Annotated in this window: 57 protein-coding genes (2 of these 57 only partly in view); 33 read left to right on the top strand and 24 right to left on the bottom strand. The window is 63.2% G+C overall.

Annotation, left to right across the window (positions count from 1 at the left end; genetic code table 11):
- A protein-coding gene (gene katG, locus IEY38_RS18250) for a catalase/peroxidase HPI (RefSeq protein WP_188980045.1) crosses the window boundary here: on the top strand, window positions 1-970 show its 3' portion. The gene continues 1226 nt to the left of window position 1, outside the view; only the last 970 of its 2196 coding nucleotides appear in the window; the start codon falls outside the window, past its left edge; the stop codon is at window positions 968-970.
- A 175-nt stretch (window positions 971-1145) separates the two neighbouring features.
- A complete protein-coding gene (gene hflX, locus IEY38_RS18255) occupies window positions 1146-2456 on the top strand; it encodes a GTPase HflX (protein ID WP_188980047.1) in 1311 nt (436 codons plus the stop codon).
- 9 nt (window positions 2457-2465) lie between these two features.
- Here the strand turns inward: hflX and IEY38_RS18260 are convergent, their stop codons facing one another.
- From IEY38_RS18260 to IEY38_RS18270, 3 genes are read right to left on the bottom strand one after another with little or no spacing between them, the layout of a single operon-like run.
- Window positions 2466-3908, bottom strand: a complete 1443-nt coding sequence (locus tag IEY38_RS18260; RefSeq protein ID WP_188980049.1) for an NAD(P)H-hydrate dehydratase — start codon at window positions 3906-3908, stop codon at window positions 2466-2468.
- A gap of 46 nt (window positions 3909-3954) precedes the next feature.
- The gene (locus IEY38_RS18265) at window positions 3955-4230 is read right to left on the bottom strand and encodes an acylphosphatase (RefSeq protein ID WP_229775382.1); all 276 of its coding nucleotides are present in this window, start codon (window positions 4228-4230) and stop codon (window positions 3955-3957) included.
- 53 nt (window positions 4231-4283) lie between these two features.
- Window positions 4284-5192 (bottom strand): DNA-3-methyladenine glycosylase family protein, encoded by a 909-nt coding sequence (locus IEY38_RS18270; RefSeq protein WP_188980053.1) that lies wholly within the window; start codon window positions 5190-5192, stop codon window positions 4284-4286.
- A 249-nt stretch (window positions 5193-5441) separates the two neighbouring features.
- Between IEY38_RS18270 and IEY38_RS18275 the strand changes: the two genes are divergently transcribed.
- Window positions 5442-5915 carry a DUF555 domain-containing protein gene (locus IEY38_RS18275; protein ID WP_005534052.1) on the top strand — a complete coding sequence of 158 codons (474 nt, stop codon included), beginning with the start codon at window positions 5442-5444 and terminating at the stop codon, window positions 5913-5915.
- Window positions 5916-6053: 138 nt separating this feature from the next.
- On the opposite strand, the gene IEY38_RS18280 is transcribed toward IEY38_RS18275, so the two are convergent.
- Complete coding sequence (locus IEY38_RS18280; RefSeq protein ID WP_004592453.1) at window positions 6054-6290, bottom strand: UPF0058 family protein; 237 nt, start codon at window positions 6288-6290, stop codon at window positions 6054-6056.
- 285 nt (window positions 6291-6575) lie between these two features.
- Here IEY38_RS18280 and IEY38_RS18285 point away from each other — a divergent pair, with 285 nt between their 5' ends.
- The 9 genes from IEY38_RS18285 to IEY38_RS18325 all read left to right on the top strand — a co-directional run bounded on the left by IEY38_RS18285 (window position 6576) and on the right by IEY38_RS18325 (window position 16349).
- Window positions 6576-7409 carry a VOC family protein gene (locus IEY38_RS18285; RefSeq protein ID WP_188980055.1) on the top strand — a complete coding sequence of 278 codons (834 nt, stop codon included), beginning with the start codon at window positions 6576-6578 and terminating at the stop codon, window positions 7407-7409.
- A gap of 166 nt (window positions 7410-7575) precedes the next feature.
- Window positions 7576-8214, top strand: coding sequence for an alpha/beta hydrolase (locus tag IEY38_RS18290; protein ID WP_188980057.1), 639 nt, complete (start codon window positions 7576-7578; stop codon window positions 8212-8214).
- 108 nt (window positions 8215-8322) lie between these two features.
- On the top strand, window positions 8323-9438 hold the full coding sequence (locus IEY38_RS18295; RefSeq protein WP_188980059.1) for a DUF3179 domain-containing protein: 1116 nt from the start codon (window positions 8323-8325) through the stop codon (window positions 9436-9438).
- Window positions 9428-10042, top strand: coding sequence for a hypothetical protein (locus tag IEY38_RS18300; RefSeq protein ID WP_188980061.1), 615 nt, complete (start codon window positions 9428-9430; stop codon window positions 10040-10042). The genes IEY38_RS18295 and IEY38_RS18300 overlap by 11 nt, the downstream gene beginning before the upstream one ends.
- Window positions 10043-10164: 122 nt before the next feature.
- On the top strand, window positions 10165-11349 hold the full coding sequence (locus IEY38_RS18305) for a vWA domain-containing protein (RefSeq protein WP_188980063.1): 1185 nt from the start codon (window positions 10165-10167) through the stop codon (window positions 11347-11349).
- Between the two features lie 56 nt (window positions 11350-11405).
- A complete protein-coding gene (locus tag IEY38_RS18310; protein ID WP_170096313.1) occupies window positions 11406-12644 on the top strand; it encodes a serine/threonine protein kinase in 1239 nt (412 codons plus the stop codon).
- A complete protein-coding gene (locus tag IEY38_RS18315; RefSeq protein WP_188980065.1) occupies window positions 12641-13849 on the top strand; it encodes a PP2C family protein-serine/threonine phosphatase in 1209 nt (402 codons plus the stop codon). The genes IEY38_RS18310 and IEY38_RS18315 overlap by 4 nt, the downstream gene beginning before the upstream one ends.
- Before the next feature lie 60 nt (window positions 13850-13909).
- Complete coding sequence (locus tag IEY38_RS18320) at window positions 13910-15043, top strand: double zinc ribbon domain-containing protein (RefSeq protein ID WP_188980066.1); 1134 nt, start codon at window positions 13910-13912, stop codon at window positions 15041-15043.
- A 40-nt stretch (window positions 15044-15083) separates the two neighbouring features.
- A complete protein-coding gene (locus IEY38_RS18325; protein WP_188980068.1) occupies window positions 15084-16349 on the top strand; it encodes a zinc-ribbon domain-containing protein in 1266 nt (421 codons plus the stop codon).
- A 5-nt stretch (window positions 16350-16354) separates the two neighbouring features.
- On the opposite strand, the gene IEY38_RS18330 is transcribed toward IEY38_RS18325, so the two are convergent.
- The 4 genes from IEY38_RS18330 to IEY38_RS18345 are packed head-to-tail and all read right to left on the bottom strand — an operon-like array spanning window position 16355 to window position 20421.
- Window positions 16355-16903, bottom strand: coding sequence for a hypothetical protein (locus IEY38_RS18330; protein WP_188980070.1), 549 nt, complete (start codon window positions 16901-16903; stop codon window positions 16355-16357).
- A gap of 23 nt (window positions 16904-16926) precedes the next feature.
- Entirely contained in the window at window positions 16927-18615 is a 1689-nt protein-coding gene (locus IEY38_RS18335) for a b(o/a)3-type cytochrome-c oxidase subunit 1 (RefSeq protein WP_188980072.1), read from the bottom strand.
- The gene (locus tag IEY38_RS18340) at window positions 18615-19187 is read right to left on the bottom strand and encodes a cytochrome c oxidase subunit II (RefSeq protein WP_188980074.1); all 573 of its coding nucleotides are present in this window, start codon (window positions 19185-19187) and stop codon (window positions 18615-18617) included. The genes IEY38_RS18335 and IEY38_RS18340 overlap by 1 nt, the downstream gene beginning before the upstream one ends.
- A 4-nt stretch (window positions 19188-19191) precedes the next feature.
- The gene (locus IEY38_RS18345; RefSeq protein ID WP_188980076.1) at window positions 19192-20421 is read right to left on the bottom strand and encodes a halocyanin domain-containing protein; all 1230 of its coding nucleotides are present in this window, start codon (window positions 20419-20421) and stop codon (window positions 19192-19194) included.
- Window positions 20422-20588: 167 nt separating this feature from the next.
- On the opposite strand from IEY38_RS18345, the gene IEY38_RS18350 reads away from it, so the two are divergent.
- The 6 genes from IEY38_RS18350 (at window position 20589) to IEY38_RS18375 (ending at window position 25625) form a co-directional block, all read left to right on the top strand.
- On the top strand, window positions 20589-20765 hold the full coding sequence (locus IEY38_RS18350; RefSeq protein ID WP_170096305.1) for a hypothetical protein: 177 nt from the start codon (window positions 20589-20591) through the stop codon (window positions 20763-20765).
- Window position 20766: 1 nt separating this feature from the next.
- Window positions 20767-21540, top strand: coding sequence for a sulfite exporter TauE/SafE family protein (locus IEY38_RS18355; RefSeq protein WP_188980078.1), 774 nt, complete (start codon window positions 20767-20769; stop codon window positions 21538-21540).
- Window positions 21537-23918 (top strand): heavy metal translocating P-type ATPase, encoded by a 2382-nt coding sequence (locus tag IEY38_RS18360; RefSeq protein ID WP_188980081.1) that lies wholly within the window; start codon window positions 21537-21539, stop codon window positions 23916-23918. Before IEY38_RS18355 ends, IEY38_RS18360 begins: the two co-directional genes overlap by 4 nt.
- A 130-nt stretch (window positions 23919-24048) precedes the next feature.
- The gene (locus IEY38_RS18365; protein WP_188980083.1) at window positions 24049-24219 is read left to right on the top strand and encodes a hypothetical protein; all 171 of its coding nucleotides are present in this window, start codon (window positions 24049-24051) and stop codon (window positions 24217-24219) included.
- A 355-nt stretch (window positions 24220-24574) separates the two neighbouring features.
- Window positions 24575-24886 carry a hypothetical protein gene (locus tag IEY38_RS18370; protein WP_188980085.1) on the top strand — a complete coding sequence of 104 codons (312 nt, stop codon included), beginning with the start codon at window positions 24575-24577 and terminating at the stop codon, window positions 24884-24886.
- 274 nt (window positions 24887-25160) lie between these two features.
- Window positions 25161-25625 carry an SRPBCC family protein gene (locus tag IEY38_RS18375; RefSeq protein ID WP_188980087.1) on the top strand — a complete coding sequence of 155 codons (465 nt, stop codon included), beginning with the start codon at window positions 25161-25163 and terminating at the stop codon, window positions 25623-25625.
- A gap of 10 nt (window positions 25626-25635) precedes the next feature.
- On the opposite strand, the gene IEY38_RS18380 is transcribed toward IEY38_RS18375, so the two are convergent.
- Window positions 25636-27393 (bottom strand): MutS-related protein, encoded by a 1758-nt coding sequence (locus IEY38_RS18380; RefSeq protein ID WP_188980089.1) that lies wholly within the window; start codon window positions 27391-27393, stop codon window positions 25636-25638.
- 35 nt (window positions 27394-27428) lie between these two features.
- Entirely contained in the window at window positions 27429-28037 is a 609-nt protein-coding gene (locus IEY38_RS18385) for a zinc ribbon domain-containing protein (protein ID WP_188980091.1), read from the bottom strand.
- A 201-nt stretch (window positions 28038-28238) separates the two neighbouring features.
- On the opposite strand from IEY38_RS18385, the gene IEY38_RS18390 reads away from it, so the two are divergent.
- Together IEY38_RS18390 and IEY38_RS18395 are read left to right on the top strand one after the other, a co-directional pair.
- Complete coding sequence (locus IEY38_RS18390) at window positions 28239-29375, top strand: PAS domain-containing response regulator (protein WP_188980093.1); 1137 nt, start codon at window positions 28239-28241, stop codon at window positions 29373-29375.
- Between the two features lie 168 nt (window positions 29376-29543).
- The gene (locus IEY38_RS18395; protein ID WP_188980095.1) at window positions 29544-30281 is read left to right on the top strand and encodes a sporulation protein; all 738 of its coding nucleotides are present in this window, start codon (window positions 29544-29546) and stop codon (window positions 30279-30281) included.
- A 46-nt stretch (window positions 30282-30327) separates the two neighbouring features.
- Here IEY38_RS18395 and IEY38_RS18400 read toward each other — a convergent pair whose 3' ends face one another.
- A complete protein-coding gene (locus tag IEY38_RS18400; RefSeq protein WP_188980097.1) occupies window positions 30328-33162 on the bottom strand; it encodes a DEAD/DEAH box helicase in 2835 nt (944 codons plus the stop codon).
- Between the two features lie 177 nt (window positions 33163-33339).
- Here IEY38_RS18400 and IEY38_RS18405 point away from each other — a divergent pair, with 177 nt between their 5' ends.
- On the top strand, window positions 33340-34188 hold the full coding sequence (locus IEY38_RS18405) for a class 1 fructose-bisphosphatase (RefSeq protein ID WP_188980100.1): 849 nt from the start codon (window positions 33340-33342) through the stop codon (window positions 34186-34188).
- Window positions 34189-34207: 19 nt separating this feature from the next.
- On the opposite strand, the gene IEY38_RS18410 is transcribed toward IEY38_RS18405, so the two are convergent.
- The 3 genes from IEY38_RS18410 to IEY38_RS18420 form a co-directional block, all read right to left on the bottom strand.
- Window positions 34208-34957: a metallophosphoesterase gene (locus IEY38_RS18410; RefSeq protein ID WP_188980102.1), complete on the bottom strand. Its 750-nt coding sequence runs from the start codon at window positions 34955-34957 to the stop codon at window positions 34208-34210.
- Between the two features lie 85 nt (window positions 34958-35042).
- On the bottom strand, window positions 35043-36746 hold the full coding sequence (locus tag IEY38_RS18415) for a hypothetical protein (protein WP_188980104.1): 1704 nt from the start codon (window positions 36744-36746) through the stop codon (window positions 35043-35045).
- Window positions 36743-38023 carry a Single-stranded DNA binding protein gene (locus IEY38_RS18420; protein ID WP_188980106.1) on the bottom strand — a complete coding sequence of 427 codons (1281 nt, stop codon included), beginning with the start codon at window positions 38021-38023 and terminating at the stop codon, window positions 36743-36745. Before IEY38_RS18420 ends, IEY38_RS18415 begins: the two co-directional genes overlap by 4 nt.
- A gap of 243 nt (window positions 38024-38266) precedes the next feature.
- Here IEY38_RS18420 and IEY38_RS18425 point away from each other — a divergent pair, with 243 nt between their 5' ends.
- Window positions 38267-38725: a hypothetical protein gene (locus IEY38_RS18425; RefSeq protein WP_188980108.1), complete on the top strand. Its 459-nt coding sequence runs from the start codon at window positions 38267-38269 to the stop codon at window positions 38723-38725.
- 44 nt (window positions 38726-38769) lie between these two features.
- The gene (locus IEY38_RS18430) at window positions 38770-39429 is read left to right on the top strand and encodes a 2,5-diamino-6-(ribosylamino)-4(3H)-pyrimidinone 5'-phosphate reductase (protein WP_188980110.1); all 660 of its coding nucleotides are present in this window, start codon (window positions 38770-38772) and stop codon (window positions 39427-39429) included.
- A gap of 16 nt (window positions 39430-39445) precedes the next feature.
- On the opposite strand, the gene IEY38_RS18435 is transcribed toward IEY38_RS18430, so the two are convergent.
- Together IEY38_RS18435 and IEY38_RS18440 are read right to left on the bottom strand one after the other, a co-directional pair.
- Window positions 39446-39733 (bottom strand): DUF7545 family protein, encoded by a 288-nt coding sequence (locus tag IEY38_RS18435; RefSeq protein WP_004592488.1) that lies wholly within the window; start codon window positions 39731-39733, stop codon window positions 39446-39448.
- Window positions 39734-39794: 61 nt separating this feature from the next.
- Window positions 39795-40844, bottom strand: a complete 1050-nt coding sequence (locus IEY38_RS18440; RefSeq protein ID WP_188980112.1) for an NAD(P)/FAD-dependent oxidoreductase — start codon at window positions 40842-40844, stop codon at window positions 39795-39797.
- Between the two features lie 101 nt (window positions 40845-40945).
- Here IEY38_RS18440 and IEY38_RS18445 point away from each other — a divergent pair, with 101 nt between their 5' ends.
- From IEY38_RS18445 to IEY38_RS18470, 6 genes are all read left to right on the top strand, one after another.
- Window positions 40946-41230, top strand: coding sequence for a DUF357 domain-containing protein (locus tag IEY38_RS18445; protein WP_170096287.1), 285 nt, complete (start codon window positions 40946-40948; stop codon window positions 41228-41230).
- A 74-nt stretch (window positions 41231-41304) separates the two neighbouring features.
- Complete coding sequence (locus IEY38_RS18450) at window positions 41305-41826, top strand: fasciclin domain-containing protein (RefSeq protein WP_188980114.1); 522 nt, start codon at window positions 41305-41307, stop codon at window positions 41824-41826.
- Between the two features lie 200 nt (window positions 41827-42026).
- Window positions 42027-42302 carry an ArsR/SmtB family transcription factor gene (locus tag IEY38_RS18455; protein WP_188980116.1) on the top strand — a complete coding sequence of 92 codons (276 nt, stop codon included), beginning with the start codon at window positions 42027-42029 and terminating at the stop codon, window positions 42300-42302.
- Window positions 42303-42357: 55 nt separating this feature from the next.
- Complete coding sequence (locus IEY38_RS18460; RefSeq protein ID WP_188980118.1) at window positions 42358-42660, top strand: hypothetical protein; 303 nt, start codon at window positions 42358-42360, stop codon at window positions 42658-42660.
- Window positions 42661-43137: 477 nt separating this feature from the next.
- The gene (locus IEY38_RS18465) at window positions 43138-44106 is read left to right on the top strand and encodes a transcription initiation factor IIB (protein WP_004592494.1); all 969 of its coding nucleotides are present in this window, start codon (window positions 43138-43140) and stop codon (window positions 44104-44106) included.
- 73 nt (window positions 44107-44179) lie between these two features.
- Window positions 44180-44359 (top strand): DUF7836 family putative zinc-binding protein, encoded by a 180-nt coding sequence (locus tag IEY38_RS18470; protein WP_004515550.1) that lies wholly within the window; start codon window positions 44180-44182, stop codon window positions 44357-44359.
- On the opposite strand, the gene IEY38_RS18475 is transcribed toward IEY38_RS18470, so the two are convergent.
- The 5 genes from IEY38_RS18475 to IEY38_RS18495 form a co-directional block, all read right to left on the bottom strand.
- Entirely contained in the window at window positions 44360-44764 is a 405-nt protein-coding gene (locus IEY38_RS18475) for a translation initiation factor IF-2 subunit beta (protein WP_170096285.1), read from the bottom strand.
- 134 nt (window positions 44765-44898) lie between these two features.
- On the bottom strand, window positions 44899-45072 hold the full coding sequence (locus IEY38_RS18480) for a DUF7556 family protein (RefSeq protein WP_154021034.1): 174 nt from the start codon (window positions 45070-45072) through the stop codon (window positions 44899-44901).
- Between the two features lie 198 nt (window positions 45073-45270).
- Window positions 45271-46014, bottom strand: coding sequence for an FAD-dependent thymidylate synthase (gene thyX, locus IEY38_RS18485; RefSeq protein WP_188980120.1), 744 nt, complete (start codon window positions 46012-46014; stop codon window positions 45271-45273).
- Window positions 46015-46096: 82 nt separating this feature from the next.
- On the bottom strand, window positions 46097-46756 hold the full coding sequence (locus IEY38_RS18490) for an RAD55 family ATPase (RefSeq protein WP_170096283.1): 660 nt from the start codon (window positions 46754-46756) through the stop codon (window positions 46097-46099).
- 10 nt (window positions 46757-46766) lie between these two features.
- Window positions 46767-47351 carry a response regulator transcription factor gene (locus IEY38_RS18495; protein WP_188980122.1) on the bottom strand — a complete coding sequence of 195 codons (585 nt, stop codon included), beginning with the start codon at window positions 47349-47351 and terminating at the stop codon, window positions 46767-46769.
- Between the two features lie 122 nt (window positions 47352-47473).
- Between IEY38_RS18495 and IEY38_RS18500 the strand changes: the two genes are divergently transcribed.
- Window positions 47474-48049 (top strand): MBL fold metallo-hydrolase, encoded by a 576-nt coding sequence (locus IEY38_RS18500; RefSeq protein ID WP_188980124.1) that lies wholly within the window; start codon window positions 47474-47476, stop codon window positions 48047-48049.
- A 21-nt stretch (window positions 48050-48070) separates the two neighbouring features.
- On the opposite strand, the gene IEY38_RS18505 is transcribed toward IEY38_RS18500, so the two are convergent.
- Both IEY38_RS18505 and IEY38_RS18510 read right to left on the bottom strand, forming a co-directional pair.
- Window positions 48071-48895, bottom strand: a complete 825-nt coding sequence (locus IEY38_RS18505; RefSeq protein ID WP_188980126.1) for an ATPase — start codon at window positions 48893-48895, stop codon at window positions 48071-48073.
- Window positions 48892-49215 (bottom strand): DUF5827 family protein, encoded by a 324-nt coding sequence (locus IEY38_RS18510; protein ID WP_188850945.1) that lies wholly within the window; start codon window positions 49213-49215, stop codon window positions 48892-48894. Before IEY38_RS18510 ends, IEY38_RS18505 begins: the two co-directional genes overlap by 4 nt.
- 27 nt (window positions 49216-49242) lie before the next feature.
- Here IEY38_RS18510 and IEY38_RS18515 point away from each other — a divergent pair, with 27 nt between their 5' ends.
- From IEY38_RS18515 to IEY38_RS18525, 3 genes are all read left to right on the top strand, one after another.
- Window positions 49243-50988 carry a histidine kinase N-terminal 7TM domain-containing protein gene (locus IEY38_RS18515; RefSeq protein ID WP_188980132.1) on the top strand — a complete coding sequence of 582 codons (1746 nt, stop codon included), beginning with the start codon at window positions 49243-49245 and terminating at the stop codon, window positions 50986-50988.
- A 41-nt stretch (window positions 50989-51029) separates the two neighbouring features.
- Window positions 51030-53189 (top strand): beta-glucosidase, encoded by a 2160-nt coding sequence (locus tag IEY38_RS18520; RefSeq protein WP_188980135.1) that lies wholly within the window; start codon window positions 51030-51032, stop codon window positions 53187-53189.
- A 108-nt stretch (window positions 53190-53297) separates the two neighbouring features.
- Window positions 53298-53687: a thioredoxin family protein gene (locus IEY38_RS18525; protein ID WP_170096276.1), complete on the top strand. Its 390-nt coding sequence runs from the start codon at window positions 53298-53300 to the stop codon at window positions 53685-53687.
- Between the two features lie 2 nt (window positions 53688-53689).
- Here IEY38_RS18525 and IEY38_RS18530 read toward each other — a convergent pair whose 3' ends face one another.
- A protein-coding gene (locus IEY38_RS18530) for a thioredoxin domain-containing protein (RefSeq protein ID WP_188980136.1) crosses the window boundary here: on the bottom strand, window positions 53690-55388 show its 3' portion. Its footprint extends 455 nt past the window's final position; only the last 1699 of its 2154 coding nucleotides appear in the window; the start codon falls outside the window, past its right edge — the gene reads right to left on this strand; the stop codon is at window positions 53690-53692.

Here is a 55388-nt window from a genome sequence, read left to right on the forward strand (position 1 = left end):
CGACATGGGGCCGCCCGAGCGGTTCCTCGGCCCGGAGGTTCCTGACGAGGAGATGATCTGGCAGGACCCGCTCCCGGATGCTGACTACGACCTCATCGGGGACGCGGAGATTGCCGAACTCAAAGAGGAGATCCTCGACTCGGACCTCTCTATCTCCCAACTCGTCAAGACCGCGTGGGCGTCGGCATCGACCTACCGCGACAGCGACAAGCGCGGCGGTGCCAACGGCGCTCGCCTCCGGCTCGAACCCCAGAAGAACTGGGAGGTCAATGAGCCGGAGCAGCTGGAGACGGTCCTGGGAACGCTCGAAAACATCCAGGCGGAGTTCAACGACTCGCGCTCCGACGGGACGCAGGTCTCGCTTGCGGACCTGATCGTGCTTGGCGGTAACGCCGCCGTCGAGCAGGCGGCAGCGAACGCCGGCTACGACGTCGAGATTCCGTTCGAACCCGGCCGAGTGGATGCCGAGCCGGAACACACCGACGCTGCCTCCTTCGACGCGCTCAAGCCGAAGGTCGACGGGGCCCGGAACTACATTCAGGACGACATCGTGCGACCGGCCGAGGAAGTGCTGGTCGACAACGCGGACCTGCTGAACCTGACGGCCTCGGAACTGACGGCGCTGATCGGCGGCATGCGCTCGATCGGTGCGAACTACCAGGACACCGACCTCGGCGTCTTGACCGACGAGCCGGAGACGCTGACCAACGACTTCTTCGTGAACCTGCTCGACATGGGCACGGAGTGGGAGCCGGCAGCGGACTCGGAACACCGATATAAGGGTCTCGACCGCGACACCGGCGAGGTCAAGTGGGAAGCCACACGCATCGACCTAATCTTCGGTTCGAACGACCGACTCCGAGCGATCTCGGAAGTCTACGGCTCTGCTGACGCGGAGGAGAAGCTCGTCCACGACTTCGTGGACACGTGGAGCAAGGTCATGAAGCTCGACCGCTTCGACCTCGAATAGATCGGAGTAAACGCCACCCCTCGGTGGCTATCGCGAGACAGAGCTGTTCCACGTCAGCAACCGACCGCCGTTACCGCGTGGCATCTGCTTTTTTACCGCTGAACCACCGCCTCACTGGACGTTACTGCGAACCGCCCGGGGGGTTAAATAATCGGACACCGTATCTCCACAACGAGTGACGGCGACACACACCACCGAACGAGCGGTCATCGCGAAGCGCGTCGACAGTGGCACCGCCGACACCGAAGAGATCCGGGATCTTGCCCGGGCGGCCGGGTACGATGTCGTCGGCGAGATCACACAGACCAGAACGGAGGACCCGGCGTACCACCTCGGCGAGGGGAAGGTAACGCGACTGAGCAACGTGGTCGCCCGCGAAGGGGCCGTTGTCGTGATCTTCGACAACCAGCTCGGCCCGTATCAGACGTACAACATCGGGAACGAACTCCCCGAGCGTGTGCGCGTCATCGACCGCTTCCGGCTCATCCTCGAAATCTTCGGCCAGCGGGCCCAGACACGGAAAGCCCAGCTGCAGGTCGAACTCGCAGAGCTCCGCTACGAACTCCCGCGTGCCGAGGCCAAGGCGAGTCTGGCCAAACGCGACGAGCGCCCGGGGTTCATGGGCCTCGGCGAGTACGACGAGTCCCGCGAAGAGGACATCAAAAAGCAAATCGCCAACATCCGGGATGAACTGGAATCCATCGAGGAGACCGAGCGCCATCGCCGGGAACAGCGCCGCGAGTCCGGTTTCGACCTCGTCGCGCTGGCCGGTTACACTAACGCCGGGAAGTCGACGCTGCTGCGCCGCCTCGCAGATGACCTCGACGTGGACGAGAACGACGACCTGCACCCCGACCTCGACACCACGGCAGAGAGCGAGGACCGCCTATTCACGACGCTCGGGACGACCACTCGCCGCGCTGAAGTCGGCAAGCGCGAGGTGCTTGTCACCGATACGGTGGGATTCATCCAAGACCTCCCACACTGGCTTGTCGAGTCGTTCAAGTCCACGCTGGGGTCGGTGTATCACGCCGACCTCGTCTTGCTTGTCGTCGATGTCTCCGAATCAGTCGAGGAGATCCGGGAGAAGTTGGTGACGAGCCACGACACGCTGTACGAGCGCAACGAGGCCCCGATCGTCACGGTCCTCAACAAGACCGATATGGTCGACGACGAAGAGGTCCGTCGCAAGAAAGACGCGCTCTCGTCGCTGGCCCCGAACCCCGTCGCTGTCAGCGCCAAACAGGGGCTCAACATCGACGACCTGGCGGACCGCATCGACCACGAACTGCCTGACTACGAGCGCGAACGGCTTGTGCTTCCGATGACCGACGACACGATGAGCCTCGTCTCGTGGATCCACGACCACGCTAGCGTCGACACGGTCGATTACGGCGATCAGGTAGTCATCGAGTTCGAAGCACGGCCAGCCATCATCGAGCAGTCCCGGGCGAAAGCCGGGGATCTGGTCGGTGCGTCGGCCTGACTACGGACGCTACGGTTCTGCTTCTCGCTGCCACAGTACGCTGGGTATCTCATCTAGCAGGTCCGTCGCGACCAGTCCGTAGCCGCGGTCGTCGATGACACGGTCACCGACGCTGCCAACAGTGTAGGCGGCGATGGCAGCCGCGTCGAGTGGGTCCTGCACGGCGGCGAGTGCGCCCGTCACACCTGCGAGCACGTCACCGGTTCCGCCGACCGTCATCCCCGGGTTTCCCGTCCGGCCGACGCGAGTCCGCTCACCGTTGGAGATGATGTCGTACGGACCTTTGACCAATAGCGTCTGGCCGACTTCCGCTGCGAAGGATTCAATAAGGTCCGCCCGTTCCTGCCAGTCTTCGGCGGTCTCACCACCCATACCGAGAAGTTCGCCCTGGTGGGGTGTGCAGATGAGTTCCGCATCCGTTTCGATGTCCGGAATCACAGACAGAGCGTCGGCGTCGACGACGGCCGTTCCCTCAAACCCGGACAGCAGGTCCGCAACAGCATCCAGCGTCGCGTCGGCATCTCCGAGCCCCGGTCCAACAATCAGCGTGTCGTGGTCTGCCGCCAGTTCGGCGAGGCGGTCGACGTGCGGCGGCGCGAGCTGATCCCCGTCGAAGGGTCTGAGGATGAGGTTCTCGCTGTAGGACTGGATCTCGCGAGCGACGATAGCCGGGCAGGCGACCCGAACGAGGTCGGCACCGCTTCTGAGGGCGGCCTGTGCGGAAAGCGCCGGCGCACCGGTGTACGGACCGCCGCCGACGACCAGCACTTCGCCGTTGTCGCCCTTGTGGCTCGTGAGGTCCCGTTCGAGTCGCGTGAGGTCGCCCCGCTCGATGAATAACTCCGCTGCGTCGGGGATGCCGATGTCCGCGACTGTGACTGGTACGTCGAGGTCCGGCAGGCCGGGCTTGGTATCGTGAAACGTGACGACGTGGTCGGCGTCGACAGCGTTGTCGGCCAGCCGTCCCGTTTCGGCGTCGAGGCCGGACGGGACATCCACAGAGAGGACGGTCGCGCCGCTCTCGTTCATCGCTTGGGCGGCTGTTGCCGCTGGTTCCCGGAGGTCGCCGGCGATACCCGTGCCAAGCATCGCGTCGATGACGACATCAGGGGTCCCGAGGTCCAGTACCGAGGAGTCCCTGACTGTCTCTGTCGGATACTCGGCGTGCTGGAGAGCATCCCAATTCTCCCTGGCGATTGTCGTCGAAATAGCACCCGGACGGCCCAACAGGAGGACGCGGAGGTCGTAGTCGTCGAGGAAGCGGGCGGCGACGAGCGCGTCCCCGCCGTTGTTTCCCCGTCCGGCGACGATAGTGACCTGGTCGCCGGGGTCAGCGATGGTACGGACCGCCTGTGCGACGGCGTGTCCGGACGACTCCATCAACTGCTTGCGCGGGACGCCGAGCGCAGCGGCGTTCTCATCGACGACACCCATTTCGGAGCCGGTGAGCATAGCCGCGGGTTCGCTCGCCAGTGAAGTAACTCTACGGGACGGCGGCCTACCAGCGGACCTCGAACCCGTCGACGCCCTCCGGGTCCTCGTACTCGACGTCGACATCGGTCACGTTCGCGCGTTCGCTCCCCTCGTGGCAGAACTCGATCATCGCTTCCACGTCGGCTTCGGGGCCTTCGAACACCGCTTCGACGCGGCCGTCGTCGAGGTTGCGGACCCATCCATTGACTCCCTGGTCCTGTGCGCGCTCCCGCGTAGTCGCTCTGTAATAGACACCCTGAACGCGACCGGAGACGAACACGTGTGCTCGCGTGCGAGCCATAGCCGAGGGTTTGCCGGCGGACTCCGTTATACTGTCGCCTTCCGCCACGCGTGTCAGTCCTCGTTACTGCCCGTTCTGAGGTAGTGGAACAGATACGTCTGCGTGTAGCCGGCGAACTCCCCACCCAGTGCTGCCCGGATCGCCCGCGACGTGTCGGTGTAGTTCCCCCGCTCGCACTCCGGATAATACTCCTCGATGGTCGTCCGGATCCAGGTGTCTAGCGGGACCGCTTCGAGGTAATCGAGCGAGAACAGCAACACGCAGTCCGCGACCTTGTCGCCGACGCCGACAAAGCGGGTGAGCGACTCTCTGGCGTCCTCATATTCTAGTCCGACGGCTTCCTCGGGATGAGCCTCTCCAGTGGCAACCATCTCCGCGGTGCGCTGGACGTACGGTGCGCGATAGCCCAGTCCGAGGTCCCGGAGCCGTTCTTCTGTTGTCTCTGCCAGCGCGGACGGCGTCGGATAGGCGTTGTACGTCCGCCCGCGGAACTCGACCGTTTCACCGAACGCGTCACGGAGCGCCTGTTGCATATTGTGAATCCGAGCTACACGCATCTGGGCCGAGCAGATGAACGAGATGAGGGAGCCAAACGGGGGGTCCTGAACCAGTCGCATCCCCCAGAACGTATCGTAGGCCGACTGGACCACGTCATCGTCCGGTGCCGTCGCCCGAATCGCAGCGAGATCGTCGTCAAGCCGAAGAAGTCGCCTAAGTTCCGCCTCGGCGTCGACTGTTGATTCCCATTCGAGCACCCCGTCCCGCTGCCGGACACGGATGACTGCTGGTGAGCCGTCTCGGCGGATTGTCGTCCAGTACCACGCGTCGCCGCCGGTTGCCCCCTCGCGCTGGTACATTTCGCCGTCCTCCCGGTCCCAGAGGTATGACTGCCCGCTCTCGACAGTTGCCTGCAAATCGATACCGCCGGCCAGCGACTCGACATCGATGACGCCCTGCTCCATTATTTGAGTATATGGACCCGAAGGTAATGGCGTTACGAGTTCCGCTCACACTGTGCTGGCACACACTGGCAACCCAGCAACCGGCGTTATCCAATCTGCCACTGTGTTCCGTCATGGTGATGTTTTGCGCTGCCCGTCTGTGTACCGCTCGATTGGGTGCTTCGTCTCTCTGACTCCTGATATCCGTAGCGTGTGGTACGTACTGTTTCAGGGCTAACCTTCATTATATTGGGAAACAAACATACTACCATGAATTGCCGAGTTGTTGTCGAGGCCGCAGTCCCAGTGTACGACGTGGCATCTGCGGATGAGGCAGTTCGCATCGCCATCTCGAAGACGGGCGAGATGCTGAATCCCGACCTCAACTACGTCGAAATCAACATGGGAGATCGGCACTGTCCACACTGCGGTGAGACACTGGAACCTGCGTTTCTCGCAGCCGATGAAAGCCTCGTCGCACTCGAACTGGAGATGACCGTCTTCAACGTCGAACGGGACGAACACGCCGCCCGCATCGCCCGCAAGGAGATCGGGCAACGGCTCGAGAACATCCCGCTCGACGTGCTCGAAATCGAAGAGATTCCGGAGGAGTCAGACGAGACGGCAGAAGACGAGTCCTCGTCCGCAGAGTCGGCAACCGAGGCCGACGACCTGCCACCGGACCAGTCAGAGGACGAATCGGACGACGTGTTACCCGAGTTCGAGGAATTAATCGACGAGTAAGCACGGCCACCGAGTGGCAGGGGAATCTCTTTGTTGCACTCTCGACGTATTGCAGCTCTGACATACGTCTGACAGCGGTTATACGGTCACTAATCGCAGTGCTGGTCGGGAGAACTGCGTAGGAACTACGGAGAACCGTTAGTCCGCGGCGGCAGAAACAGGCTCTTTGGTTTCGTCAGCCATTTCGGAGGCAATACCGTCAGCAATCGCAAAGACAGCGGCCTTGTGGTCTGTTTTCGACTTGTGAATCGATGTCGGCTTGACGCCCAGTTCCTCGTATTCGTCGTGGTCCACTTCTGTCCCGGATTCGGCTTCGTAGTGGTTCTGTACCTGTGCAAGCAGGCCGTGAAGGTGGATGAGCTCCTGCTTTTTCATAGTCAACCCAAGGTAACAACTCGAAGGTTATAGTACTACTCTGATGAAGGTTAACACACGTCTCTGCTAATAATACGTAATAGTTTATGCATAATTTTTGATGTGGGGTATATTCTGGAGATTTTACACTAAATTTTACCATTTCTCAAAAGACAGTGCTGTGTGCTAGCAAAGCAAGCGTACTCACCGGTGGAGCGCGCTAGGGCGAACACTGCCACCTCAAATGTATTGCGGGTGTCTACTGCTGGCACCCAGAATTATGGGCTGTCTACGTCTCCTATCAGTATGGACAAAGCGACGCTTCCCCCGGAAACCGAGATCGGTCGGGTGGCCCTGACTGTTGCTGATCTATCATCGACTGTCGATTTCTACCGTGATGTTGTCGGTCTCCATGTCCTGGATGCAGACGACGATCGAACGATACTCGGTGCGGGTGGACAGGAACTGTTAGTTCTGCATCATCGTCCAGACGCACCAGCGAGAGAGGCTTCATCGACCGGCCTGTATCACATTGCGTTTCGCGTTCCATCGCGAGCGGCGCTGGGTGACGCACTCCAGCGTATCGACTCGGAGTGGACACTCGACGGCGCATCGGACCACGGTGTCAGCGAGGCGCTGTATCTGTCGGACCCGGCCGGGAACGGCGTCGAGATCTATCGGGACTTTCCGCGGGCATCGTGGAGTGAGACACCGTCGGGGCACGTCAAAATGGTAACTGAACCCCTCGACAGGCAGTCAGTCGCGGCTGCTGCGACCGGCGAACAGTCGATTCCCGCCGACTCCGACATCGGACACGTACATCTAGAAGTCTCGTCAGTGGAGACAGCCCGGTCGTTCTACGCCAACGCACTCGGACTGCGCGTCAGGGCCACGTACGACGGTGCGGTGTTCTTGGCGGCCGGTGACTACCACCACCACATCGGTGCCAACGTCTGGCAGCGGCGGTCCGGGCCCCAAACCGGGCAGGGACTGGCGTGGTTCGAGATTCGACTCCCTGACGAAGCGACTCTTGAGTCGGCAGAGAAGCGCCTCCGTCAGTCCGACTATGCTGTCGCGGAAACCGATGCCGGTCTCACAGTGCACGACGGCGACGACATCGAACTCCGCCTGCGAACCTGAATACGGGATATTTCGACCGATTGACCGAAGTGCCAACTCAAGTGTCTTCGCGCGTTATCTGGAATATGCACACGACACGGTGGCTGACTACGGTGGCCGGGCGAACTGTAGGAGAAACCGACTGCACGGGCGTGACAGGACGAAGCCAACGACCGGAAGGAGAGCGATGAGCGGCCCCCATCAGGGCCAGCAGCTCGTGACCGCGGGAACTGCGCTGTCGGAGGCGAGCGCAGCGGCAGTGCTGGTTCACGGCCGGGGTGCGACGGCTCGGAGCATCGTCCAGATGGGGGCAGAGTTCCAGCAGGACGGGCTGGCTCTCCTTGCGCCGCAGGCCGCGCGGAACACCTGGTATCCCAACTCGTTCCTCTCGCCAGTCGAGCAGAACGAGCCCGGGCGGACATCGGGACTACAGGCTATCGAGGATGCTGTCACAGAGGCCGAGGAAGCCGGGATACCGACTGATCACGTACTCGTGCTGGGCTTCTCGCAGGGGGCCTGTCTCGCAAGCGAATTCGTTGCTCGCAACCCACGGCGTTACGGTGCCCTCGTCGCCCTCAGTGGCGGCCTCATCGGCGAGACCATCGACGAAAGTGAGTACGAGGGTGACATCGAGGAGACACCGGTGTTTCTGGGCTGTAGCAATGTTGACCCACACATCCCCGAAGAACGCGTGCACGTCACAGCCTCGATCTTCGAGCAGCTGAACGGGGATGTCGAGGAGCGCATCTACGAGGGGATGGGCCACGGCGTCAACGAGGACGAACTGGCGTACGTCTCGTCGCTGGTCGCTACCCTCGCCGATTAGGCGGTCCGACCGCTGGCCCGTTCACCGAAACCCCCTCGCTGAGCGGCCGAACAGGGAGTTACCGGCACCTCACCGCGAGGTTTAGTGGTTGGGAAACTCACACATAGCATGAGGATTTCCCGCCGACGGTTTCTCGCTACAGTTGGGGCCGGTGTGACGCTCGGCGGCGCAGGCTGTGTTGGGGATGACGGTGCTACTGCTGGAGCTGGCTCGGAACCCGACTCCAGCACTGGAACCAGCGCGGCGTCGACGGCAACCGACCGGAACGACAGACCAGAACCGCCCACAGCTGATAGCCGCCTGCATCTGGATTACGAGACTGGGACACTCGAAGAGCATATCGTCAGCGGCGGCGTTCCAAAAGATGGGATTCCGGCCATCGACGACCCGACGTTTGCGGATACGCCCCCGGACGGATTAGCTCCGGACGACCCGGTGTTCGGCGTAGTCCGGGACGGGGAGGCGAAAGCCTATCCCCAGTACATACTCGTCCATCACGAGATAGTGAACGACACCATTGCCGGCGACGCCGTCGCTGTGACGTACTGTCCGTTAACGGGCACCGCCCAGGGGTTCGAGCGTGGCCCGGTGGAGTTTGGCGTCTCCGGGCGGCTGGTGAACTCGAATCTGACGATGTACGACCGGGGCACCGATAGCTGGTGGCCACAGATGCTCGCGACGGCAATTAAAGGCCCACTAACTGGCGAGTCGCTGCGTGAGTTCCGGGTCACCTGGACAACGTGGAGCCACTGGTCCAGCGTCTATCCGGAGACGCGCATCCTCACCGAAGACACGGGGTTCTCACGGCGTTATGGCGTTGACCCGTACGGTCAGTACAACGAGAAGCGTGGCTACTATTCGAGTACGCGGACGCTGTTCGAACCCCTGCACGGCGACAGTCGCGCTCACCCGAAAGTCGTGGTCATCGGAACGCGGACGGAAACAGGGGCGCTCGCATTCGACAAGGAAACACTGCTGAATCAGGGTGTGTTGACCGGCCGTATCGACGACACGCCGTACGTCGCTATCGCTGATACTGACCTCGCAAGCGGGTACGTGTACGCGAACCCAGAATCGATGTCAGTTGCAGCGTCGGACGACGGCTACATGATCGACGGGACGGCATATGATGCCGACTCGCTCCCGCTGGACCGCACGCTGTCCTTCGACGCGATGTGGTTCGCCTGGGCCGGCTTCTATCCGGGGAGTGGGTATGTCAACTGACGGCTCGACCCACAAGACAGGTGCGGCTGCCAGCATCCAACGCTTGTTTCGGAACACCGGGGTTGCGGTCAGCGGAGCGCTCAGCCGCCGTGACGGACAGGTGTTTCTGGGTGTGTTTGGAGTGGCGTACTTCCTGCTGTATCTCGCTGGTCTCAGACACCTGGGTTTCGGCCCACCCGCCTACGAGATCTCTGTCGTCAGTGACCCGCTCACTCGTGCGTTCCGACAGGTCGGCCCGTTTCAGTGGGAACCGGTTGCATTAGTGGTCGTCGGCCCGGTCGAACTGCTCGTCGCGCCGCTGAATATGCTTCTCGGGGGCGTCTTGGCAGCGCTAGTCGGACTCAACCTCGCCGTCTCCGTCGTCGCGTGGCGCGGCCCAGCGGCCTGCCGTCTCGGCTCGGGTGCAGGGGTTGTGTCGGGACTACCAGGACTGCTCTCCGGGTTCGCCTGCTGTGGGCCCACTATCCTGCTCGTCGTTGGCGTGCAGGCAAGCGCTGGGCTTCTCTCGCTGTTCCAGTGGCTCCTTCCCCTCACTGTCGTGGCGCTGCTCGGAACCCTTCTCTGGGTCGGGAGTCGCGTCGAGACAGTGCGACAGGTTCCGTAGATAGCACCCACTACTGTGGGGACAGATAGTAGCGACAGGATACTGGGCTGTACCGTGATTGGAACTTTTTTCCCTCGATTTGAGGGAAACATATAATTACTCCGTACGACCCATCTACCAGTATGACCGCTACTGTCGTGAGCGAGGTCAACCGACCCTACGTGCCGACGGGCGGGGCGAAACTGACCGCTGAGATTGAAGTCGAGCCCGGACGGTTGGAGGAACCACCTACGCGACAGATTGCCCTCTGTATCGACGCCAGTGGATCGATGGCCGGCGACGACATCGAGCAGGCACGCGCCGGCGCTGAGTGGGTGTTCGGGCTTCTCGACGAGGAGGATTACATCTCGATCATCGCCTTCGACAACGAGGTCACGACGGTGCTTTCGCCGACGCGGTGGGGAACGATTTCGCGCGAAACGGCAGTGGACGCGGTCGCTGACATCTCTGCAGGCGGGGGAACTGATATGTACAGCGGCCTGCTGGAAGCGAAGGCGTCTCTGCAGGATCTACCGACCGATGATAACACGGCCCGGCGAGTCTTGCTCCTCTCCGACGGGAAGGACAACTCCCACGATCCGGAAGCGTTTGGTACGTTAGCACGCGAAATCGACACTGAGGGTATCAGAATCAAGGCGGCGGGCATCGGGAGCGACTACCGCGAGGAGACGATTCGGACGCTCGGGACCGTTGCCCGCGGCGAATGGACACATCTGGACGCCGCCGGTGATATCGAGTCGTTCTTCGGTGACGCAGTCGAGGAGGCCGGGACCGTTGTCGCTCCTGACGCCCGTCTCGAACTTGACATGGCTGACGGTGTCGAGGTGAGTGAGGTGTACCGCTCGCTTCCACAGACCCAGTCCGTGAACCCCGAATGGGAAAATAACACGGCCGTCGTGCCGCTGCCCGACCTGCTCGAACGGGAGACCCAGCGGGTCGTGCTGAAGATCCACGCCCCGGCCAATGACCCGCAAGACGCCGTGTCACTGGCGGATGTCACGCTGCACGCCGGCGGCGAAACGACCCAGGAGTCGATCACCGTCGACTACACCGACGACGAGGCGAAACTGGCCGAGCACAACGAACAGGTCGACGTGGACCACCGACAGACCGTTATCAAGACGGAACTCGGCAAGGGCAACGTCGCCGAAGCCCAGACGCAACTGGAGCGGATGACGCGCATCCACGGCGAGGACACCGAGGCCGTCGAGACAGCCGAACGGGAGACGCGCATCGTGATGGAAGGCGGACGCAAGGAGCAAAACAAGGCGACGAAAATCGTCACCGACGAGGGTATCCAGAAGTGACCGTCCCGATCTGTGGTGTCAGCAGGGCCGCTACTGGCCGGAGAAACGGGTGATTCATGACCTGGGAACCTGAGAGCGGTGATGTCATCGCCGGCCAGTACAAACTCGAGGAGTTCCTTGGCAAGGGAGGGTTCGCAAAGGCGTTCCGCGCTACAGACATCGAGAGCGGCGAGTCGGTCGCCGTCAAATACCCCAACTACACCGAATCCCAGAACGACCCCGACATCATCGAAGAGTACTTCAAAAAAGAGGTCGGCTCGCTGGAACGCATCCGCCGGGCCGGCGGCCACGAGAACGTGATGGACTACTACGACCAGGTCACAGAGCGTGACGTTCCGTTTCTGGTCGTCCAGCTAATCGTCGACGGGATCGAACTCGACGAGGTCATCGACCAGCACGGCCCGATTGACGACAGCGAACAGGTCCGCCAGATCGGCATCGATCTCTGTGACGCGATGGGCTTTCTCCACGAGAACGAGATCGTCTATCGGGACCTGAAACCGGAGAACGTGATGCTTACGCCCGACATCACGCCTACGCTGATCGACTTCAATACGGCGACGGGGTTCGATGCCACCGAAGATCCTTCCTCCGGGAACACCGGGACGACGATTCTGGGGCCGTTCAAGCCCCGCGAGGTCGCCGAGGCCAGTCGAACCGACGTTCGGCAAGGTCCCTGGTCGGACGTGTACTCGATCGGAAAGATACTCCTGTTCCTCCTCAAGGGGAGCGTCCCGAAGAAAGACGGAGTGAATCCGCAGGCGTTCGGGGCCGACTGCGACGATTATCTGGCCGAAATCGTCGAACGGGCCACGCAGTCACATTACCGCGACCGATACCGAAACGCGACGGTCCTCAAGGAGGTCCTCGAACGGCGAGATCCGACGCCGCCAGCGACGGCGTCGGTGACGTACATCCAGGCGGACAGGCAGTTCACCGTCGAACCGGGCGACACTATCGGGCGGCAGGGCGCGAGCGGTCCCCCGGCATCGATAACAATCGAAGACCCGCAGGGAGAGTACATCTCCTCAGTGCAGGTCCAGTTCGACATCGAGGACGGCGAGTGGGCCCTCCATGACCGGAGCCTCAACGGGACGTTCGTCCAGAAAGGGGCCGGCTGGCAGCGAGTCCTCTCCGAACCCGGACGCAACCGTCTGCGCTCCGAAGGCGAGGACCCGACCGATAGACACGGCGACGTGCCCCCCGAGTCGGTGACACTCACCGACGGTGATCTGGTGTCGCTGGTCCATCCGACCTACGGGGTCACGTTCGAGTTCCATCCGGAGGAGTCATGAGATACAGCACGAACTACGACATCGGCGACAGGAAGCGAGGACAGGGCATCAACGAGGACAGCGTCTCGCTGACGGTGTTCGAGGAGGGCCACCGGGACGGCTACCGCGGGCAAGACAGACCGCAGCCGCAGGATTCGGATACAGCAGACGACGGCGAGCCAGCGGAGGTGACAGACGAGACAGTCGGTACTGAGACGGCGGCGTATACGGCCGCCGACACGGACGGTGCTGACATTGACGACGGAGATACGTCCGAACTCGATGGCACCGAACAACCGATGAACCGCTCGGCCGGCGTGTTCGTGGTCGCTGACGGGGCCGGCGGGCACGACGCCGGCGACATCGCGTCGTACATCACGACGACTATTGTGGCCGAACAGCTTGCTCCCGTGGCGATTCGAACGGCCCGGAGCTATCCCGGGGACTTCGATGTCGATGTCGCCCGTGATGTCCTTCCGGACCCGCCCGGTGAGCGGGAACTCGAAACCGCCGTGGCAGAGGCGATCACGGCGGCTCACCGCGAGATTATCCGGTACGCAAACGAGACCGGGACACAGTCCTACACGACGGTTGTCGCGGGGATCTACGCCGACGGCAAGCTCCATTACGGGTGGGTCGGTGATAGCCGAGCCTACGTCGTCAACAGTGCCCGTGAGACCATCTCGCCGCTGACCAGAGACCACGCCGTCGTTCAGGAGTGGATCGACAGCGACGAAATCGATCCCGTGGAAGCACATGTCCACCCCAATGGGAACGAAATCACGCGCGCGCTGGGCGGGTCTGGCTACGAGGACCCAGATGAGGCGACTGTTGGGGTGGACACACGAACGGTCAGGCTGTACGCAGAAGACACGGTGTTGGCGACCAGCGACGGACTCATTGACGCACAGACCGACGCGCCGGAGCTATACGAGGAGTACGTCGATTCGGATCACGCTGATTCGGTGGCCGAGCGTATCCACGACGCGGTCGTCACCGACGACGAGATCCGCGACGTTGTCCTCGATGCAGCATCCCTCGACGAAGCGAGTCAGGAGTTCGTGTCACTTGCAAACGACCGCGGTGGGAAAGACAACATCTCCGTGCTCCTGTTCGCTGACAGTGCGCTCCCAAAAACACCAGGAAGCGGTGGGATGCCAGTTCGAGATATCGATCCTGACCTCGATATCTCCGAACGTGACACAGTGATTATGACAGACGAGTAGAGAGAAAGTTTCGTGGGACAAGTATTTTATTTCTCGACTCTGTAGGACCTAACGAAACCCATGCCTGAATCCGACCGTACGGTAAAATGCCCCATATGCGACGAGGACTTTGATCCGACAGTCGCGGGCGGATGGTGCACAAACCCGGACTGTGGTGAGTGGCAACACACTGACGAAAGCGCCGCTGATTTTGACACCGACGATGCGGTGCCAGACGACGCCGACTTGATACCGGAAGGCACGGACGAGGCAGACCCGACGGGTGGACGGTCGATGGGGACCAGTGACGAACCCGACACGCCGGATGGCAACACTGGTGACGATGCTAGCGCCGACGACGTCTCGGCGGATGCGGCCTCGGACACTGGGGCAGCCGAGGCAGAGGATGAGACGGCGGAGACGGCGACAGAACACGAACCTGAGGCCGACGCCGAGGCCGAAAACGGAACCGGGCCGAACGCTGCGGAAGAACCCGACGAGGCCGACGACACCCCGGACAAGTCCAGCGGTGACTCCGAAGCGGACGCCGAGGAGTCAGGCGAAACCCCGGAGACAGATGACGACCCGGCGACGATTATCTGTCCGGACTGTGACCGCGAACTCGACGCTGACGCGAATTTCTGTGTCGCCTGCGGTGCCGACGTACAGGACATCACACCGGGAGGCGACCGCTCGCTCGACGCGTGCCCGTCCTGTGATACTGCTGTCGACGACGATGCCAGTTTCTGTGTCAACTGTGGAGAGGACTTAGACGCGCATCGCGGCGAGAGCGACACGTCGACGGCTGACTCGGCAGGGCCGTCGACCGCCGACGAGACGGAGAGTGAGTCAGCAACCGCGGGCAACGCCGTCGACACACTCGCCTCACAATCCACCGACGATGCGGCGGTACCGGATAAGCTCGTCCTCTCGATTGAGGGCCGAGATATCACTGTCGAAGACGGGGATCGCATCGGCCGGGAGATCCGGGCAGCACTATTGGATGCCGGCCGACCGGAAGACGAAGCGGTTCGGATCCACCGCGAACACGTCCGGTTCGACCGCCAACCGGACGGGTACTATCTGGTCGACCTCGGGGACAACCCGACGCGGCTGAACGAGACCCAGCTGCAGAAAGGCGACCGGGAACCGATCCAACCGGGCGACGAACTCGAACTCTCGGGCGTCGCCACGATGACACTTCGGGCGGCGTGACCACCCACAGTTAAGCGGTCGGTCGGAAAATATCAGGCTGATGGAGCGTGGTCGACTGGGGTTGGAACTCCGCGAGTCCGCCGCACTACTCCGAGCTGAAATCTGGCTATTTGTGGGTGTGGGTCTGGCATGGCTCGTCTACGGTGGCTGGGTACTCGCGATGGGGCTGCTGCTGGCGCAGTTCCCAGGGCTCGAACGGACTGTTCTTGCGATACTCGCTGGCCGAACTGTCACGCTACGAACTGTACTCGCCGCTGGTCTCTGGCTCGTCGGTCCGTCACTGGCGACCGTTGTCCTCATCAACCGGCGGCTTCGGAACAGGCACGGCAACCTTGCCGACGCGTATCGGCTGGACCATCCAAGCCTGTTACTCGCTATCCCCGGCAGTGTACTCCTCGGCTGCCTGCTGCTCAGTGTCATACTCGGGCAGCCGTGGCCGCTCACGGTAGTCGTACTGTTCGGGACAGTGCATCTCGTCGTCCGGACCGTCGCCTACGGACACCGCGTCTACACGCTTTCGGTCCCACCACTCCTGTCGCTGCTGGTGTTCGTGAGCGCAGTCTCGCTTAGTACTGGGTGGTTGGTCCAGATGGACACCGCATCCGGCGTATCGCCGGCGCTGTCCCCGTGGCTGACTCAGGCTGGTATTAGTCCCGTTGTTGAGATAGTCCTCAAGCTGACGGGCGTTCAGCCAGCACAGACCACACCCATTTTCATTGCCGTCCCCGGCGTGCTGGCGAGTGCGTACCTCCTCTTCCAACTACTCGCTGGGACCCCGGTCAGAATCCGTGCGCCGCTTTCGAACTGGCAGCGTCGTCCGGACCAGCGGCACCCGATCATGCCACCGGTCGGATCGGCGCAAAACGGAACCGAGCGTCCAACTGCCGAACGAGACGTGGACGCTGCACCGGATTCTCGGGAACAGACTGGAACCGACACCGAAGATGACGACAGCGACGCGGAGTCACCGGGACACACCGGGACCCGAGTGTTTTCGCCCGACGAGGCTCAGGCTGCGGAACCGCCTGCTCACGAATCGGGACAGGGCAACGCGCCGCCGTCAGGGGCTGCCACAGAACCGGAGGCGACGGTCGACGACACTGGAACAGGCGCGGAATCTGAGACAGCCGGGACGGACGATACGAACGAGACCACCTCGACAACCGACGAAGCGTGGATGGATGATACATCTGTCTTCACGCCGGGCGGCCGGGACGCCGGCCAGTCGTACTGTAGCGAATGCGGCGAGTCGCTGCCGCCCGACGCTGACACCTGTCCGTCCTGTGGCGACCCCGTCGACGGGTGAGGTGGTCAGCGGTTCGAAACGGGGATGTCGCCGAGTGCGACGGTGTACTGTGTCGACTGTACTGATTCCCCGTCCGGGTACACGAACACCGTTACAGCGACGGTGTCCGGGCGCTCACCGGGCGGGAGGAGCCACGACTTGGTCACGTCGTCAGTGTCTCCCACTGGTAGCTGTCCAGTGCTTGCGGTGTCCGCAACTGCCTCTCCGCTGCGGGTGGTAACGCTGTCGAGACGAACTGCTGTGGGGTCTGACCCAGTGTTCGTCACGTTCACCGCGAGCGTGAACCGCCACCCATCGTCAGCCGTGACGACAGACGCCGCGTCGATGCGGGCTGAGACGTTGGCGGATTTCAGAATCGGGTCGCCGACGCCGGCACCGGCCGGCTCCGCAGTCGGCGTTCCGGGGACCGCCTCTCCCCCGGTGTCTCCGGTTAAGTGATGCCCCATCATACTCCCGAAGGTAACGACCTCGATGAGGATCGGCAAGCCGATTCCGACGATGATGAGTAGTCGTAGCAGCGTTTTCTGCTCCGGACCGTCGACGTCGTCGAACATGATGAGAGAGTAGTGAAGTGGTGTTAGACCGGGATCGGCGGGCTACCGGGCGCGAACAGTCCATCAGCGACCATGCTGGCGAGTGGTGGCCCGTAGGCGATGACGATGAGCAGCAGGGCAATTGCCGTCCAGAGCTTGTAGTTGTCCAGAATACGCGGGCTGTGGTCCGCGCCGGACAGCGGTTCTGGGATGTTGCTGTTGACCGACAGCGTCCCACCGCGGCGAGCGAGCAGGGTGTCAGTCATGACGATGAGGAACATCGCGGCGCCGACGAACAGCAGGAAGCCGCCGATGGCGATCTGGATTCGCATTTCGCCGACTGTTCCGGCGACTCCCTCGAACGCGAACTCGTCATACGTCGGTTCGGCAGTCCGTCGCGGAATGCCGGCGAGGCCGGCCCGGTGCATGGCGTTCGACATCAACGCCATGCCCACGAACCAGACGTACGGCTGGAGCGTAGCGATGCTGCGCTGTCGGAGTTTCTTCCCGGTGATCTGCGGGACCAGCCAGTAGCTGATAGCCATCGCCGTCAGCGCGAACGCAGTCCCGACAGTGAGGTGGAAGTGGCCGGGCACCCAGATGGTGTTGTGGATGAGGTAGTTGATGTTCATCCCGGCGTTGATCATGCCGGAGAACCCTCCTGCTGCGAACATCAGGCCGGCGAGCATACAGCCAGCGAAGGCCGGCTTGCCCCACGGTAGGTTCCGAAGCCAGGAGAGGTAGCCCTTCGCACCTCGCTGGCGAGCCCCGTGTTCGACCGAGGCAACCACGGTGAAGGCGGTCAACAGCGAGGGCAACAGCAAGAACATCGTGTTCGTCATCGCGATGAACTTGTAGCCCGATGGAATACCGGGGTCGGTGTACTGGTGGTGGAAGCCGACCGGGGTCGAGAGCAGCAGGAAGGCGACGAAGACCACGCGGGCCAGCGGGTCACTGAACAGCCGGCCGCCAGCCAGTTTCGGCAGAATCGTGTACCAGACGAGGTACGCCGGCATGAGCCAGAAGTACACGACCGGGTGACCGAAGTACCAGAACAGTGTCCGCGTCAGCAGCGGGTCGACGTTCTGGATGAGTCCGAGCGACCACGGGATGAGGAAGGCGACGACCTCGACGGCGACGCCGATGGTGGAGACATACCACATCAGCATCGTCGTCAGGACCATGAACGTCTGCAGCGGAATGCGTTCATCCGGGTTCTCAGAGCGCCACTCCCACAGCGCCTTGAAGTACGCGAGGCCGGCGATCCACGAACCGACGATGATGAGCGCCGCACCGATGTAAAATGCCGGATGTGCCTTCAACGGGGCGTAGAAAGTGAACAGCACGTCCGCTTTAAGATCGTGACCCAGAATCGACGGCGCACCGACGAGACCGCCGATGATGGACACGGCCGCAAGCACTGTTCCTGTAAGCATTATCCAGAAGCCCGACCAGGCGATACGGTGTGGCAACTCTCGTTCGAGGCTGTTGGCGACGGCCCACGTGAACAGTCCCGAGATGAAGAACGTGGTAAACACGAGCGCCAGCAAGACGCCGTGGCCCGTCAGAATCGTGTAGTAGTCCGCAGAACTGATGAATCCGCGGAACACGCCGGTTCGATGGAGCGCCTGAATGACGCCAAATAACGCACCGATTCCAAGGGCGACGAATGCCACAATGAACTCGCTACGGACGATTTTCGACGTTTTCGGATAGGAATCGACGAACACCATTACTGATCCGCCTCCTCCTGAGCCTGTGCATCATCTGCTGACTGGTCGATGTTCTCTTGCTGCATATCGTACTCCTCCGGCGGGACGACTTCGACGGAGCCACCCATCGTGTGATGGGCCGCCCCGCAGTATTCGTGACAGATAAGCCCGTAGGTGCCGGGTTCGTTAAACCGTGCTGAGACTTCTGAGACCTGACCCGGGATGACCATCGTGTTGATGTTTGTTTCGACCACAGAGAAGCCGTGCACCACGTCTGCACTGGTCACCCTGAACGTTACGTTGGCACCTGCGGGCACTTGGACCGGATTGTCTCCGCTCCCTGGAACGAACTGGAACTGCCGGGCGACGACGTACACGGTGTACTTATCATCGCCAGTCTTGACCACACCGGGGTCGTCGAAATGGGTGCCAGTGTTCCCGTTCTGTACTTCTTGCGCGCTTATTTGTCCGCCCGAATCGTCAACCATCCCGACGCCGACGCCGACCGAGCCGTAGGCGATGGTCGCGATGAATCCGACGATGAGCAGTATCGCTGCACCGAGCCAGACTTTTTCGAATCTATGAACCTGCATGATATCACCCGATTATCGAGACGCGGCCGAGGAACTCGACGAAGTACATGAACACCCACAGCAGGCCGATCAACACGAAGTAGAAGGCGACCAGTGCCGCCGTTCCCTTCGGGTCGTACTCGTCGTGGCCCAACTCGACGGCCGGTTCAGTTTCCGCGGCCTCTTCAACCGGTTCCGGGCCGGTCGCCCGCTGTAGCTCGCCACCTTCACCCGTCTGTGGCGGCCGCCCGTTCTGACGGCGTCGCATCGCAACTGCGAACAACAGCGGCGAGAAGAACGCAAGCAGGATCGAGCCTGAGAGGAGCCACTGCGGGCCGGAGAGTTCGATACCGCTACCCTCCTGTTCGCTTCCGCCCCCACTGCCGCCACCGCTGCCACCGAGCGGGCCACCGACAACGACGGCCCCCTTCATGCCAAGCGATTTGTGGGGGACACAGGCGTACTTGTACACGCCCATCTCTTCGAAGGTGTGGCTGTAGGTCGTTCCAGCCTCGCTGACCGCACCACCTGAGTCAAGCGGGCCATCGCCGTCAGAGACGACGTTGTGGCCGCCGCCTTCACCGGTCCAGGTCCAGGTTACTTCAGTGCCGGGCGTCACCCGGACCGCTGGCGGGTCGAAGGCGAACGCGCCATTGTTGCCCTGTGCGCCGACCGATATCTCGACGCTGTCGGCGTCGGTTCTGTCGACGGTCGTTCCATCGTAGTTCGAGACGTCGTCGAACCAGCCGCCGTAATCCGGATTCTCGGGTGGGCCTTGCTGCTGTTGCCCGCCGGAGCCGCCGTCACCGGAGCCACCGGGCCGAACGACGACGGCGCCCTTCATACCGAGCGATTTGTGGGGGACGCAGACGTATTTGAACATCCCCTCAGACTCGAAGGTGTGGCTGTAGGTCGTTCCGGCCTCGCTGACCGGGCTTCCGGAGTCAAGCGGCCCGTCGCCGTCCGAAACGACGTTGTGGCCGCCGCCTTCGCCGCTCCATTCCCAGACGACCTCTGTGCCCGGACTGACCATCACCGCGGGCGGGTCGAAGGCGAACGCGCCGTTGTTGCCCTGCGCGCCGACGGTGATTGTCACAGTGTCCTGGCCTCGCTTGTCGGCGGTCCCATCGTAGTTCGAAACATCATCGAACCAGCCGCCATAGTCCGGTTCCTCCTGTGCTGTCGCCGTGCCAGTCGCGGCCAGCGCCGCTGTCCCGGCTGCGGCACCGACGAACTGTCGCCGACTCAGCGCCATCGTCGCACCCCCACCGCGTCGTGCGAATCTGGCAGCTGACTGCTTCTAGCTTCGTGCCGTACCATATCTGGGAGAATAGCAGATTACCTAAAAAAACCCCTGTTGGTGTTTTCAGCCGGCAGGAACGACCCGTTTCTTTTTATAACCCCTCTAACGTACGGTCAGGTATGTCTGCGTCAAGCCCTCGGCTCGTAACGTTGCTGGCGCTGCTCGGGCTCGCGCCGGTCGCGTACTACATGCAGGGAACCGGCCGCACCATCGTCGCGCTCTCGCTCGTCAGCGTCGTCATCATCGCCAGCAGTTTGTTCCTGATGACCAAACCAACAGAGTCGCGTCCCGTCTGATATGCCGTTCGGGACGGCGGGGCTAAGCTCCGGTGAAACGGCCGGCCTCGCGGCGTTCGTCGGGCTTGGGCTGGTCGGGAGCGTTCACTGTCTCGGGATGTGCGGGCCGTTAGTCACCACCTACGCCGATAGACTTGACGACGGCGGGCCGGTGTCTGGCCACGAAATACGTCAGCACGCGCTGTTCAACGCTGGACGGACGCTGAGCTACGCGCTCGTCGGGACCGTACTTGGCGCTGCTGGCAGTGTACTGTACGATGTGGCTGGCCTGGCACGTCTCGGAACTGCTGTCCGGGGAGCTGTCGGGGTTTTCGTCGGCCTTGCTATCATCACCGTCGGACTGGGGTATCTCTCCCGCGGCCGCGCCGTTGACGTGGCCCGGTCGCTCCCGCTGGTGGGGAACCTGTTCCAGCGCCTTTCGGCGTCGCTCGTCGCAAGGGTCGACCGGTGGGTCGACGGCCCGGGGATGGTCGCACTGGGCGCGATGCACGGTTTGCTTCCCTGCCCGCTGCTCTACCCGGCGTTCCTCTACGCGTTTGCGACCGGCTCCGCGCTCACCGGCGGGCTCTCGCTGGCCGCGCTCGGCCTCGGGACGTTTCCGCTGGTGTTCGCCTACGGGACCGCCTTCGGCACGCTGTCGCCGGGCCATCGCGCGACGTTGCACCGTGCACTCGGTGTCGTCTTCATCGCGCTCGCGCTCGTCCCGCTGTCGAACGGCCTGGCGGCGTTCGGTATCGCCATCCCGAAACCACCACTGCCGATGCCCTGGACATGACTCACTGTACGCTCTGTGATCTACCGGCCGATGCGCCGGTCACCGACGACGCAGTCGAGGGGACGTTCTGTTGTCGTGGCTGTCTGGAAGTCGCACGGACGCTCGACGATCCAGCGACGGAGAGCCGCGACGCCGCCGACACTGGCCTCGACCCGGACGACGCCGACGGGGAGACGGCCTTCCTTTCTGTCGATGGGATGCACTGTGCGACCTGCGAGACGTTCCTCGAAGCGCGGGCCACAGACCACGACGGCGTCACCGCCGCGGCCGCCAGCTACCCGACGGGGACGATGAAACTCACCTACGACGCCGACGCGCTCTCGGAGTCGGACCTCACGGAGGCCGTGGCCGGCACCGGTTACGACGCCAGCCTGCAGGCCACGGAAACCGACGACGAGTACGAACTCGAAGGGCGTCTCATCGTCGGCGGCTTCTTTGGGATGATGACGATGCTGTGGTACATCCTCTTTCTCTACCCGGCCTACCTCGGCGTGGATCAGTCCCTGTTACTGTTCGACCCCTCGGGGCAGGCGGGGGATTATCTGCTGTGGAACATGGCCGTGATGACCGGCGTCGTGGTCGGGTACACCGGGTGGCCGTTGCTTCGCGGGGCCTACGTCAGCCTCCGCGCTGGGCGGCCGAACATGGACTTACTCGTCGCGATGGCTGCTGTGACAGCCTTCCTCTACAGCGTCGTCGCTGTCATTCTGGGACATACAGAGGTGTACTTCGACGTGGCGACGGTCATCGTCATGGCTGTCTCAGTCGGCGACTACTATCAGGACCGGGTCCGCCGACGCGCGCTGGACCGCCTCACGGAGTTCACCACACAGCGGGCCGATAGCGCCCGACGGCGCACCGATGGGGGACACGAGGAGGTCGACGTGGGGTCGCTGTCGGCCGGCGACGAGGTCGTCGTCCGCTCCGGCGAGCGCATCCCTGTCGACGGGACCGTGCTTGAGGGGACCGCGGCCGTCGACGAGTCGCTCGTCACCGGTGAGTCGCTGGCCGTCCGGAAGACCGACGGAGACGAGGTCATCGGTGGGTCGCTGGTGACGCAGGGCGGCGTCGTCGTGCGTGTCGGACCGGACGCCGAGAGTACCGTCGACCGGCTGACGAACCTGCTGTGGGAGGTCCAGAGTACGCGCGGCGGCGTCCAGCGACTGGTCGACCGCATCGCCGCCGTCTTCGTCCCACTGGTGCTCGTTCTGGCTGTGCTCGCCACCGGTGGGCACCTCGTCGCCGGAGCGACACCCACGGACGCGATGCTGACCGGGCTGGCGGTGCTCGTGGTCTCCTGTCCCTGCGCGCTCGGACTGGCGACGCCGCTCGCGACCGCGGCCGGCATCCGCCGGGCACTCGACGGTGGAACTGTCGTCACCGGCGACGCGGTGTTCGAGACGGCGACCGATGCAGACGTAGTCGCCTTCGATAAGACGGGTACGCTGACGACCGGTGAGATGGAACTACTGGAGCGCGCCGACGAGGGGGTGATGTCCCGGGCAGCCGCGGTCGAGCAGTTCGCTGACCACCCCGTCGCCGAGGCCGTCACAGACGCCGTCCCGGTCCCGGACGCGGCCGTCTCCGGGTTCGAGCAACACCCGGGGCAGGGCGTCAGTGCGACAGTCGACGGAGAACACGTCGCTGTCGGGACGCAAGCCCTGTTCGACGACATCGGGTTCGACGTGCCCACCGATCTCCGAAACCGGTGTGAACGCGCGACCGAGAACGGGCGCGTTCCGGCGCTTATCGGATGGAACGGCAAAGCGCGGGACGTGCTCGTCGCGGGCGACAGGCTCCGCTCGCACTGGGAGTCAGTCGTCTCGACGCTCGCTCGTGACCGCGACGTAGTTGTCATTACTGGCGACCGCCCCGAAGCCGCCACCCCGTTCGAGCGCCACGACGGCGTCGACGAGGTGTTCGCTGGGGTACCGCCCGAGGCGAAAGCCGAAGTCGTCGAGCGACTGCAGTCCCGCGGGACCGTCGCGATGATCGGTGACGGGAGCAACGATGCCCCGGCACTGGCGGCCGCCAACGTAGGCATCGCCATGGCCTCGGGCACGTCACTGGCCGCCGATGCAGCTGATGCGGTCGTAACGACCGACGACCTGCGGGCAGTCCCCGACATGTTTTCGGTGACGGCCGCAACCCGTACCCGGGTCCGCCAGAACCTCGCGTGGGCGTTCTGTTACAACGCCGTGGCGCTCCCGCTCGCGCTGTTCGGCGTCCTGAACCCGCTGTTTGCGGCCCTGGCGATGACGGCCAGCAGCCTGCTCGTCGTTGGGAACTCCACGCGGACGCTGGCGGGGACAGCCTCACACAGCGATGCCGGTGCGGAGAGTCCGACCACGCCACAGCAACCGGCAGCAGCCGACTGACGCCGTGCTGTCGGTTGAGAGCGCGTCAGTAACGGTCGGTGTGGTTGTCATTTGGTATCACGTCTGAAACAGATTTAATATATCACCGGTTCTGGTCGTATTTACGTCGCTTTCACGGACGTTGTGACCCATGACCTACGTAATTCCCGTTCCCGCGCCAACGTCGTTCGCTCGCTGGCTGTACAGCGGGCGGTCGGCCATCGAACGTAGCCTCGACGCTACGGTCGAGTATGCACCCCTTATCGGGGAACGGGCCGCCGCGGACACCTGCTCGGTGAAGATTCCATCCGTGGCACCATAGACTGATTCGCCGCCGTGGGACCGGCGTCCCACTCACGGACGCCGCACTGCGGCGGGGATTCGATTTGGCTCACTGTCGAGCGGCGGGGCTCTACCCCCCGCTCGGCCGCTCCGTCTGAGAGGCCTGCACCGCACAGTATGGTCTGTCGGCGTGTCGGCGCTCGCCCCTGAGCCTGTACCGTACCGTGTCGCTATCACGCTGTCCAGCCCTCGGGTTCCCCATCGTCCCGGTGTGGGAATCCTCGACCGGCCGCTCCCGGCCGGACGTACGTGCCCGCCACCCGCGCAGTCCCCGACCGACGCGACTCGACTGGTGAGTGCCCTCGCGGCCCGGTTCGACTCCGGCCGTCGGTGTTATGTCGCTGCAGGCGACTCCCCCGACCGAGGTATCGGCCGACCTATCACTACGCGTTCCGCGTGGCGGGTCCGAGACCCTCGAAGCCGGTGTCGCCGACGTCCTCGCGGCCGTCGACGGCGTCGAAGACGTGGCCGTCGACCGCGTGACCAGCGTGCGGCCCACCTGGACCGACATCCGGGTCGACGCCGACGTGTCGCTCACGCTGCAGGCCGACGACGACCGGAACACCGCGGACGACCGCGGCGAACTCCTGCAAGACGGATTCGGCGTGATGGCGGTCAACCGCGTTGACGTGACCGGTGACGCGTAAGCGCAGCCCTCCACTCCCCCCTGTCTTCCCGAATATCCCAAACAGATACGGGCCTCCGCCCGGCGCAGGTTCAACTCCTGCCGGGAAGTCCACATCCATGCATCGACTATACCTTGCCACTGTCATCGACAGACGACGACGCAACTCGAAGAGCAGAGCACAGTCACGCCGCACCCGGCGGCTGTAGCTGCTGGGACCGGCCACAATCGTTTCTGCCCTGTTTACCGTCACTGCGAGCCGAGCCTGTAAGATACTGTAGCGCGAAGCGGTACGTATGACCGTCCATACGTCCGACGACCGCTGGCTCGATGCGCCAGTCGAGACGGTGTTCGCGTTCATGGATGAGCCGTCGAACCAGGCGGCCGTCACGCCGAGTCTGTCCCGTGCCGAGCGTATCGAACGCCTGCCGAACAGCGGCAACCGCGCCGCCTACGAGTACAGGATGTTCGGACTCACTTTTACCGGCGAGGTCCGAGCATCGACGTACGAGCCGCCCGAGCGAATCGTCTACGACATGGACGGCGACCTGACGGGGCGGATCGCTTGGCGGTTCGAACCCGAGGATGGCGGCACGCGGCTCACCTACGCCGCCGACTACGAAGTTCCAGGGCCGCTCCCAGAGTTCCTTCTCGCGCCGGTTATCAGATGGTACAACCGCCGAGAGGTCCGACAGCTTCTGGCCAACGTCGTCGAGGCAATCGAAGAGGCGGAGCAAGTCGTCGCCAGGTCGCTGTCGTAACTGCGCTGCGCTACTCGTCGGTCCAGAGCGCGTCCGAGAGCGTCCGCTGGACCGCTTCCTCGCCGACGGCTGTAGCGAGCGTCTCGAACCCGCTGCGCTCGACGGGGTCGGCGGCGTTTGCGACCAGTCGGGAGACGATGAACTCCGGCGTGGATTTCCCGACGGTGCCAAAGCGGGGCTGATAGTCGACCTCCAAGTCGAGGTCCTGATTCAGCCCTTCAGCGAAGATGCCGTCGACGCGAGCCTCCGTGGGCAGCGGTTCAAGATCGTCTGCGAGGTGGGTGACGAACACGCCAAGCGCGTCGCGGTCGACGGTCAGTGTCACGAGCCCGTGCAGCAGGTCGGCGGCGGAGCCGGGCTCGGTGATGGCCTCGAACTCGTCGACGAGCATCAGAGTCCGGTCACTCTCGGTCAGCGGCGGCACGACCGAGCGCAGCGTCGATTCGAGGACGCCGGCGTTGAACGACGCGTGCCGCCGGTGGAATACGATGGTGTCGACGATGCCAACCTCTGCGGCCTCGGCGGGGACCGGCAGCCCCATCTGGGCCAGCAGTTGCACCTGGCACAGCGTCTCCAGCAGGGTCGTCTTCCCGCCGGAGTTCGCGCCGGTCAGGACAGCCACTCGGTCGCCGCTGGGTGGCTGGTTCGCCCGGTCCAGGTCCAGCGTGTGGTCGCCGATAGCGTAGGTGATCGGCTGGACGCTCTCTATGTCGGCGATGGTGAGGTTCCGCGCGCGTTTGACTGCGATTGTCTTGCGATCCTCGACGAAGGTGGGGCGCGTCAAATCGAATGCGATAGCAAATCGGGCGAGTGAGACGGAGAACGCGATGTCGTCCACCGCCTTGACTGCGGCGTCAATGTCCGCACGCGCATCGGCGAGGTCGTCTTCCAGCCGGTCGGCAACCGCCCGCTCGCGCTCTTGCACGTCGCTTCGGAGTGTGGTCCGGAGCTCCCGGAGCGCCACGTCGACGAAGTCACGGGCGTCGGTGGCCTCACGGGGCATCGCGTCGCGGATTCGTGCGGCGTCGATGCCGGTCTTGCTCGTGACGTGCCGGACGAGCGCGTCCTGAAACTCGTCGGGTCGCCGTGCGCCCTCCTGCACAGCTTCGACAACCTCCATCGATGCCGCCGCGAGGTCCTCGATTTGCCCGAGTTGATCGCGCAGACGGTCGAGCTCGTCGTCGGCCCCTTCACCGACAGCGTCACCGTCGCCTGCGAGGCCAGCAAGTGCTGCCCGGCCAGCCGACAGTGATTCCCCGTCGATGGCCGCCAGCGGTTCGAACACGCCGCTCTCGATGCCGGTGTCGCGGAGAGCGAGCGCCACGTCGACTGCGGCCAGTTCGCCGCCGTCCGCGTCGTACGCGTCGAACGCACCGAGGACGGCCCGCTGGTCCGCGTCGGAGAGGTCGGCCCACGTGTCCCGCGCTTCGAGTACGTCGTCCAGCCGCTCGTCTATCGCCTCGCGGCTCGGCAGCGGCGTCAGCACCCGGATGCTGTCCGCCGCATCCGCCGTGACCGCGTACTCCTCGGCGAGGTCGAGCAGTTCCTTGTACACGTCGCGGGTGTCTCTGGTGGCGAGCAGGTCCATCGACTCGGCGCCGGTCGCCCGCCGGAGGATACGCGTCGCTCGCCCCCGGGAGAGGCCAGCCGTAGTTAGCGCTCGTGTATCCGCCGACTCGATGGCCTCAATGGCCCGCTCGACGCCCAGCTCCTCGGCGAGCAGTTCGGACGTCTTCGGGCCGATGCCCCAGTACTCCTCCAGTCGCATGGACGGGTGGAGAACGGCGGCCCGCTTAGGCGTTTTCAGTTGTCGGGCTCGTCGTCGTCGATACCGAACCGCTCGTGCAGCGGCCCCGGCTCCCCGCGGGCCTGCCGGTCAGCCCGCCGGGCGGCACGACGTGCGATGAGTGCCCCAAGTGCCGCCGGAATCGCTAGGCCGAGCGACACAAGCGCGGTCTGCTCGGAGACGACTGATGGACCATCTGACAGGAGGACTTCGTAGCCGACGACGAGTACGACGACTGCCACGCCGGCGACGACGAGGTACAGCCCGCGGGCCAGAACCTCGCTGGGGTTCCGGAGCCGCGAGAGATACGCGGCTGGGCCGAGCCAGCCGGCCAGCAGGACGCCGACGGCCACGGGAACCGAGAGGTCGCCGACGAGGATGACGACGGCATACAGCACGAGCGGCGCAATGGCGATACCGAGCGAGAGGCCAGTAAGCGCGACTGCCCACGTCGGCGCACCGGAATCCATCGATTCCAGCGTTTCGGTCAGGCGCTCGTCAAGCATTTCTGCCTGTTCGTCGGTGAGGAGCGACGCGTCACAGTGTGGACAGGCCATTGCTGTGGGCTCCAGCGGCTCGCCACACTCCGGGCAGGCAGGGTCAGACGCGTCACGCCACTCGGCCATATCCCCTTTTACACACCGAACGGTTTGAGTGACCCGGATAATATCATATGGGGAGAATATCGCCCTCAAAGGAGTTGATACTGCACCACAGCGCAGCACGACCCATGCGGCCAAATGCACTGTCGCTGCAGTGGGGTTCCGACTACTGAGTGTGACCTGAGTGATAGAAAGAAATAATCCCGTACAGGCCCACCATGACATATGGGGGGCGTTGACATTCTACACGTTGATGACGACAAGGGGCTTGCTAGCCTGACTGCCGACCTACTCGAACGCAAGGACAGTCGGTTCAACGTGGAGACTGCCGCAACCGCCACAGAAGGGCTGCAGTTGCTCGATGATCTCTCACCTGACTGCATTGTGTCCGACTTTGAGATGCCCGGAATAGATGGCCTTGAGTTTTTAGAGGCCGTCCGGGCGGAACACTCCAAACTCCCGTTCATCCTGTTTACTGGCCGAGGAAGCGAAGAGATCGCAAGCGATGCTATCTCTGCCGGCGCAACAGACTACTTACAGAAACAATCCGGGACCCAGCAGTACGAACTACTGGCCAACCGTATCAACAACGCCGTCACTCGCTATCACTCAGAAAAACAGCTACGCGAGACCAAAGAGGAGTATGCCGCCGTTTTCGAGAACACACGGAACGGACTCTTGCTTGTCGATGTCGAACAAGACGGGTTTCGTTTCCGGCGGTGTAACTCACGGGTACTGGAGTTTACGGGACTTGCAGAGTCGGAACTTATCGGTAAGACCCCACAGGAGGCATTCGGATACGAGAACGCCAGAGCGGTCGCCGGCGCGTACCGGAAATGCGTCGCCATGCGCGAAACAATCACTTACACGGTGACACTTAACCATCCAGTTGGGGAGGTCGTTCATGAAGCCAACACCACGCCGATAATCAGAGACGGTGAGGTCGAGCAACTCGTCGTCGCGTTTACCGACATCACCGAACGGTACGCCCGTGAGCAGGAGTTACGCGAAGAACGTGCTGTTATTCAACAGGCGCTCGATACGCTCGATAACCCACTGTTCGTTACCGATATCGATGGCCACCTCAAGCACTGTAACCGCCGCGCACTCGAGCTTACCGGACGCACCGAAGACACAGCCCTCGGAACGCCGATCACCGACCTGTTTCCCGACGACGAACGGGAGACGATTACTGACGCGGTTGACGACGCACTTCGCACTGGCCGAACGACTGTCACGGCCAGCCTTCGCCTTGACAGTGGTCAACGACAGTCCTACGAGTTCCGCGCTCACTCTTTGACTGACCTGAATAACAACACTGCAGGGCTGGTCATCGTTGGTCAGGATTCCCCTGATTCTTGATCGCGTGTACATCTGTTGTCGTCGCCGGTGACTATGACCGATCTCGTGTACTGGGCTGTGCTGATCGGTCACCAACCGCAGAACTGTCTGTGTCCTCCTGCAGATGATTTGTTCGCCCTGTAGCTCCCTGGACTTTATACTATATGACGGTTGAATTGCACAATACCAATGAAAGACGTGCTCTCCAGAATCGGTATCGGGTCTGCGACAGTGGACACGGTGCTGCCGACAGACTCCGTCAGAGCCGGTGAGTCCGTTCGGGCCGAAGTCCACGTTGAGGGCGGATCGACGGATCAGGATATCGACGCGATCTACTTCGCGCTGGAAACTGAATACAAGTCCGACGAGGGGTACAAGGACGCTATCATCGACCAGTGGCAACTCACCGAGCCGTTCACTATCGAAACGGGCGAAAACCGGCGTTTCGAGACTACCATCGACATTCCCCGGGAGACGCCAGTAACCACACGCTCGACGGCCGTCGAAATCGAGACCGGCCTCGATATCTCGATGGCGGTCGACCCTGGCGACGAGGATTACATCGAGGTCGAACCGACACACCGAACGCAGGCGGTGTTCGACGCGCTCGATTCGCTCGGCTTCTCGCGCCACGCCTCGGCCTGCGAGGCGACAGCCGGGAGCCTATTCACTACTTCGGCGAGCTTTGTGCAGGAGTTCGAGTTCCGGCCTCAGCGCGGCGAGTTCTCCGGTCAGGTCGACGAGGTCGAGATTATCCCAGTGTTCGACGACGACCAGCTTACGGTGTACATCGAGGTCGACCGCAGCGCCGGACTACTCTCGGAGATGACCGATGCCGACGAGCGACACACGCAACTCACGATAGACGCTCCTGACTCTGACGCTATCGAGCCACGACTCGTGGACGCGATTCGGGAATTGAGCTAGTCTGTCGCCATGCACTCCTGTGCCAAGCCCCAGTCCGCTCCTGTCCTCAACCCCAGAACGACTGCGTCCGTGCGTACTCCCGTTCCTGCCGGAGGATGTCTCGGTAGAACTCGTCTTCATCCTCCCGCAGGCGGTTGATGATGCGAGCGGCATTGTGCGGCCCGACACCGCGAGCCGCCAGCGCGACTACTGCTCGCTTCCCGTGGCTCTGGACCAGCGAGGCCGAGCGGTAGGCCCGTTCGGTCATCTTCTCCTGTTCGTCGTCCTTGTCGTCGGTCCGGACGGCCGAGACGACCTCCTCGGCCCAGGGATTCAGCGCGGCGATGCGAGTAGACCCACACTGTGGACACGACGGCTGGTCGCGCACGCGCTTGACCTGCTGTTTTCGGTCCCACTCTTTGCAGTGTAAGCACATGAGGATGACACGGTCACTCTGGATGCGCTCCTTGACGGTCTTGATGACGCTCGCGTCGGCGTTTTCGGGCGAGAGGAGTTCCCGCCCGGAGGAGGTCCCGCCAGTCCCGATGGGTGTGTGCTCCCCCACTGTTTCGAGTGCCACGTCCCCGCTCTGAATGTCTCGGAGGAGGTCGGCCGTTGCCGCAATGGCGAGGTCCTCGTGGCGCACCTCGCGCAGGGCTTCGTCGTACATCGGCGTGTCTTCGAGGGCGGCGAGCAGGCGGTCACGGCCGAAGTCCGTCGATCCGCGACCGCGCCAGCGCTTGAGTGACCCGAACTTTGTCGCCACCTGTGCCAGTTTGAACTTCAGCGCGTCAGCGTTTTTCAAGCTGAGTTCGATCAGCGCCGGGAGGTGGTCGGGGTCGGTGTCTTCAATGACATCAATGACGTCGCCGGCGGTGATTCGCCGCGGGACCTCCAGTGTAATCCGGTAGGGGTCAACATCCATGGCGACTGATTCGCCCGCTCGCTGGCCGAGCAGTGCCGAGAGGACCCGGCCCAGCGTCTCGTTGATTTTGTGGCCGTAGCAGGCGTTGACGATGACCTCCCGGCCGTGGAACTCCACCAGAATGGTGGTATCATCCGGAATCGGCCCTTCGTGTTTTTCGACCTGTGAGAGGCCATCGGCGACGGTCTCCGGGCCGGCGGCGTAGCGCGTCGCCACGTCCCTGGCGACGGCATCGGTGTTGGCCCCCTCCTGTAGCTGCCGGCCAGCCACACGGCGGAGTTCGCCGACCTCGGCGGCGACGGCCCTTGGAACCGGAATCTCCTGCCCGACCCACGAAGGCACCTCCCCGGCGGGGTCTTCGATGGGTGAGACGGTGACGACTTCCTCTTCCTCGTCGATGTTCGTGATGCGCCACATCTCCCCGCGCTGGACGAACACCTCGCCGGGCGTGGCGAAGTTGACGACGAACTTCTCATCGAGGGTCCCGACCTGCTGGCCCGAGGCCACGTCCTCCACGTCGTAGGTGGCCTCGTCGGGAATCATCGAGAGGTTCTGATAGAAGTACTGCCAGGTGCCGCGGCGCTTCTCCAGGGTGTCCCGGTCCTCGTCGAGCCAGATGACGTTGTTCGCCGCGAGTTCCTCGATGACCTGCTTGAACTGTGCTTCATCTAGGTCCCGGAACGGGTACGCGCGGGTCAGTATCTCGAAAGCCCGCAGCGCCCGTACCTCGCCGGTATCCATCACAAGCCCGGCGATCTGGTTGGCAACGGTGTCGAGGCTGCCGTCGTGGATTTCCGCCGGTTCGACATCGCCGGCCTCGGCCTGTCTCGCAATCGCCAGCGCCTCCAATGTGTCGTCGGTGTCGGTGGTGACAACCGTGCCCGAGGAAACGAGGTCCCGGCGGTGGCCGGCACGGCCGACCCGCTGGACGAGGCGGGACACCTGCCTGGGGCTGCCGTACTGGACGACGTGGTCGACGTGGCCCACGTCGATACCCAACTCCATCGACGAGGTACACAGCAAGGCGTCGAGGTCACCGGCCTTGAAGCGGTCCTCCACGTCGATGCGGGCCTCCTTCGACAGCGAGCCGTGGTGGACACCGAGGTCGGTCCCGAGTTCCTTGAACCGCGAGCCAAGCGCTTCGGCAGTTTGTCGGGTGTTGACAAACAGCAGGACGGATTCGTGTTCGTCGATGAGGTCTGCAATGTACCGGACGTGGCTGGCTGTCCCAGCGTCGGTGACGAGCGTACTCGACAGTTTCTCGTCGCGGTCGGTGATCTGAGGCCGAACCACCTCGATGTCCAGCCGACTGCCGATGTCCACTTCGACGATGGCGCACGTCCGGCCGCCGGTGAGAAACCGACCGACCTCGTGTGGGTCGCCGACGGTCGCCGAGAGTCCGATTCGCTGGAACCGGCCGGACAGTTCCCGGAGGCGTTCCAGCCCGACGGTCAACTGCGCGCCCCGCTTGGCCGCGGCGAGTTCGTGGACCTCGTCGATGACGATATGCTCGACATCTTCCAGCGCTGTCCGGAGCTTCGACCCGGTGAGCATCGCCTGTAGCGTTTCGGGTGTGGTCACGAGTACGTCCGGCGGATCGTTGGCCTGCTTCTGGCGCTGGTAGTCCGTCGTATCGCCGTGGCGAACATCCACTTCGAGGCCGAGCGTCTCGCCCCACCAGTCGAGACGCTGGCGCATATCCCGGTTCAGCGCCCGGAGCGGCGTGATGTACAGCGCGCCGATGCCAAAACGGTCCTCAGACTCGGCCAATGCATCGAAAACCGGCAACATCGCTGTCTCGGTTTTTCCGGTTCCGGTCGGGGCAACCACCAGTGCGTCCCGCCCGGCAGCCAGGGTCGGAATCGCCTTTCGTTGTGGGTCGGTCGGCGTCGTGAAGCCGCGCTCTGAGAGCGCACTGCGGACGGCCGGCCCGAGCGCAGTGAAGGCGTCATCGCCGCGAGCGACCCCGTCAGTCATCGCCCCTCTCTAGCGACTACACCGGGTTAAACACGTTGTGTCACCCCCTCTCGTACGCCGTCGGTAACCAGGGCACTGCGGGCGTTGCGGGGGAGCGACGGGTACAGCCTTATGTCGTTGCCCGGAGACATGTGAGAGTATGACGAACTCGTATGGCCTTTCGGCTGGTGATGGCCTGTGAACACGCTCGACGAGATCGAACGAGCGGTGAAGGATACGGCGCATTACGTCAGCGGGAACCTGGCGAACTACGCTAACAGGTCGGCCGGCGAGAACCCCAGCGGGGAGCAACAGGTCGGTGGCGACGTGTGGGCCGACGACCTGTTTTTCGACGCACTCGCGTACATCGATGGTATCGGCGCGTACGCGAGCGAGGAGCGCAGCGACGTGGTCGACTGCGGTGAGGGCTACAGCATCGCCATCGACCCGCTCGATGGCTCCTCGAACCTCGCCTCGAACAACTCCGTGGGGACGATAATCGGGGTCTACGACGCCGAACTCCCCGCGGCAGGCCGGGAAATGGTCGCCTCATTAATGGTGCTGTACGGCCCGTACACGACGCTGACCATCGCCCGGTCCGACCGCGATGTCGTCCAAGAGCACCTCCTCCGGGACGGACATAGCGAGCGCTGGGGCCAGTTCGAACTGCCGGCGGAGGCCACAGTCGTCGGCCTCGCAGGCAAGACCGGCGAGCGCACCGATGAGTTCAACGACATCGCGCAGTCCTTCGAGCGGGACCTGAAGCTCCGCTACGGTGGGGCGACTGTCGCCGATCTGGCGCAGGTGCTCGAGTACGGCGGGCTGTTCGGGTATCCGGCGACGACGGGGTATCCAAACGGGAAGCTCCGGGTCCACTTCGAATCAGCGCCGCTTGCGTACCTCGTTGAGGCAGCCGGCGGGGCCTCCAGCGACGGCTCGCAGTCCTTACTCGACGTTGAACCGGACGGCATCCACGACCGGACACCGACGTTCCTCGGTAACGCTGAACTGGTCGATGAACTCGAAGCGACGCTTTCAGAAGGATAAACGGGTACAGTCGGCCGGCTCAGACCTGCTGATAGGCCCCTAACCGCGTGCCATCGAGCAGGAACGCCTCGGCATCCGCCATTCCCTCGGGCAGGAACGGTGCGAGGAATTCCTGCCCGTCGACGTTGACCCACGTCCCCCCGGAGCGGTCATTGAATGCCGGAAAGACGACGATATCCGGTACGTTCTCGATTGGTTGGTCGAACTGTTCTGAAAAGGGCTCGCTCACCAGCGAGCCGCGGAGCCAGGCCCGCTCCTTCTGGGCCCCGCCAACGCTGTCCTCTAGCCGGACGACCGGGTGCTCGTGGCCGACACAGAGAACGTCTGCTTCGAGCACGTCCGGCGCAGGCCACGTGTGGCCGTGAGCGAACCCGACCGAACCGATACGGGTTCCGTGTCCCGGTGTTACCTCAATCTCAGTATCGAGGTCGGATAGAACCGGCTCCAGCCCGCCGTCGTGGTTCCCTTTCACCAGCGTCACGGGCACGTCGACAGCCTCAAACAGCGTATCGAGTTCCGTGCGCTCGTCCGCGAACGGGTCGCCGATAGCGTGGCCCAGATCGCCGACGACCACCAGCCGGTCGGCACGGGCTCGGTCGAGACACGTTAGCAACCGTTCCCGGCGGGCCTCGGCGGCCGACTGAAGTTCGACCCCGTCGTATCTGAGCCCTGCCTCGATGCCGGCGTGGTAGTCTGCGACCGCCAGCAGTCGCTCCCCGTCAGTATCGACTGTGGCCGCCGGAACGCCGGGAAGCGGTTCGACACGCATTGCCCCTGTGTTGGCCGTCCGGCGAGAAAAGCACCGCGGCTCAGTTCCAGATCGCTCCCGGAACCGGCTGTGAGTCGTCGTTCGCTTATATCGGTTTGAGCTTGCCGTCGTCGGGTTCGTAACACCGACCACCCATCAGGGCGTCCTGAATGGCGTCGTCCACCGCGTCGGCGTCGGCCCCGTAGCGGTCGACGACCGCCGCCAGCAGTTCTTCGCGGTCGGCCCCGTTGCCGTCGTCGAGTTCGTCCATGACCTCCATCGCGGCGTCTTCGAGATCCACGTCCTCGGCAGGCTCCGTGTCGCCGTCGTCTACTTGGTCGCTTTCGGAGGTGGGTTCTGAGGCTGTTTCGGTCTCGGACCCGATTGTTTCGGGTTCGGACGTGGGCGCTGTGTCCGCCTCTTCTTCCGGTTGGGGTTCTGGCTCCGGAATCGACTCTGTCGTGGAGGCGGGCTCCGTCTCTGGCTCGCTGTCTACCGACGTGCCCGCGTCCGCCTCGGTGGACATCTCCTCGTCAGGGTCCGGCGTCTCGATACCGGCCTCGCCGGGCTCGTCGACCTCCGTACCAGTCTGGAAATCGGTGCCGTACTCCTGTTCGATCTCCTCGCGCTCGTCCTCGTCCAGTTCAAACTCCGGATCGAACTCGCCGAGGTCCTCGTCCCCGTCTGCCGTCGCTGCGTCGCTGTCCGGGGCCGTCGACGTGGCCGGTTCTGGCTCGTCGGCAGTGCCGTCAGTGTCGGTTTCGGTCGTTTCGGCACCCGCCACGCCGTCGGTCCCAGACGACGGCTCCGGTTCGCTCACGGACGTGGCTGTGGGCGACGGTTCGGGCTCACTATCGACGGGCTCGGGTTCTGTAGCCGACGCTAAGCTCTCCGAAACGTCTGCCGTCTCGTCGGTGGCAGCGTCCTCCGTTGCCGTGTCGCTCCCGGTCGTCTCAGCCACCGGCTCGTCAGCTGCCGTTCCCGTCTCCGGCTTGCTGGCTCCTGACTCCGGTTCGTCAGCTGTCGTGTCTGTGCCTGCCTCGTCCGCTGTCGTCTCCGGCGTGGAATCAGTATCGAGGTTGAGGGAGGCAAGCAGCGGAATCGGGTCGTCGGTCCCGTCGTCCGGTGACAGCGACAGCCCTTCCGCTTCGTCCGTGTCACCAGCGACGACCCGAGCGGCGTCGAGCGCCGTTGTTCGGAGCGCGTCGAGGTAGTCGCCGGTTGTGCTGTAGTGGTCCAGCGCGAGCGCGATGCCGGCCGCGGCGCTCTCGTCGACGCCTTGGTCGACCAGCGCCTGGCGGAGGTCGTCACCGGCCAGACCGGTCTGTTTCGCGCTGGCTATCTGGCCGACCCGCGAGACGGTTTGCTCGGTGGCCTGGACGACCCAGCGGTCGCGCGTGTCCGCGTCGACTTCGCTGATACTCTCGGGTCGAACCGAGGTGAACACCCGATCGCTGTCGTCGGGCTGGAAGGTGCGGGCCTTGCCCGTGACGGCGACGAACATCGGTGGGTCGGCGGCTTCGAGGAATGCCAGTTCGTCGGGCTGGTACTGGCCGGCGTAGATGACGAACGGGCCGGTCGGGTCAACGACGCGAGCACGCAACACGTCGTCGTTGACCTGTTCGAGTTCAGTGAGAACGCCGACGAGGAACAGGCGGTTGACCCGCGCGCCGGTCGGCGTAACGACGTAGTTCGGCGCGCGCTCCTCGTCGGATTCGGAGTACGAGAAGTCGGCATCGTCGAACTCTGCGGCGAACAGCCGATGTGCGACCTCTCGGCGACCGGGGCCGCTATCTCCGGATTCGCTCATACGTCTGCCTCCTGCAGAAGGGTCTGTGCACGCGTCGCCGGGTCGTCTTCGGCCTCGACGAAGGTCGAGGCAGTGAGGTTCGCGCCGTACTCGTCGACCGACAGCGACCCGCGGACGACGTACTCGCGGCCCACAATACTGTCGCTGATTCGGTCGGCGACCACCTCTTTATCCATCGCGTCGCGGGCGTGCTCGCGGGCGTCGTCGAGGTCGCCGCCGTACACGCGGGCGGTGAGTTCGTCGTCGAGTACTGCGGTGACGGTGTCGGTCCCGTCGTCGAGGATGGCCTTCGTCCGCAGGTCGTCCTCGCCGTCGACTGCGCCGTGGGAGCGACACTGGCCGTTCTGGATGACGCGGCCACACTCCGGGCAGCGCTCGATGAGACCGGAGCCGTCCCGCACTTCGATGACGTTACCGGCCAGCTCAACGTCGAACAGGCCGCCGCTGTCGACGGCCTCACGGATTGACAGCCGTGGCGCGTCTTCGGTAACATCGACCGTGCGGTCCAGCGCGGTCACCGTCGAGAACTCCGAGACGTTTACCGACGGCGCGCCGCGGAACTCACGGACGAACGTCTCTTCTAGGCGGACGGACGCCCCTTCCTCGACTTCGTCGTGGGGCTCCCAGTCAGTGAACGGGAGCCGGCCGCTCTCGTCGCCAACGACGCCGCTGAGAATCGTCGTTTCGCCGTCGCGGCCGTCGATGACTTTCTGTTCGCATTCCAGCACCTGCACCTCGACAGTGATACCGCGGTCGCCCGGCGCGAGGTCCTGTAGCGTGGCGCGACCACCGACATCGTAGTCGATGTCGAGCGTCTCGTCGACGACCTCTGGGTCGGTGCTGTCGCCCAGATTGAGCTCCGGCTGGCCGTCCCACTCACGGACGCCGGCGTTGCCGAGCCGGACGGTCTGGCCGGGCTGAAGGTCGCCAGAGAAGCCGTCCCAGGCCGTGTAGGATATCTTCCCCGTCTCGTCGGCGAGTTCGCCCTCGCGGATGACGTGCTGTTCCCCGTTGTACTGAATGGACCGTCGACCGGACGTGAGCACTACGGCGGTGACTGTCACGTTCGAGTCGTCGGTCGAAACCTCGTTGATGGCCTTGCTCGACGGCGTGCTGTCGCCGCTCGAACTGCCATCGCCGTACTTCCGTCTGAGGCTTTGCTTGGCCTCGTCCATCGGGACGGAGTAGTTCACGAGGTTTTCCAGGTCGCGTGTGACCTCCTCTTTGTCAACACCGAGGTCGGAGGCGAGCTCCTCGGCATGGTCTTCGAGAGACATCGACTGATGATTCGACGGGAGTACTCAAAAGCGTTTTCGGCCAGCCATGTAGGATACAGCTGTCGATACCTGTTTGAAATCGCCCAAAATTCTTATTTATGATACTGTAATCTCTCAGAATATGCTCTCTGACCGAGTTAGTGCGTTTCAAGCGGCCGAAAGTTCCGCTACTGACCACGTCAAGCTAACCGGGCAGAAAGTTATCGACACTGATAGCAGGCGCGGGCATGGGGGAGACTGACAATGGGCAGTATGTTCGGGTCGAAGCCGTCAGAGGCCCACGTCATCTGGCGGAGCGGGCGCAACGACGACGGCAAAAAGAAGTTTGATTTCGAGTATCTGGAGCTGTGGGCCGCTCATTTCGGCGTCGACTTCGAGCAGTGGACCCGTGTCGACCACGACCGTGCGGACGAACCCCGAGAGCAGTTCGCCTGCGTGTTCCGCTGGTCGAAAAGCGGCGGGCAGGAACTCTCCGTCGGCGACGAGGAGTGGACGATGGGGTCCCAGCGTAAGCCCCGCACGTTCCTCGAAATCGACGATGAAGGGATGGTCAGACTCCGGGGCTGGACCAGTGAAACAACGCTCGATGTCGAGGAGTTAGTACTGAAAAAGACGGTGCTGAAGCTGAAAACCGCCGACGGCACGGTAAAGAAACTCGATGTCCGGAAGCTCTCGAAGCGTCCCGAAACAACATCCTCCTGACTGTAACCCAAAAGCCGTTTGACGTGTCGCCAGCACGAACGAGTATGCACGTCGTCGTCAACGCCGCCATGAGTGTCGACGGGAAGCTCTCTTCTCGCCGCCGCGAACAGATCGCTATCTCCGGCCCGGACGACTTCGACCGCGTCGACCAGCTTCGAGCCGACAGCGACGCGGTGATGGTCGGCGTCGGGACGATTCTCGCCGACGATCCCTCACTGACTGTCGACGATGCCGATCGCCGCGCCGCCCGGGCTGACCGCGGTGACCCGGAAAACCCCGCACGCGTCATCGCCGACTCCCGTATCCGCACGCCACCGGACGCCACAGTGCTTGACGGCCGCGCTCAGACCTACCTCCTCGTCAGCGAAGCCGCGCCGCCGGACTTCATCGAGGAGATGGAAGACGCCGGCGCGTACGTCATCGCTGCCGGCCAGGACCGGGTGGACCTGACGACGACGCTCGCGAAGCTGGAAGGTGACGGGATCGACCAGCTCATGGTCGAAGGCGGCGGTGAACTCATCTTCGGCTTGCTGGAGGAGGCGCTGGTCGACGAACTGTTCGTCTACATCGGGCCGAAGGTCATCGGCGGCCGGGACGCGCCGACGCTAGCCGACGGCGACGGCTTCATTGAGGACTTCCCGGAGCCGGAGCTGGCCGGCGTCGAGCGGGTCGACGACGGCGTAGTGCTTCACTGGCAGTTCTGAGAACTGGCCGGCAGAATTAGTGGTCGTGGCCGGTCAGCTCGGCGAAGGACTGTCCGAAGCGCTCCTCGAACAGTTCGCTGGTCTCCTCTTCGAGTGCGACGATCTGCTCATCCGGCTCGCCCTGTGCGTGGTGGACCGCGCTGTGAATCCGCTGGGTCATGCCGAACATCGCAATGTCGCCGACGACCTGTGGGTCCGTCTCGTCCGGCGATTCGCGAAGGATATCCACGAGTTCGCTCGGGACTGTGAGTTCGTCGGTCTCCTCGCCGTCGTCGATAGTCAGCGTGACAGTGTCGGTTGCCATGCCATCGATTCCGGGGGCTATCCTAAAGGGTCTGTGGATGTGGGCACGAAAAGCAGGGACGCTAGTCGTCGGCTTCCGCAGCGGCTTCGGACTCCGCCTCGGCGGCGGCCTCGGCCTGTGATTCGAGGTACTCGTCGGCGTCGATGGCGGCTTTACAGCCCATCCCGGCGGCGGTAACGGCCTGCTGGTAGTGGTAGTCGACCACGTCGCCGGCACCGAAGATACCGTCTACGTCGGTGGCGGTCTGGTCGCCGCCGGTGCCGCCGTGGGTCTGGATGTAGCCGGTATCGTCCAGTTCGACACCAGTGTCTTCGAGATAGTCGGTGTTCGGCGTGTGGCCGATAGCGATGAAGACTGCCCCGACGTCGAAATCGAAGGTTTCGGTCCCCTCGTCGTCGAGCTTCTCGCTGGGATGGCCCTCGTCGTTCCGTGCGAGGGTGACGTGGTCGACCCCGTCCTCGGGGGAGCCGTGCATTTCCAGCAGTTCGGTGTTGCGCATGATCTCGATTTCACCCTCGTCGACCTTCTGCTGGACGCGGTCGATCCAGTAGTCCTCTGCGCGGAACTCCTCGCGGCGGTGTGCGATGTAGACGGTGTCGGCGAACTTCGTGAGGAAGTGGGCCTCTTCCATGGCCGCATCGCCGCCGCCGACGACGAGCATGTCCTCGCCGCGGAAGAACGCGCCGTCGCAGGTCGCACACGTCGAGACGCCGTAGCCCATCAGCTCGTCCTCGCCGGGGACGCCAAGCGTGCGGGCGCTGGCTCCGGAGGCGGCGATGAAGGCATCGCAGGTGTACACGTCACCGTTCGACAGTTCCACGCGGAACGGCCGCTCGCTGTCGTCGATGTCGTCGACGATACCGTGTTCGAGTTCAGCCCCGAAGCGCTCGGCCTGCTCTTTCATATTGTTGATGAGGTCCGGACCGGAGAGGCCCTCGGGGAAGCCGGGGAAGTTCTCGACCTCGCTGGTCAGCGTGAGCTGCCCACCAGGTTCGTCGCCTTCCAGAACGAGTGGGTCGTTGTTGCTTCTGGCGGCGTAGATGGCTGCTGTCAGTCCCGCTGCGCCCGTGCCAGCGACGATGAGTCGTCGGTGTTCGACCGATTCTGTCATTAGCCAAGTTAGACTACCAGGCCGTATTTAGCTTGTGTTGTCGTGCGCCAAACTCGCATCGGGACGACACGCTTAGGCCGCTGCCACCGTTCGCTGGGGGTATGGCCGCAGATCTCGAAGAGAAGACCGATCGCTACGAGGGACTGCTTGCGGAGGCACTTGACGCGGCATCAGTCGCGCCCCCCGAAGGGACGCCGATGCACGACGCCGCCCTAGACTGTGAGGAGATGGCGTCGTCGTACCTGGCGGACGGTCGCCACTTCAGGGACGACGACGACCTCGTGAACGCGCTGGCATCGTTCTCGTACGGGCACGCGTGGCTGGACGCGGGCGCACGCATCGGCCTGTTTGACGTGCCGACCGAGGGGCATCTGTTTACGGTCTGAAACTATGGTCTAATTTGGGTCCCAGTTCGGAAACCGACTAAGTGTCAACAGTCCTCCGAATCCCATGGGTTTCCATGAAACGGACCAGACGCGGTGTCCTACGGAGTATCGGTGCCGGAACAGCAATCGCAGTCGGTGGCGTCGGTACCGTGAGTGCCGCGCCGCCGAGAGACGGTGAGACGATTGCCGACATTGCCTCGAATGACGGCCGATTCACGATTCTGGTTGCGGCACTGGATGAAGCAGATCTTGTGGAGACGCTCGACGGAAACAGACAGCTGACAGTGTTTGCGCCAACCAATGCGGCGTTCAAAACCTTGCTGAGCGACTTAGGTATTAGCAAGGAGGAGCTGTTGAACCGAGACGATCTCGATGAAATCCTTACGTACCACGTTGCTCCAGGTCGTCGCGACGCCGAGTCGGTCACCACTTCCGACGAGGTGCCGACACTGAACGGAGCGAAAATATATGTCGATGGGACTGTTCTCAATGGCGGCCAGGCCAAAATTTTCGAGACGAACATCGAGGCCTCGAATGGATACATCCACGCGATCAACGGCGACAACGTTGATGGCGCCGGTGTCTTGCTCCCATAGGCCAGCGCACAGTACAGTTTGCGTGGTCATGACAGTGGACCGGAACGGCTCTCTCCCGATGTCTACCTACCCCTTGCTCGGTCGGGTCGACCCGATCCCCATCACTTCCGCTGATGCCTGGCTGCCCCGGTTTCGGTCGTAGGCAGCTATCATGGATTCGGCCAGAGGATATACGTGTGACCGGAGAGATAGGTTCGCTGATGGAGGGTGTCCTCTGGTACGTCCTCTCCGGGACCCGTGGGGGGCCAAACAGAGCCCGTATCCTCAAGACCCTCAAGCGACGGCCCCGGAATGCCAACCAACTAGCGGAGGACCTCAACCTTGACTACAAAACTGTCCGGCACCACCTCGACGTGCTGTTGGACAACGGCGTCGTTGACAACACCGGCGGCGACTACGGTTCTGTCTGCATGTTGACAGACAGGACCGAACAGTACTGGGACACTATCGAGGAAATCATCGCGGAGATCGAGTGACAATGGCTGAAAGCAAGAACGGAGTTTTACCACGAGCCGGCATAGGGGGGCACAGATGGCAGTCTGGATGACCGCGGCGAGTGTCGCCTCCGCGCTTAATGTCGTTGTGCTGCTGATGCTGCTGTCAGTCTGGGCCCGGAACTACCTAACGGTGCGCTCGAAGCACGCGCTGGGACTGACCGTCTTCGGGCTCCTGTTGCTCGCCGAGAACTGCCTGTCCGTCTACTATTATGTCCTTGATCCAGAGGTCGCCGTCTTGTTGCGAAGCGCCGCACCTGTCGCCGGCCGCGCAATGACGTTTGTCGCGATACTGGAACTCGGTGGGCTACTGTTTCTGGCGTGGATCTCGCTCGACTGAGCAGTCGCCACGATCCCCCTCAGACAGGGGCTGTCGCTGCATGAATGTATGTACCTGGTACGTAATTATAACCAAGCTGTATTGACTGGTAACATCGCTTTTTATATCTCATCACTCCCCCACGATGTGCGGAACCACACTGTGACTCCCGCTGACCCGGTAATTCCGGGACCCACTCGCCGTTCTCGACTGAACTGGAGTGGATGGAGCAAGGCGTGGGCTGGTCGTTCAGCGCCGTACCGACGGAGTCACACGGCGTTGCAGTCCCCCGATTACGCGTCAAGTTCAGGAGTTGGCGGTCACCGCCAAGGTTATATATCTCTACAGGGGCCATGCTATACCCTATCACGCCGTCATACTGCGGTTTATGCCGAAAATCGGAGAAAGATTTATATACTTTACGGACTAACTATAGGGTAAGACAAACCCCCAATCAGTCTTAAAATTTCTGCACCCGGCAGAACAGGACTCCCAATCATGAGTGAATCAACAACGCGGACAAGCACACGAGAACGAGACGAGCAAATCACCGAATCGACAGAACAGGAGGCCGTAGAGACCTGCCCCGAATGTAGTGGGAATGTCGTTACGGACACTGAGCACGGCGAAACAGTCTGTGAAGACTGTGGGCTGGTCGTCGAGGAGGACGAGATCGACCACGGACCGGAGTGGCGGGCGTTCAACTCCGCAGAGAAGGATCGCAAGTCCCGCGTCGGCGCGCCGACGACGAACATGATGCACGACAAGGGGCTCTCGACGAACATCGGCTGGCAGAACAAGGACGCCTATGGGCGCTCCCTCTCCAGCGAACAGCGGCAGAAGATGCAGCGGCTCCGGACCTGGAACGAACGGTTCCGGACCCGTGACTCCAAGGAACGCAACCTCAAGCAGGCACTCGGCGAAATCGACCGGATGGCCTCTGCGCTGGGGCTTCCCCAGAACGTCCGCGAGACATCCAGCGTCATCTATCGCCGTGCGCTCGGTGACGACCTGCTCCCGGGTCGCTCCATCGAGGGCGTTGCCACGTCCGCGCTCTACGCGGCCGCCCGTATGGCCGGGAATCCCCGGTCGTTGGACGAGATGGCCCGCGTCTCCCGCGTCGAAAAGATGGAACTCACGCGGACCTACCGCTACATCGTCCGAGAACTCAGCCTCGAAGTCCAGCCGGCGGACCCGGAACACTACCTCCCGCGGTTCATCTCCGACCTCGGACTCAGCGAGGAGACCCAGCGACAGGCCCGCGACCTCGTCGAAGGTGCTCGTCAGTCGGGGATGCTCTCCGGCAAATCGCCGGTCGGCATCGCAGCCGCGGCCGTCTACGCCGCCGCGTTGCTGACCAACGAGAAGGTCACACAGAGCCAGGTCAGCGACGTCGCTGACATCTCTGAAGTGACTATCCGAAACCGATACAAGGAGCTCCTCGAAGCCGAAGATCTTCCGGCCTGACGCTCGAGTGAAGGCAGACTAATGGGGAGACGACAAGGCTTTTTATCATTGGCTATGTGTGTGAGTAACATACATGGAGGAAGCGTACGTGCGATTGCTCTGTCCTGAGTGTAAGAAAGACTGGGAATCGACGCCGACAGATTTGCCGCGACACGACACGACGTTCCACTGCCCGAACTGTCACGCGAGCCATCGGCTCGCTGTTTTCACTCGTACGGAAAACGACTTGCAGACGCTGAAAGGACTGCAGTAACTACTCGCTCGTCGCCGAGCGTGCGCCACACGCCTCACAGCGGAGCAACAGCGCACCCTGTTCCCGCTCCAGTTGCGTGTCGGGCAGTCCACACTCCGAGCAGAGCACGAACTCGTCGACGTAGTCGTCGATGGACGCCTCGATACGGTCGGCATCGAACTCACCGGTCAGTCGTGCCCGTCCGCTTTCGTCGATGTGGCCGCTCGTCCCGAGGTCGTTCTGGAGGAACTTCATCACGTGGTCGTCCTCGCGTCCGAGTCGGGAACACGTCGACTGGAAGTTCTCGTAGACGGTGACGTTCCCCTCCTGTCGGACATCTGGATCGGGAACCTCGAACCGCTCGCTTGTGCCGTCGATCTCGGGCGTCTCCTCCATCGCCCGGTCGAGCATATCGTCGTATTCCATACTCATACGTCACAGAGCGGTCAACAAAAACTTTTCATACGGATTGTTGGAGCGATTTACCGGTCTGTGTCGACCTCGAGACCGGCGCTATCCGGAAATAATCTACAACAATCCGTATCAGCCGGTAGCTGCCGTTATCGCCAGGCTGTAAGTGTACAGGTCTCGTCCGCTACCATCGAAATCCAGGTGTCATCGTGGGCAATATCGGCGATGACGAACCGCTGCTGGCCGTCGACATCGTCGACAGCACACATCACATCAGACGCAGTGCCCGACCGACGGGTGGGACGTTCAACCTCGTAAGACACAATTGTTCATCTAGGATGTGCGGTAATGAATGTGTCGTACTCGTTTCGTCTTTTGATACTCCGAAACCCGACCGCTTACGCAACAAAACGTCTTGAGTATTGCTATTGCCGTTGTGAGTATCAAGGCCGATTCGACAATCGACGGTACTCACCGTCGGAGACAGCCGTTCTAAATCACCACGAGAAGCTCCGGAAGTGTCAGGGTGCGAGGCGGTTCTTGCGTCCCTTCATCTCCCGTTCGTAGTAATCGAAGGTCTTCGGACACCAGTCGGCCGCCAGGTCGAGCATCTCCTCTGTCATCTCCCGAATCTCCCACTGTGCGTCCGCCGCGGCTCGCATATCCGCGACGTGCATCAACATCCGGGCGTTCATCGACATCACGATGTTCACCTTGGTGCCGATCGGCAGTACGAACCGGGCGTCTTCCGGCGGCATTCCCAGCTCAAGCAGTTCCTGGTACGATTCGACCGCCTGCTCGATGGTATCCTTGAATATCTCTGTGCGCTTCTCGAACTCCTCGTCGGAGACGCTCGCTTTCTGCTGATTCCGGCCGATCCAGTCCGGGTCCGTCGCGGACGGCGGGGTCACGACCAATTCACCCTCACGGACGGCCTCGGGGTCTATGTCGTCGAAGGAGACGTACCGCATCGACTGCACGTCGAAGGAGACGTGTCGATGACGGGTGATTTGGGCCATACAGGAGCGGGAAACGCCTTCCACGGCGAAGGTGGCCTGCGCGTGTTCGAAGGGGCCGAAGTGGCCGTGGTCGAGCAGATGCCCGATGAGCGTTTCCTTTTTATCGTCGAGGGTGTCGCCGTCGACCTCAGCCATCGTCGCTTCGAACGACTGGCTGCCGACGGAGGTGTCGCTGTAGTCGTTGCGTGCTGCCTTGCAGATGAGATCCTCGGGGTCGTCTGTCGCTTCGAGCAGCTTTACGTCCATATCGGGTGGGCGAACCGGAGCGGCAAAATACTTCCTTCCCGGACCGACAGGGCGTTCGGACCACCTGTGGATGGCTCCGTACTCAGATGTCCTGCCAGTCGGTCGGCTCGCCGGCCAGGCCGAGTACGCGGGCCTCTCGGCCGCCGCCCTCCGCGTCGCGCACGTCGATCATCCCGTCGAACGCCTGCTTGATGACCTGCAGGGTCTGGTCGTCGTGGGCTCCCGAGTCGATAGTGAATACGCCAATGTAGCCCGCGGAGTCCAGCCGCGAGGACAGCACGTGACAGAACTTGAAGACGGTCTTCTTGTCCGTGTATGTCAGCATCGTCGACAGCGAGACGAGGGCTAGCCGGCCCTGTTCGTTGCCGGCGTTGTGCAGCCCCTCCAGCGCCTTCGTGATGCCGATACCGATGCCGGTGAGATCACCGGGCGAAGAGACGTGGTGGGCGTGGGCGTTGCCAATGGCCTCCTCGTCCGTACCACCCTCGCCGCGACAGTCGATGACACCGAGCTGGGAGCCGTCAAGGTCGGGCACGAGCGATCGGAACTCCTCGACGACGCTGCCCGCGCCGTCACCGGTCGTCACGACCACTGCGCCGTCACCCTTGTCCAACCCATCGGCGAGAATATCGTATGCGAGTCGTTCCTTCCCGCTCATTGCTGGGCCGGAGATCAGGATACTAGATCCTGGCCGGACCTCACTGAGCGCATCGAACTCTAGTACTGAGGTGAGATCATACATTGTTTGTCGCTCAGTTGTCTTCATCGTCGCTCAGTCCGCGAAGCGTTGCGATGAAATCGGAGTCGTCTTCGATGCCACCGAGTGTCTCCGAGAGGTCGTCTCGCATCTCCACGACTCTCTGGGTTAGTTCGTCGTACTGGTCGCTCTCCGCCAGTTCCGCGCTCGACTTCGTCGCTTCGAGCGTCGCCTGCTTCTCGACGAGTGCGTAGTACTCCTGCAGCAACGAGTCGTACTCGGAGCGGTCGAGCAGATTGTCGACCGTCTCGTGGAGCTGTTCGCTCCGGATCGGCTTCGAGAGGTATGCATCAAAGCCCATCTCTAGAATATCGAAGTCCGGCTCGACGGCGGTGACCATCGCTACTCGACAGCCTAAGTTCCGTTCACGTATGCGCTCAAGCACTTCGTCCCCGGAGAGACCGGGCATCATCCGATCGAGCAGGACGACGTCGACATCTGCGTCCAGTTGCTCTAGGCCCTCGTCGCCGTTCTGTGCCATGCGGACCTCGTACTCCTGTTGCAGCCACAGTTTGTACGTCTCGGCAACATCTGGTTCGTCTTCGACGATAAGCACCACAGGTAGGTCCGAATCTGACATAATGTTCTACTATCCCCCGTTTGCATATCCACGTACATAGCCCTGTGGGTGCGGGCGTGCAGCGCGTCTCGGCCGGTGACAGAACGATACCCACATCCGGGACGACGGTCAATAGGCGGGTAATGATTCGAAATCTCGCCCGTGGGCAACAGGCCTTCACGAGCAACGTGTTCCTCGTCACCGGGGAGCGAACCGTGCTGGTGGACGTCGGTAACGAGTTCGATGTGGTGTCGGCTGTCGAAGAACACGTCGACGATATCGACGCTGTCGCCGTCACCCACACCCACTACGACCACGTCGAGAACCTCGACAGTGTCGTCGACGCCTTCGACGCCTCGGTGTACGGCTACGACACGGACCAGGACGGAATCGAGCACGCTATCGCCGACGACGAGACGATACAGCTTGGCGATCACGACTACCGGGCGCTGCACACGCCCGGCCACAAGAACGACCATCTCTGCTTCTACTCGGACGACGCCGGCATCCTGTTCGCTGGTGATCTCGTGTTCGCCAACGGGAGCTTCGGCCGGACCGACCTTGACGAAGGGAATCGGGACCTGCTCGTCGACAGCATCGAGCGGGTACTGTCGGTTGTCGACGAGGACCTACAGGAGATGCACACCGGCCACGGACCGAGCGTCACCGACGCGCCGTATCAGGACATCGAACTGGCGCTGCAAGCCGCGAAGTTCTGAGGCCGGCTCAGCGCACAGTTTTCAGTCGAACGCACAGGCCAGTAGCGCATCGTAGGCGTGGTCGTACGCATCGGCGACAGCGGCCGGGTCACTGCGTTGTTCGCTGTCGAGTGCGGGCAGGCGTACCGCGGCGACCTGTTCGATGAGGTCGACGACGTTCGGCACCCGCTCCTCCAGTTGGCCGTCGCCGGGGCCGCCGGTGGCGATCTGACAGGCCTTGGCGTACCGGTCGCCGTCGTAGATGCGTGCTCGGCCCGGTTCGACGACGGCGACGGCGTCCGGTTCGATGCCCGACAGCGGCCGGGCCACGTCGCCGTAGGATTCGACGACCGCCCGGTCCGCCGCTTCGATATCTGCTGCGAGCGAGTCCAGCGCTTCGACGTGCATCACCCGCATCAGGTCGTTGAAGTCGGCGATCGAGGTCACTCGCGGGGCGTTGGCAAGTGGGAGTCGTTCGGAAACGGACTCCGGCAAGTCGACGGTCCCGTTGACGACGTACTCGACGCCCGTCTCGGAACTCGGGCGGCCGACCCGGTCGACGACGAACTGCTGGTTTTCCTTGCCGAGCAGGCCCGTCTCGGCTCCCGGTGAGGGGTGCCAGAGGCGGTGAATCGGATTGATCTCTTCCGGCGCGACGTCGCTCGGTGACGCAGCCGCGAGGCGCTTTGCGTCCTTGCCGTACAGTCGCCCCTCGTTCGTTGCTCGCTGGTAGTCGTCGTGGTCGAACCAGTAGTTGTTGCCCGCTCTGGGCTTGAACCCCTGGGCGCTGGTCCGTTCGAGCAGGCCGACGCTGAACGTGGTCTTGCCCGCGTCGACCCGGTCACTGCCGGCGACGAGGAGCTTCATGACTCGGCGAGGCCGTACAGTCCGACGACGTCGTCGTCCTGCGGGTCGGCGATCACGAGGTCGTCCTGATTGAAGATCATCCACGGGATCGCCCAGTCGATGAACACCGACTCGTTGGCCTCGTTGAGTTCCGCATCCGCCGGGAGACCCTGCAGGAGGCGGGCGATTTCTGGGATGGTGTACAGTTTGTCGGCATCGAGAATATCTGCGGGTTCGTGGAGCTCGAACGACAGTATCTCGTCGAACTCCTGCTTGTCGACAGGCATACCCGCTGGTATGCCGAGCGAGTGGGTAAATCCCTCGAACTGGCCGGAACCCATTTACTCGCTGGGCCGGATTGTTCAGTAATGGCCACGCTGCTCGTTGCGTACGCCTTTTTTCTGCTTGTCGTGGCCGTCGTCCTCGGGACGCTGTCGGTGTATGCGTGGAGCCGGCGTGACTCTCCCGGCGGGACCGCGCTCTCTGTTCTGCTTGCCGGGCTCTCGATATGGGACCTCTGTGCTGCGGTTGGTGTTTTGACGCGTGGGACTGAGTGGGCTCTGTTCTTCGCGTACGGCGTGTTCGTCGGCGTGATGCCCGCGATGGCCGGCCTGTTCGTGTTCGCGCTGGCCTACACCGACCACGACCGCTATCTCGGCTGGCAGACCGTCGCGTTACTGTCTGTCGAACCCCTCGTCTTCTTTGCGGCACTGTTTGGCGGCCCCGATGGGTTGATATACCGGATTTCTGGTCCCACAGACGCCGCTATGTACGGCTGGGAGATTACCGTCGGGCCTGTCTTCTGGGGACATCTGGTGTACTCCTACGCACTCATTGCCGTGTCGAGTGCGCTCATTATCCACTACGCACTCGTCTCCGGCCATCTGTATCGGAAGCAGGTGTACGCCGTTCTGCTGGCCATCGCCTTCCCGTGGTTCGGGAGCGTTCTCAGCATCTTCGGCGACACCGGCATCGAACTCACACCGCTGTTGCTGGCGGGAACCGGGATCATTCTCACGTGGGCGTTCTTCAGGGGACGACTGCTGGACATCTCGCCGGTCGCCCACCGGGAGGTCGTCGAGTCGCTCAACAGCGCTGTGTTCGTCGTCGACACGAACGATACAATCATCGAGGCCAACGACGCCGGCCGTCAGCTACTCGAAGACCAGGCTCTCGTCGGTCAATCCGTCGAGGCCGCGCTCGAACCGTCGCCCGACCTCCTCGAAAAGTACCGCGGTTTGAACGACGACGCCGAGGAAACGCAGGCCGTCATCGAGCAGCGCGACCGGTTTTTCGACGTCCAGCTCACACCGCTGTACGACTCCCGTGACGCGCTGGTCGGGCGCGTCTTTCTCGTTCATGAGATCACTGAGCAGAAGCAGCGGGAGCGAGAACTCGAACGTCGGAACCAGCAGCTCGACCAGTTCGCCGCTGTCCTCTCCCACGACCTTCGGAACCCGTTGAACGTGGCTTCGGGCCGACTGGCGCTGGCTCGGGAACGCAACGACCCCGAGGAGTTCGACCGCGTCGAGGAAGCCCACGAACGGATGAGCAGCCTCATCGACGAGGTGCTGGCATTCGCCCGCGACGAGAAGTCGACCGACCGAGTCGAGCTACAGCTCTCGGCGCTGGCGAAGGCGGCCTGGGGCCACGTCGACACCGGCGGTGCGACGCTGCAAATCGACGGCGACAGGGAGATCACTGGCGACCGCGACCAGCTCCTGCAGCTGTTCGAGAACGTGTTCCGGAACAGTGTCGAACACGGTAGCAAAAGCGGCCGACAAGGGGCCGACGACGGGCGTAGTCGAACGGAGCCCGACGACAATGTGGGTCGGGAAGACGCAGGGGTGACGATACGCGTCGATGCCACCTCCGACGGGTTCACAATCGGTGACGACGGCCCCGGTGTGCCGCCCGGGGAACGGGAGGAGATATTCACGCACGGCGTCACCAGTTCCGAGTCGGGAACCGGCCTCGGACTGGCCATCGTCCAGCATGTCGTCGGGTCCCACGGGTGGGACGTCGAGATGACGGAGAGTCGGTCCGGCGGCGCGAAACTCGTCATCTCGGGGCTCGAAACAAGGCCGACACGGCTGTCTGAGGTCTCGTCGTAAGCAGCCAACAGTATAAGGCCCGCTCGGCTGTGAACTGCGATATGGCTGACGACGATCACACTGGTGCCTTGCTCGCTCGGCTGTCCCGCACACAGAAACTCGCGCTCGTCCGCGGCGCAACTGACCCGGAGGGCACAGCGACGGGGTACCTGCCGGGCGTGGAAGAGGCCGGGATTCCGCCATTTCGGCTCGTCGACGGGCCGCTTGGCATCCGAGCAGAGGGACAGCGTGCGACTGCTTTTCCGGCATCGATCGCGACCGCTGCGACGTTCGACACCGACCTGGCCCGTCGACAGGGCGCAGCGATGGGCCGCGAAGCGACGGCGCTCGGACAGGACGCGCTGCTCGCACCTGGCGTGAACATCATTCGGGTCCCGCAGTGTGGTCGCAACTTCGAGTATCTTTCCGAGGACCCGGTCCACGCCGGCGCTGTCGGGGCTGGCCTCGTCGACGGCATCCAGTCCGCGGATGTCGTCGCCACGGTGAAACACTTCGTCGCCAACAATCAGGAGACACATCGCACGACCGTCAGCGCCGAAGTGGACGAGCGGACGCTCCGTGAGCTGTATCTCCCGCCGTTCCGCGCGGCCGTCGACGCTGGCGTCGGGTCGGTGATGACGGCGTACAATCGGGTGAACGGCACACACATGAGCGACCACGAGCGCCTCGTCGGCGACGTGCTCAAAGGTGAGTGGGAATTCGACGGCTACGTCGTTTCGGACTGGTATGGACTGGAGAGTACCGTCGGCGCGGCGAACGCAGGCATAGACGTAGAGATGCCCGGGGTCGCGGCCCCCGGGGCAGCGGAAGCCGCCGACAGTGACACTGCGGATGATGCCGAGGAGTTCGAGTGGCCCGACGGCATCCCGGACGCGACCCACGCGGGCCTGTTCGGCGACCCGCTGGCCGAAGCCCTCGACAGCGGCGAGGTCCCGGCTGAACGCCTTGACGACATGGTCCGGCGAATTCTCGGTCAGATGGCCCGATTCGGACGGCTGGACAGCAGTCGGAGCACCGCCGAAGGCGGTGAAACCGACGACGATGCGGGTGAACTCGACAGTCAGCGACACCGAGATATCGCTGCGGACGTGGCGGCCCGCGGGACCGTGCTGCTCGACAACGACGGCGTCCTGCCGCTGGCTGACGGAGCGGACGTGGCTGTCATCGGGCCGAACATCGACGAGCCGAAACTGGGTGGCGGCGGCTCTTCCGAAACGACGCCGGTCCACTCAGTCACACCAGTCGAGGGAATCGAATCCCGTGCCGAGGGCGCAGTCACGACAGCGTTCGGCGTCCCGCAGATAGAGTCCGTTTCGCTGTTCGACCTCCTGCCGTTCGTCGGCGAGGACGACGAGGCCGACGGTTCGGCCGAGGACACCACCCGACGGGAGCCGTCGCCCGACGACGCTGTCGACGCGGCCGAGGCAGCCGATGTCCCCGTCGTGTTCGTGCGCGACGCGACGACTGAAGCGCGGGACCGGGACACGCTTGCACTGCCGGGCCGGCAAGACGAACTCGTCTCGGCCGTCGCCGCAGCCAACGAGAACACCGTGGTCGTCGTCCGCTCCGGCGGCCCCGTCGAACTGCCGTGGCGCGAGGACGTGGCCGCGGTCCTCGAACAGTGGTACCCCGGGCAGGCGGACGGCGACGCGGCGGCCGCTGTCCTCTACGGCGACCGCGACCCGAGCGGCCGGCTCCCGGTCACCTTCGCCCCCGAACGCGAGTACCCGACTGCAGGAGTCGAGCGCCGCTACCCCGGCGTTGACGATGAAGTCCACTACGACGAGGGCGTGTTCGTCGGCTACCGACACTTCGACAACGAAGACGCGGACCCGACCTATCCGTTCGGGCACGGTCACTCGTATGCGACGTTCGAATACGGCGAAGCCGAACACACAGGCGAGCGGACGGTCGCAGTTCCAGTCGAGAACGTCGCTGACAGGTCGGGCCGGGAAGTCGTTCAGGCCTACGTCCGACCGCCGTCCGTGGACGGCGTCGACCGCCCACAGCGGGAACTCGCCGGGTTCGAGGCGGTACAGTTAGCCGCCGGCGAGCGGCAGACTGTGAAACTGACGCTGGACGATCTGGCGTTCTCACGGTACGACCCAGATTCCGGATGGACGGTCGATACTGGAACCTACACCGTCGAAATCGGCCGGTCGTCGCGAGACATTCGGACGACACTCCATGTCGATCGCTAGCGCGTCAGATCTCCTGCGACTGAAATCCCGACGTATCCGCTGAAAACCGTCTGAAGCCGGAAATTCGCGGCCGGGGATTTCAAGCCCCCCGAATACATATAGCCAGTCATGAGTCAGACGCTCGAAACCATGGAGCCGAATCCGGTGTGGGTCGAAGACGCCTATTCCGACACCGTCGACGTTCTCACACGCTATGCTGACGAGTTCGAGTACAAGATCTGGGGCGGCGACTGGTGTAAGGACTGCCGGGCCCAGCTCCCCGACTTCGGGGCGGCCCTGAAAGCCGCCGGCGTTCCGGACGCCCAGATTCACCACTACCCTGTCGAGAAGGAAGACGACGGCTCGAAGACCGGTCCCAAAGTCGAAGAGTATGACATCGAACTCATCCCGACGGTTGTCGTCGAACACGACGGCGAGGAGATCGCCCGCTTCGTCGAAGAAGAGCCGGTCCCTATCGCAGTGTATCTCGCCGACAAAATCGAAGCCGCAATGTCGTAGTCTTATTCCGTATCGTCGGTCGTCTCGCCCCAGTCTAACGCCGTCTTGAGGTTGTGTTTCGGCGGCGAGCAGGCGAAGTTCCGGCAGGCGTACACCGTCGGCCGGTCGTCGATCTGCTCGCGGCCGGCCCAGATCGGCGGCGACTCGTCCACCTCCAGTGTGTCGAGCCGCTGCTCGAAACGACTTTTCTCGGCTGGCCGGTGAGCCAGCAAGCGCCGCGGGATGTACTGCTCGGCGAGGGTCTCCGTCCACTCAGTCGGGTAGTCTGACTGGTCGCCGACCAGCGTGAGCTCCAGCGCACCCTGCTCGTAGGTGTCCGTCGCCAGCGTGAGCGAGGCGTGTTGGAGCGGGTTCGAGGAGACGCGGTCGGCATGCGTTCGGATGGCCTGCTCGGCCACGCTCTCGAAGCGGTCGTCGTCGCTGAAATGGGATAGCGACAGCAGGAGGTCGACAGCGACACCCGTACTCGACGGTGTCGACTGGTCGGTCAGTTCCTGCGGCCGTGCGACCAGCGATTCGCCGCCGGTCGGGGTGAAAAACAGCGTGCCCTGTTCGTCGTCCCAGAACGCCTCGGTGATGGCCTGCCCGAGGTCCATCGCGAACGCGAGATGCTCAACGTCCCCGGTCGCCTCGAACAGCGTCAGCGCACCGCGGCCGAGGAACGCGTAGTCCTCCAGGTAGCCGTCGATAGCCACGTCGCCGTCCTTGTACCGGCGGTTGAGTCGCCCTGCATTGTCGTCCCACAGGTGCTCCCGGACGAACGAGAGGGCGTTGGCGGCCACGTCGGCATACTGGTCGTCGAGTACAATCGCGCCCTCGGCCAGCGTCCGAATCATCAGGCCGTTCCAGCCGGCCAGCACCTTCTCGTCGCGGGCCGGTCGCGGTCTGCTCTCTCTGGCCTCGAAGGTCTCGTTTAGCGCCCGCTGGAGGCTCGCCGTGATTTCGTCCTCAGTTTGGTCGTACTCCTCGGCCAGCACAGATACCGGCTTTCGGACGGCGAGTACGGTCGCGCCCTCGAAGTTGCCCCGCTCCGTGACGCCGAAGTAGTCACAGAAAATCTCGGCGTCCGTCTCGTCGTCGACAGCATCGCGGACCTGCTCGGGCGTCCAGACGTAGAACAGTCCCTCTTCCGTCTCGCCCTCAGGCTCATCGATTGGCGCACTTTCCGCGTCCAGTGTGCTGAAGAAACCTCCTTCTGGATGTTGCATCTCGCGCTGAACGAACTCGAAGGTCTCCCGGACGACCGAGGCGTAGCGCTCTGAGCCGATAGCCTGATAGCCGGCGAGGAAGGCACGGGGAATCTCGGCGTTGTCGTACAGCATTTTCTCGAAGTGCGGAACGGCCCACTGCTGGTCCGTCGCGTAGCGGTGGAAGCCGCCGCCGACGTGGTCGTACAGCCCCCGGTCGGCCATCACGTCCAGCGTCTCCTCGACGACGTTCAGGTAGTCTTCTTGTCCATCGTCAGCATATGCCCGCAACAACGCGTGCAGTCTCCCGTTCTGGGGGAACTTCGGGCCGCCGGAGCCCCAGCCACCGTCCTGCCTGTCGGCCCCACGATGGGCAATCGTTCCGGCGGTCTGGATGATGTCTTCGGCAGGGTCCTCGGGGTCAGCCGGCGTCGCTTCGAGGTCGCTCTCGATAGCCTCGGTCCACTGCCGGGCGCGGTTCTCCATCTCCTCGCGCTGCTCGGGGTCCGACCAC

The sequence above is a fragment of the Haloarcula sebkhae genome (genome assembly GCF_014647415.1).
Classification (GTDB): domain Archaea; phylum Halobacteriota; class Halobacteria; order Halobacteriales; family Haloarculaceae; genus Haloarcula; species Haloarcula sebkhae.

Bases quoted from the DNA above. Each gene is read 5' to 3' on its own strand.
- IEY38_RS18285 (WP_188980055.1), top strand. From the start codon at position 6,576: ATGGACAAAGCGACGCTTCCCCCGGAAACCGAGATCGGTCGGGTGGCC.
- IEY38_RS18345 (WP_188980076.1), bottom strand. From the start codon at position 20,421: ATGGCGCTGAGTCGGCGACAGTTCGTCGGTGCCGCAGCCGGGACAGCG.
- IEY38_RS18455 (WP_188980116.1), top strand. From the start codon at position 42,027: ATGGAGGGTGTCCTCTGGTACGTCCTCTCCGGGACCCGTGGGGGGCCA.
- IEY38_RS18430 (WP_188980110.1), top strand. From the start codon at position 38,770: ATGCACGTCGTCGTCAACGCCGCCATGAGTGTCGACGGGAAGCTCTCT.
- IEY38_RS18305 (WP_188980063.1), top strand. From the start codon at position 10,165: ATGACCGCTACTGTCGTGAGCGAGGTCAACCGACCCTACGTGCCGACG.
- IEY38_RS18390 (WP_188980093.1), top strand. From the start codon at position 28,239: ATGGGGGGCGTTGACATTCTACACGTTGATGACGACAAGGGGCTTGCT.
- IEY38_RS18410 (WP_188980102.1), bottom strand. From the start codon at position 34,957: ATGCGTGTCGAACCGCTTCCCGGCGTTCCGGCGGCCACAGTCGATACT.
- IEY38_RS18470 (WP_004515550.1), top strand. From the start codon at position 44,180: ATGGAGGAAGCGTACGTGCGATTGCTCTGTCCTGAGTGTAAGAAAGAC.
- IEY38_RS18340 (WP_188980074.1), bottom strand. From the start codon at position 19,187: ATGCAGGTTCATAGATTCGAAAAAGTCTGGCTCGGTGCAGCGATACTG.
- IEY38_RS18435 (WP_004592488.1), bottom strand. From the start codon at position 39,733: ATGGCAACCGACACTGTCACGCTGACTATCGACGACGGCGAGGAGACC.
- IEY38_RS18275 (WP_005534052.1), top strand. From the start codon at position 5,442: ATGAATTGCCGAGTTGTTGTCGAGGCCGCAGTCCCAGTGTACGACGTG.
- IEY38_RS18365 (WP_188980083.1), top strand. From the start codon at position 24,049: ATGACCTACGTAATTCCCGTTCCCGCGCCAACGTCGTTCGCTCGCTGG.
- IEY38_RS18420 (WP_188980106.1), bottom strand. From the start codon at position 38,023: ATGTCTCTCGAAGACCATGCCGAGGAGCTCGCCTCCGACCTCGGTGTT.
- IEY38_RS18335 (WP_188980072.1), bottom strand. From the start codon at position 18,615: ATGGTGTTCGTCGATTCCTATCCGAAAACGTCGAAAATCGTCCGTAGC.
- IEY38_RS18350 (WP_170096305.1), top strand. From the start codon at position 20,589: ATGTCTGCGTCAAGCCCTCGGCTCGTAACGTTGCTGGCGCTGCTCGGG.
- IEY38_RS18445 (WP_170096287.1), top strand. From the start codon at position 40,946: ATGGCCGCAGATCTCGAAGAGAAGACCGATCGCTACGAGGGACTGCTT.
- IEY38_RS18465 (WP_004592494.1), top strand. From the start codon at position 43,138: ATGAGTGAATCAACAACGCGGACAAGCACACGAGAACGAGACGAGCAA.
- IEY38_RS18450 (WP_188980114.1), top strand. From the start codon at position 41,305: ATGAAACGGACCAGACGCGGTGTCCTACGGAGTATCGGTGCCGGAACA.
- IEY38_RS18440 (WP_188980112.1), bottom strand. From the start codon at position 40,844: ATGACAGAATCGGTCGAACACCGACGACTCATCGTCGCTGGCACGGGC.
- IEY38_RS18375 (WP_188980087.1), top strand. From the start codon at position 25,161: ATGACCGTCCATACGTCCGACGACCGCTGGCTCGATGCGCCAGTCGAG.
- IEY38_RS18515 (WP_188980132.1), top strand. From the start codon at position 49,243: ATGGCCACGCTGCTCGTTGCGTACGCCTTTTTTCTGCTTGTCGTGGCC.
- IEY38_RS18520 (WP_188980135.1), top strand. From the start codon at position 51,030: ATGGCTGACGACGATCACACTGGTGCCTTGCTCGCTCGGCTGTCCCGC.
- IEY38_RS18395 (WP_188980095.1), top strand. From the start codon at position 29,544: ATGAAAGACGTGCTCTCCAGAATCGGTATCGGGTCTGCGACAGTGGAC.
- IEY38_RS18460 (WP_188980118.1), top strand. From the start codon at position 42,358: ATGGCAGTCTGGATGACCGCGGCGAGTGTCGCCTCCGCGCTTAATGTC.
- IEY38_RS18360 (WP_188980081.1), top strand. From the start codon at position 21,537: ATGACTCACTGTACGCTCTGTGATCTACCGGCCGATGCGCCGGTCACC.
- IEY38_RS18495 (WP_188980122.1), bottom strand. From the start codon at position 47,351: ATGTCAGATTCGGACCTACCTGTGGTGCTTATCGTCGAAGACGAACCA.
- IEY38_RS18320 (WP_188980066.1), top strand. From the start codon at position 13,910: ATGCCTGAATCCGACCGTACGGTAAAATGCCCCATATGCGACGAGGAC.
- IEY38_RS18525 (WP_170096276.1), top strand. From the start codon at position 53,298: ATGAGTCAGACGCTCGAAACCATGGAGCCGAATCCGGTGTGGGTCGAA.
- IEY38_RS18310 (WP_170096313.1), top strand. From the start codon at position 11,406: ATGACCTGGGAACCTGAGAGCGGTGATGTCATCGCCGGCCAGTACAAA.
- IEY38_RS18415 (WP_188980104.1), bottom strand. From the start codon at position 36,746: ATGAGCGAATCCGGAGATAGCGGCCCCGGTCGCCGAGAGGTCGCACAT.
- IEY38_RS18500 (WP_188980124.1), top strand. From the start codon at position 47,474: ATGATTCGAAATCTCGCCCGTGGGCAACAGGCCTTCACGAGCAACGTG.
- IEY38_RS18300 (WP_188980061.1), top strand. From the start codon at position 9,428: ATGTCAACTGACGGCTCGACCCACAAGACAGGTGCGGCTGCCAGCATC.
- IEY38_RS18490 (WP_170096283.1), bottom strand. From the start codon at position 46,756: ATGTATGATCTCACCTCAGTACTAGAGTTCGATGCGCTCAGTGAGGTC.
- IEY38_RS18475 (WP_170096285.1), bottom strand. From the start codon at position 44,764: ATGGAATACGACGATATGCTCGACCGGGCGATGGAGGAGACGCCCGAG.
- IEY38_RS18355 (WP_188980078.1), top strand. From the start codon at position 20,767: ATGCCGTTCGGGACGGCGGGGCTAAGCTCCGGTGAAACGGCCGGCCTC.
- IEY38_RS18385 (WP_188980091.1), bottom strand. From the start codon at position 28,037: ATGGCCGAGTGGCGTGACGCGTCTGACCCTGCCTGCCCGGAGTGTGGC.
- IEY38_RS18290 (WP_188980057.1), top strand. From the start codon at position 7,576: ATGAGCGGCCCCCATCAGGGCCAGCAGCTCGTGACCGCGGGAACTGCG.
- IEY38_RS18280 (WP_004592453.1), bottom strand. From the start codon at position 6,290: ATGAAAAAGCAGGAGCTCATCCACCTTCACGGCCTGCTTGCACAGGTA.
- IEY38_RS18265 (WP_229775382.1), bottom strand. From the start codon at position 4,230: ATGGCTCGCACGCGAGCACACGTGTTCGTCTCCGGTCGCGTTCAGGGT.
- IEY38_RS18505 (WP_188980126.1), bottom strand. From the start codon at position 48,895: ATGAAGCTCCTCGTCGCCGGCAGTGACCGGGTCGACGCGGGCAAGACC.
- IEY38_RS18260 (WP_188980049.1), bottom strand. From the start codon at position 3,908: ATGCTCACCGGCTCCGAAATGGGTGTCGTCGATGAGAACGCCGCTGCG.
- IEY38_RS18510 (WP_188850945.1), bottom strand. From the start codon at position 49,215: ATGGGTTCCGGCCAGTTCGAGGGATTTACCCACTCGCTCGGCATACCA.
- IEY38_RS18315 (WP_188980065.1), top strand. From the start codon at position 12,641: ATGAGATACAGCACGAACTACGACATCGGCGACAGGAAGCGAGGACAG.
- IEY38_RS18380 (WP_188980089.1), bottom strand. From the start codon at position 27,393: ATGCGACTGGAGGAGTACTGGGGCATCGGCCCGAAGACGTCCGAACTG.
- IEY38_RS18295 (WP_188980059.1), top strand. From the start codon at position 8,323: ATGAGGATTTCCCGCCGACGGTTTCTCGCTACAGTTGGGGCCGGTGTG.
- IEY38_RS18370 (WP_188980085.1), top strand. From the start codon at position 24,575: ATGTCGCTGCAGGCGACTCCCCCGACCGAGGTATCGGCCGACCTATCA.
- IEY38_RS18400 (WP_188980097.1), bottom strand. From the start codon at position 33,162: ATGACTGACGGGGTCGCTCGCGGCGATGACGCCTTCACTGCGCTCGGG.
- IEY38_RS18270 (WP_188980053.1), bottom strand. From the start codon at position 5,192: ATGGAGCAGGGCGTCATCGATGTCGAGTCGCTGGCCGGCGGTATCGAT.
- thyX (WP_188980120.1), bottom strand. From the start codon at position 46,014: ATGGACGTAAAGCTGCTCGAAGCGACAGACGACCCCGAGGATCTCATC.
- IEY38_RS18425 (WP_188980108.1), top strand. From the start codon at position 38,267: ATGGGCAGTATGTTCGGGTCGAAGCCGTCAGAGGCCCACGTCATCTGG.
- IEY38_RS18325 (WP_188980068.1), top strand. From the start codon at position 15,084: ATGGAGCGTGGTCGACTGGGGTTGGAACTCCGCGAGTCCGCCGCACTA.
- IEY38_RS18330 (WP_188980070.1), bottom strand. From the start codon at position 16,903: ATGTTCGACGACGTCGACGGTCCGGAGCAGAAAACGCTGCTACGACTA.